Annotated in this window: 60 protein-coding genes (1 of these 60 only partly in view); 13 read left to right on the top strand and 47 right to left on the bottom strand. The window is 67.4% G+C overall.

Annotated features, from left to right (window positions below):
• From ACFC4D_RS45245 to ACFC4D_RS45230, 4 genes are all read right to left on the bottom strand, one after another.
• Positions 1–20, bottom strand: the 5' portion of a protein-coding gene (locus tag ACFC4D_RS45245) for a phosphatidate cytidylyltransferase (RefSeq protein WP_376073048.1). Its footprint begins 901 nt before the window's first position; 20 of the gene's 921 nt are visible here — the first part of the coding sequence; the start codon lies at positions 18–20; its stop codon lies off the left edge, out of view.
• A 224-nt stretch (positions 21–244) separates the two neighbouring features.
• The gene (frr, locus tag ACFC4D_RS45240) at positions 245–802 is read right to left on the bottom strand and encodes a ribosome recycling factor (protein ID WP_364630657.1); all 558 of its coding nucleotides are present in this window, start codon (positions 800–802) and stop codon (positions 245–247) included.
• A 37-nt stretch (positions 803–839) separates the two neighbouring features.
• Positions 840–1574, bottom strand: a complete 735-nt coding sequence (pyrH, locus tag ACFC4D_RS45235; RefSeq protein WP_067567919.1) for a UMP kinase — start codon at positions 1572–1574, stop codon at positions 840–842.
• A 162-nt stretch (positions 1575–1736) separates the two neighbouring features.
• Positions 1737–2597, bottom strand: a complete 861-nt coding sequence (locus ACFC4D_RS45230) for a helix-turn-helix transcriptional regulator (protein ID WP_376073008.1) — start codon at positions 2595–2597, stop codon at positions 1737–1739.
• A 123-nt stretch (positions 2598–2720) separates the two neighbouring features.
• On the opposite strand from ACFC4D_RS45230, the gene ACFC4D_RS45225 reads away from it, so the two are divergent.
• The 6 genes from ACFC4D_RS45225 to ACFC4D_RS45200 all read left to right on the top strand — a co-directional run bounded on the left by ACFC4D_RS45225 (position 2721) and on the right by ACFC4D_RS45200 (position 5540).
• The gene (locus tag ACFC4D_RS45225) at positions 2721–3605 is read left to right on the top strand and encodes an NmrA/HSCARG family protein (RefSeq protein WP_376073005.1); all 885 of its coding nucleotides are present in this window, start codon (positions 2721–2723) and stop codon (positions 3603–3605) included.
• Between the two features lie 94 nt (positions 3606–3699).
• Entirely contained in the window at positions 3700–3975 is a 276-nt protein-coding gene (locus ACFC4D_RS45220) for a hypothetical protein (RefSeq protein WP_376073002.1), read from the top strand.
• Positions 3976–4052: 77 nt separating this feature from the next.
• Positions 4053–4442, top strand: a complete 390-nt coding sequence (locus ACFC4D_RS45215; protein ID WP_376072999.1) for a hypothetical protein — start codon at positions 4053–4055, stop codon at positions 4440–4442.
• Between the two features lie 48 nt (positions 4443–4490).
• The gene (locus tag ACFC4D_RS45210) at positions 4491–4865 is read left to right on the top strand and encodes a hypothetical protein (protein ID WP_376072996.1); all 375 of its coding nucleotides are present in this window, start codon (positions 4491–4493) and stop codon (positions 4863–4865) included.
• A gap of 40 nt (positions 4866–4905) precedes the next feature.
• A complete protein-coding gene (locus tag ACFC4D_RS45205) occupies positions 4906–5229 on the top strand; it encodes a hypothetical protein (protein WP_376072993.1) in 324 nt (107 codons plus the stop codon).
• Entirely contained in the window at positions 5229–5540 is a 312-nt protein-coding gene (locus ACFC4D_RS45200; RefSeq protein WP_376072990.1) for a hypothetical protein, read from the top strand. The genes ACFC4D_RS45205 and ACFC4D_RS45200 overlap by 1 nt, the downstream gene beginning before the upstream one ends.
• 87 nt (positions 5541–5627) lie before the next feature.
• Here ACFC4D_RS45200 and tsf read toward each other — a convergent pair whose 3' ends face one another.
• The 4 genes from tsf to ACFC4D_RS45180 form a co-directional block, all read right to left on the bottom strand.
• Entirely contained in the window at positions 5628–6452 is an 825-nt protein-coding gene (tsf, locus tag ACFC4D_RS45195; RefSeq protein WP_364630639.1) for a translation elongation factor Ts, read from the bottom strand.
• A 103-nt stretch (positions 6453–6555) separates the two neighbouring features.
• Positions 6556–7419, bottom strand: a complete 864-nt coding sequence (gene rpsB / locus ACFC4D_RS45190) for a 30S ribosomal protein S2 (protein ID WP_364630636.1) — start codon at positions 7417–7419, stop codon at positions 6556–6558.
• Positions 7420–7645: 226 nt separating this feature from the next.
• Positions 7646–7975 (bottom strand): DUF202 domain-containing protein, encoded by a 330-nt coding sequence (locus ACFC4D_RS45185; protein ID WP_376072987.1) that lies wholly within the window; start codon positions 7973–7975, stop codon positions 7646–7648.
• The gene (locus ACFC4D_RS45180) at positions 7972–8403 is read right to left on the bottom strand and encodes a YidH family protein (RefSeq protein ID WP_375954661.1); all 432 of its coding nucleotides are present in this window, start codon (positions 8401–8403) and stop codon (positions 7972–7974) included. The genes ACFC4D_RS45185 and ACFC4D_RS45180 overlap by 4 nt, the downstream gene beginning before the upstream one ends.
• A gap of 156 nt (positions 8404–8559) precedes the next feature.
• On the opposite strand from ACFC4D_RS45180, the gene ACFC4D_RS45175 reads away from it, so the two are divergent.
• The gene (locus tag ACFC4D_RS45175; RefSeq protein ID WP_376072984.1) at positions 8560–9105 is read left to right on the top strand and encodes a M23 family metallopeptidase; all 546 of its coding nucleotides are present in this window, start codon (positions 8560–8562) and stop codon (positions 9103–9105) included.
• Positions 9106–9121: 16 nt separating this feature from the next.
• The gene (locus ACFC4D_RS45170; protein ID WP_376072981.1) at positions 9122–9688 is read left to right on the top strand and encodes a DUF1990 family protein; all 567 of its coding nucleotides are present in this window, start codon (positions 9122–9124) and stop codon (positions 9686–9688) included.
• Between the two features lie 32 nt (positions 9689–9720).
• On the opposite strand, the gene ACFC4D_RS45165 is transcribed toward ACFC4D_RS45170, so the two are convergent.
• From ACFC4D_RS45165 to ACFC4D_RS45035, 27 genes are all read right to left on the bottom strand, one after another.
• Positions 9721–10485, bottom strand: coding sequence for a siderophore-interacting protein (locus ACFC4D_RS45165; RefSeq protein ID WP_375954667.1), 765 nt, complete (start codon positions 10483–10485; stop codon positions 9721–9723).
• Positions 10486–10569: 84 nt separating this feature from the next.
• On the bottom strand, positions 10570–11370 hold the full coding sequence (locus ACFC4D_RS45160) for an N-formylglutamate amidohydrolase (protein ID WP_376072978.1): 801 nt from the start codon (positions 11368–11370) through the stop codon (positions 10570–10572).
• A gap of 46 nt (positions 11371–11416) precedes the next feature.
• A complete protein-coding gene (locus tag ACFC4D_RS45155; RefSeq protein ID WP_376072975.1) occupies positions 11417–12340 on the bottom strand; it encodes a tyrosine recombinase XerC in 924 nt (307 codons plus the stop codon).
• A gap of 89 nt (positions 12341–12429) precedes the next feature.
• Positions 12430–13692 (bottom strand): DNA-processing protein DprA, encoded by a 1263-nt coding sequence (dprA, locus tag ACFC4D_RS45150; RefSeq protein ID WP_376072972.1) that lies wholly within the window; start codon positions 13690–13692, stop codon positions 12430–12432.
• On the bottom strand, positions 13689–15197 hold the full coding sequence (locus ACFC4D_RS45145) for a YifB family Mg chelatase-like AAA ATPase (RefSeq protein ID WP_376072969.1): 1509 nt from the start codon (positions 15195–15197) through the stop codon (positions 13689–13691). The genes dprA and ACFC4D_RS45145 overlap by 4 nt, the downstream gene beginning before the upstream one ends.
• Position 15198: 1 nt before the next feature.
• Positions 15199–15558: a YraN family protein gene (locus tag ACFC4D_RS45140; RefSeq protein WP_376072966.1), complete on the bottom strand. Its 360-nt coding sequence runs from the start codon at positions 15556–15558 to the stop codon at positions 15199–15201.
• 85 nt (positions 15559–15643) lie between these two features.
• Complete coding sequence (locus ACFC4D_RS45135) at positions 15644–15949, bottom strand: DUF2469 domain-containing protein (RefSeq protein WP_067514125.1); 306 nt, start codon at positions 15947–15949, stop codon at positions 15644–15646.
• A 43-nt stretch (positions 15950–15992) separates the two neighbouring features.
• Entirely contained in the window at positions 15993–16730 is a 738-nt protein-coding gene (locus ACFC4D_RS45130; protein WP_376073045.1) for a ribonuclease HII, read from the bottom strand.
• Positions 16731–16761: 31 nt separating this feature from the next.
• Positions 16762–17553 (bottom strand): signal peptidase I, encoded by a 792-nt coding sequence (lepB, locus tag ACFC4D_RS45125; RefSeq protein WP_375954677.1) that lies wholly within the window; start codon positions 17551–17553, stop codon positions 16762–16764.
• Between the two features lie 74 nt (positions 17554–17627).
• Complete coding sequence (gene rplS, locus ACFC4D_RS45120) at positions 17628–17969, bottom strand: 50S ribosomal protein L19 (protein WP_364630604.1); 342 nt, start codon at positions 17967–17969, stop codon at positions 17628–17630.
• Positions 17970–18190: 221 nt separating this feature from the next.
• Positions 18191–19858, bottom strand: coding sequence for an alpha-keto acid decarboxylase family protein (locus ACFC4D_RS45115; RefSeq protein ID WP_375954679.1), 1668 nt, complete (start codon positions 19856–19858; stop codon positions 18191–18193).
• A gap of 23 nt (positions 19859–19881) precedes the next feature.
• Positions 19882–20751, bottom strand: a complete 870-nt coding sequence (locus ACFC4D_RS45110) for a hypothetical protein (protein WP_375954680.1) — start codon at positions 20749–20751, stop codon at positions 19882–19884.
• A 311-nt stretch (positions 20752–21062) separates the two neighbouring features.
• The gene (locus tag ACFC4D_RS45105) at positions 21063–23510 is read right to left on the bottom strand and encodes a Tex family protein (RefSeq protein ID WP_376073043.1); all 2448 of its coding nucleotides are present in this window, start codon (positions 23508–23510) and stop codon (positions 21063–21065) included.
• A 108-nt stretch (positions 23511–23618) separates the two neighbouring features.
• Complete coding sequence (gene trmD / locus ACFC4D_RS45100) at positions 23619–24308, bottom strand: tRNA (guanosine(37)-N1)-methyltransferase TrmD (RefSeq protein WP_376073040.1); 690 nt, start codon at positions 24306–24308, stop codon at positions 23619–23621.
• A gap of 5 nt (positions 24309–24313) precedes the next feature.
• Complete coding sequence (gene rimM / locus ACFC4D_RS45095) at positions 24314–24853, bottom strand: ribosome maturation factor RimM (RefSeq protein ID WP_375954682.1); 540 nt, start codon at positions 24851–24853, stop codon at positions 24314–24316.
• On the bottom strand, positions 24854–25096 hold the full coding sequence (locus tag ACFC4D_RS45090) for an RNA-binding protein (RefSeq protein WP_067574801.1): 243 nt from the start codon (positions 25094–25096) through the stop codon (positions 24854–24856). It abuts the gene before it with no gap.
• Complete coding sequence (gene rpsP / locus ACFC4D_RS45085; RefSeq protein ID WP_364630590.1) at positions 25096–25542, bottom strand: 30S ribosomal protein S16; 447 nt, start codon at positions 25540–25542, stop codon at positions 25096–25098. Before rpsP ends, ACFC4D_RS45090 begins: the two co-directional genes overlap by 1 nt.
• Before the next feature lie 201 nt (positions 25543–25743).
• A complete protein-coding gene (locus ACFC4D_RS45080; RefSeq protein WP_376072963.1) occupies positions 25744–26298 on the bottom strand; it encodes a dihydrofolate reductase family protein in 555 nt (184 codons plus the stop codon).
• 306 nt (positions 26299–26604) lie between these two features.
• Complete coding sequence (locus ACFC4D_RS45075; RefSeq protein WP_376072960.1) at positions 26605–27183, bottom strand: Uma2 family endonuclease; 579 nt, start codon at positions 27181–27183, stop codon at positions 26605–26607.
• Between the two features lie 105 nt (positions 27184–27288).
• On the bottom strand, positions 27289–28032 hold the full coding sequence (locus ACFC4D_RS45070) for a class I SAM-dependent methyltransferase (RefSeq protein ID WP_376072957.1): 744 nt from the start codon (positions 28030–28032) through the stop codon (positions 27289–27291).
• Positions 28033–28103: 71 nt separating this feature from the next.
• On the bottom strand, positions 28104–29204 hold the full coding sequence (locus ACFC4D_RS45065) for an amidohydrolase family protein (RefSeq protein WP_376072954.1): 1101 nt from the start codon (positions 29202–29204) through the stop codon (positions 28104–28106).
• A gap of 74 nt (positions 29205–29278) precedes the next feature.
• The gene (locus ACFC4D_RS45060; protein ID WP_376072951.1) at positions 29279–30181 is read right to left on the bottom strand and encodes an NAD-dependent epimerase/dehydratase family protein; all 903 of its coding nucleotides are present in this window, start codon (positions 30179–30181) and stop codon (positions 29279–29281) included.
• Positions 30182–30270: 89 nt separating this feature from the next.
• Positions 30271–31248: a BMP family protein gene (locus ACFC4D_RS45055; RefSeq protein WP_364630575.1), complete on the bottom strand. Its 978-nt coding sequence runs from the start codon at positions 31246–31248 to the stop codon at positions 30271–30273.
• A 26-nt stretch (positions 31249–31274) separates the two neighbouring features.
• Positions 31275–32246, bottom strand: coding sequence for an ornithine cyclodeaminase family protein (locus ACFC4D_RS45050; protein ID WP_376072948.1), 972 nt, complete (start codon positions 32244–32246; stop codon positions 31275–31277).
• Positions 32243–33166 (bottom strand): ABC transporter permease, encoded by a 924-nt coding sequence (locus ACFC4D_RS45045; protein WP_376072945.1) that lies wholly within the window; start codon positions 33164–33166, stop codon positions 32243–32245. Before ACFC4D_RS45045 ends, ACFC4D_RS45050 begins: the two co-directional genes overlap by 4 nt.
• Complete coding sequence (locus tag ACFC4D_RS45040) at positions 33163–34203, bottom strand: ABC transporter permease (protein WP_376072942.1); 1041 nt, start codon at positions 34201–34203, stop codon at positions 33163–33165. Before ACFC4D_RS45040 ends, ACFC4D_RS45045 begins: the two co-directional genes overlap by 4 nt.
• 278 nt (positions 34204–34481) lie before the next feature.
• Positions 34482–36017, bottom strand: a complete 1536-nt coding sequence (locus tag ACFC4D_RS45035; RefSeq protein WP_376072939.1) for an ABC transporter ATP-binding protein — start codon at positions 36015–36017, stop codon at positions 34482–34484.
• Between the two features lie 116 nt (positions 36018–36133).
• On the opposite strand from ACFC4D_RS45035, the gene ACFC4D_RS45030 reads away from it, so the two are divergent.
• Positions 36134–36844, top strand: a complete 711-nt coding sequence (locus tag ACFC4D_RS45030) for a GntR family transcriptional regulator (protein WP_375954702.1) — start codon at positions 36134–36136, stop codon at positions 36842–36844.
• 116 nt (positions 36845–36960) lie between these two features.
• Here ACFC4D_RS45030 and ffh read toward each other — a convergent pair whose 3' ends face one another.
• The 6 genes from ffh to ftsY all read right to left on the bottom strand — a co-directional run bounded on the left by ffh (position 36961) and on the right by ftsY (position 45221).
• The gene (ffh, locus tag ACFC4D_RS45025; RefSeq protein WP_375954704.1) at positions 36961–38532 is read right to left on the bottom strand and encodes a signal recognition particle protein; all 1572 of its coding nucleotides are present in this window, start codon (positions 38530–38532) and stop codon (positions 36961–36963) included.
• Between the two features lie 107 nt (positions 38533–38639).
• Positions 38640–38948, bottom strand: coding sequence for a hypothetical protein (locus tag ACFC4D_RS45020; RefSeq protein ID WP_364630556.1), 309 nt, complete (start codon positions 38946–38948; stop codon positions 38640–38642).
• 157 nt (positions 38949–39105) lie between these two features.
• Entirely contained in the window at positions 39106–41613 is a 2508-nt protein-coding gene (locus ACFC4D_RS45015) for a [protein-PII] uridylyltransferase (protein WP_376072936.1), read from the bottom strand.
• A gap of 114 nt (positions 41614–41727) precedes the next feature.
• Positions 41728–42066 (bottom strand): P-II family nitrogen regulator, encoded by a 339-nt coding sequence (locus tag ACFC4D_RS45010; protein ID WP_364630550.1) that lies wholly within the window; start codon positions 42064–42066, stop codon positions 41728–41730.
• Between the two features lie 3 nt (positions 42067–42069).
• A complete protein-coding gene (locus ACFC4D_RS45005) occupies positions 42070–43422 on the bottom strand; it encodes an ammonium transporter (protein WP_375954710.1) in 1353 nt (450 codons plus the stop codon).
• Between the two features lie 206 nt (positions 43423–43628).
• Positions 43629–45221 (bottom strand): signal recognition particle-docking protein FtsY, encoded by a 1593-nt coding sequence (ftsY, locus tag ACFC4D_RS45000; protein ID WP_376072933.1) that lies wholly within the window; start codon positions 45219–45221, stop codon positions 43629–43631.
• Positions 45222–45436: 215 nt separating this feature from the next.
• On the opposite strand from ftsY, the gene ACFC4D_RS44995 reads away from it, so the two are divergent.
• Complete coding sequence (locus ACFC4D_RS44995) at positions 45437–45826, top strand: DUF2237 domain-containing protein (protein ID WP_309231366.1); 390 nt, start codon at positions 45437–45439, stop codon at positions 45824–45826.
• Positions 45827–45835: 9 nt separating this feature from the next.
• On the opposite strand, the gene ACFC4D_RS44990 is transcribed toward ACFC4D_RS44995, so the two are convergent.
• Complete coding sequence (locus ACFC4D_RS44990; RefSeq protein WP_376072930.1) at positions 45836–46942, bottom strand: FAD-dependent monooxygenase; 1107 nt, start codon at positions 46940–46942, stop codon at positions 45836–45838.
• A gap of 96 nt (positions 46943–47038) precedes the next feature.
• Between ACFC4D_RS44990 and ACFC4D_RS44985 the strand changes: the two genes are divergently transcribed.
• Complete coding sequence (locus ACFC4D_RS44985) at positions 47039–47626, top strand: TetR/AcrR family transcriptional regulator (RefSeq protein ID WP_376072927.1); 588 nt, start codon at positions 47039–47041, stop codon at positions 47624–47626.
• Between the two features lie 57 nt (positions 47627–47683).
• Here the strand turns inward: ACFC4D_RS44985 and ACFC4D_RS44980 are convergent, their stop codons facing one another.
• The 3 genes from ACFC4D_RS44980 to ACFC4D_RS44970 form a co-directional block, all read right to left on the bottom strand.
• The gene (locus ACFC4D_RS44980) at positions 47684–48097 is read right to left on the bottom strand and encodes a hypothetical protein (RefSeq protein WP_376072924.1); all 414 of its coding nucleotides are present in this window, start codon (positions 48095–48097) and stop codon (positions 47684–47686) included.
• 121 nt (positions 48098–48218) lie between these two features.
• Complete coding sequence (locus ACFC4D_RS44975; protein WP_375954720.1) at positions 48219–49559, bottom strand: hypothetical protein; 1341 nt, start codon at positions 49557–49559, stop codon at positions 48219–48221.
• A gap of 111 nt (positions 49560–49670) precedes the next feature.
• Positions 49671–50453, bottom strand: a complete 783-nt coding sequence (locus ACFC4D_RS44970; RefSeq protein ID WP_376072921.1) for a TetR/AcrR family transcriptional regulator — start codon at positions 50451–50453, stop codon at positions 49671–49673.
• 105 nt (positions 50454–50558) lie between these two features.
• On the opposite strand from ACFC4D_RS44970, the gene ACFC4D_RS44965 reads away from it, so the two are divergent.
• The gene (locus ACFC4D_RS44965; protein ID WP_376072918.1) at positions 50559–51455 is read left to right on the top strand and encodes an NmrA family NAD(P)-binding protein; all 897 of its coding nucleotides are present in this window, start codon (positions 50559–50561) and stop codon (positions 51453–51455) included.
• A 3-nt stretch (positions 51456–51458) separates the two neighbouring features.
• On the opposite strand, the gene ACFC4D_RS44960 is transcribed toward ACFC4D_RS44965, so the two are convergent.
• On the bottom strand, positions 51459–52118 hold the full coding sequence (locus ACFC4D_RS44960; protein ID WP_375954726.1) for an HAD family acid phosphatase: 660 nt from the start codon (positions 52116–52118) through the stop codon (positions 51459–51461).
• Between the two features lie 106 nt (positions 52119–52224).
• Positions 52225–55833 (bottom strand): chromosome segregation protein SMC, encoded by a 3609-nt coding sequence (smc, locus tag ACFC4D_RS44955; protein WP_376072915.1) that lies wholly within the window; start codon positions 55831–55833, stop codon positions 52225–52227.
• A 340-nt stretch (positions 55834–56173) separates the two neighbouring features.
• Here smc and ACFC4D_RS44950 point away from each other — a divergent pair, with 340 nt between their 5' ends.
• Positions 56174–56377: a cold-shock protein gene (locus ACFC4D_RS44950; protein ID WP_067574676.1), complete on the top strand. Its 204-nt coding sequence runs from the start codon at positions 56174–56176 to the stop codon at positions 56375–56377.
• Positions 56378–56418: the final 41 nt, after the last annotated feature.

Below are 56418 nucleotides of genomic sequence, written 5' to 3'. Positions count from 1 at the left end.
GCAGAGCCCGCGGCCGCGATCCCCGCCGCACTCGACTCGGACCCCGGCACCGGCGCGGGCGCCGATCCCGCGGTTCCCTCGCCGGGCGGCGTCACCTCACCGGTGGCGGCAGTTTCTTCGGCCACGATTGTCCTGTCGCTCACTTGTCGTCCGTTCGTCCCTACCCCCGGCCGACACCGCCGGTCGTCCGTTCCCAGATATCGAGCAGCCGTGCCCGGACTCCAAGCGCCCGCGCCCAGAACCGCTAGACCTCCAGCAGTTCGGCTTCCTTGTGCTTCACCAGCTCGTCGACACTGCCGACGTACTTCGCGGTGGTCTTGTCCAGATCCTTCTCGGCGCGACCGACCTCGTCCTCACCGGCCTCGCCATCCTTCTGGATACGACCCAGCTCGTCCATCGTCTTGCGCCGCACATTGCGGATCGCGACCTTGGCGTCCTCACCCTTGGACTTGGCCTGCTTCACCATTTCACGGCGCCGCTCCTCGGTGAGCTGCGGAACCTGCACGCGAATGATGTCGCCATTGTTGGTCGGGTTCACACCCAGATCCGAATTGCGGATCGCCGTCTCGATCTCCTTGAGCAGCGCCTGCTCATAGGGCTTGATGATCAGCATGCGCGGCTCGGGCGAGCTGATGCTGGCGACCTGGGTGATGGGCGTGGGCGACCCGTAGTAGTCGATAACGATCCGGGAGAACATGCCCGGATTCGCGCGACCGGTCCGAATGGAACCCAGGTCGTCCTTCGCCACCGAGACGGCCTTCTCCATCTTTTCCTCGGCGTCGAAGAGCGCTTCTTCAATCACGGCGTTTCCTCCACAGCGTCATTCGTTCTTCTGGCGGTCACGAACGGACCAGCGTGCCGATCTTCTCACCGGCGACCGCGCGGGCGATATTGCCCTTCGTCAACAAATTGAACACCAGCATCGGCATCTGGTTGTCCATACACAGGCTGAACGCGGTGGCGTCGGCCACCTTCAGGCCCTGTTCGAGCACCTCTTTATGGGTGATCTCGGTGAACATGGTGGCATTGGGATCCTCGCGCGGATCGGCGTTGAAGACACCGTCGACCGCCTTGGCCATCAACACCACCTCCGCGCCGATCTCCAGCGCACGCTGGGCCGCGGTGGTGTCGGTGGAGAAATACGGCATGCCCATACCCGCGCCGAAGATCACCACGCGGCCCTTCTCCAGATGCCGCTTGGCGCGCAACGGGAGATACGGTTCGGCGACCTGACCCATGGTGATGGCGGTCTGCACCCGGGTGTCGATCCCCTGCTTCTGCAGAAAGTCTTGCAGCGCAAGGCTGTTCATCACGGTGCCGAGCATGCCCATGTAATCCGAGCGGGCGCGTTCCATACCGCGCTCCTCGAGTTCGGCGCCGCGGAAGAAATTACCGCCGCCGATGACCACCGCGACCTGGACGCCGTCCTCGACGACCTCCGCGATCTGCTCCGCAACCGCCTGCACCACATCGGGATCGAGACCGACCTTGCCTCCACCGAACATCTCGCCACCCAGCTTCAGGAGCACTCGGCGATAGCCCTTGCGGTCGGGGGCCGTATCCGGGTCCGTCATCGGTCTCCTTGTCCTTCGCGGTGATGCGTAGCCACGCACATGAAAAAGACCATCCCGGCACAGCGCATCATGCGGGGACGGTGGCAAGCTCCATATATCCTGCCTCACGCGCCCGGGCGCGGGTGAGGCGACCCTCGCACAGCGTAAGAAATTCTGTACCGCCTACCCCGTTTCGGGAGCACGCATCAGCTCGGCGAGCCGCGCCGCGGCCGTTTCGGTGGCGGGAATCTGCACGACCAGCAGCAATTCCGGATCGTCCACCGGGCGCGATTGGAACAATTCCAGCTCGATCGGGCCCACGCCGGGATGGGCGATCGAAATGGTGGCGGGCCGGAAACGCCGCACCGGATACTCCGCCCACCAGCTCCGGAATTCCGGACTCTCCGTTCGCAATCCGGCCACCAATTCGGTCAGCCGGGGATCCTCCGGACGACGGCCCATGGCAGCGCGCAATTGACTCAGCACCGCCCGCGCGGCCCCCTCCCAGCCGGGCATGCGCGCGCGATTGTCGTTGTCGGTGAACATCATCCACAGCAGATTGCGGCGCTCGACCGGCGTATCCAGCGGATCATGACGCAGCCGCACATAGGCGCTGTTCCAGACCAGATAGTCGAAGCCGCCGTCGTACACCGAGGCCGGATTGGGCAGCACGGCGTCGACCAGTCGTTGCATTCGCGCGCTGTCCCCGTGCGCGGGTAGCTCCTCCGGTTCCGAGAAACCGGCCAGAAAGCGCAGGTGGCGGTGCTGATCGGCGTTCAGGCGCAGGGTGCGCGCCAGCGCGTCGATCACCTGGCGGCTGGCGGCCACATCGCGGCCCTGTTCGAGCCAGGTGTACCAGGTCAGACCCACCCCGGAGAGTTCGGCCACCTCCTCACGCCGCAATCCCGGCGTCCGCCGCCGCGCGGGCTCGCCGTAAGGCAGCAGCCCGACATCGGCGGGCTGCAACTGTGCGCGCTGCGCCCGCAGGAACTCGGCCAATTGCGACCGGCGGGCCGAACCGGGGCCGCTTCTGCCACTTACCACTTCGACTCCCCCTCGCACCGTGCTCTGGGTAGCAGTATCGCTACCAGGACAGCACCGTGCCCGACTTCGTAGCGTCATTACCAACGGGAGAACGAAATCCGCAGGGACTCAAGGGAGTACACAATGACCGCGCACACCGCACCGATTCTGGTCATCGGAGCCACCGGCCGCCAGGGCGGGGCCACCGCCACCGCGCTACTCGAACGGGGTTGGCCGGTAAGGGCTTTCGTCCGCGATCCGGAAGCGCCCAAGGCCGTCGCACTGCGCGCGGCGGGCGCGGAACTGATGGTGGGCGACCTCGACGACGAGGATTCACTGCGCAAGGCCATGGACGGCACGCACGGGGTCTTCCTCATGCTGACCATGATGTCCGGGGTGAACATCAGCCTCGCCGCCGTCGCGGATGAGGAGCGGCGCGGGCGGCGCATCGCCGAATTGGCCGGCGAACTCGGCATCGAGCACCTGGTATACAGCTCGCTCAGCGGGGCGGGCACCGACTCCGGTATCGAGTACTACCGGTCCAAGGAACGCATCGAGGAGCGGATTCGCGAACTCGCACTGCCCGCGACGATCCTGCGCCCGGTGCTGTTCATGGACAATTTCGCCACCTACAACAAACCCACCCGCGACGGCGATGACCTGGTGCTGGCCCTCGCGGTAGCCCCGGAGATTCCCATGCCGCTCATCGCCATCAACGATATCGGCCGCTTCGCCGCCATCGCCTTCGACCGGCCCGAGGAGTTCCTCGGCCGCACCGTGGTGCTGGCCGGAGACGTCCTGACACCGCCGCAGATCGCCGAAATCCTCGGCCGCGCAGCCGGATTGACCCCGCGCACGGTACAGATCCCGATCGAGCAGATCCGCGCCTTCGACGAGCAGGTCGCCAAGATGTTCGCGCATTTCAACACCCACCCGCAGGCCCCGGTCGATCTCGGCGCCCTGCGCGCGGCATATCCGGAACTGCTCGACCTGAACGGCTGGCTGCGCGCCACCGACTGGAATATCTGAAGGACGGCATCCGACGGCACCGCGCGGCACTTCGAATGCTCGCGAAATTCGCCGAATCTATCTGAAATTTAGATACTTCAAATATCGTCGCCCAATGAACAGCACGACTCATACCCCTGCGGGCATCGCTGCCCGCGCTCTCGTCGGCGGTCTCGCGGCCGTCGCGGCACTGACCATCGCCGCGACACCCGCCACCGCCGCATCCACCCCCTCGGGCTCCCCGTCCGGCTCCTCCACCCTCAGCGCGGAAATCCCGAAGAACCCACTCGCCCAAGCGCTCTGGGCCCCCTTCGGAAACCTCATCTGGAACCTGCTGGCCGCCAGCGGCAGCGCGGGGTGCATGGCGGGCGGCTGCGACCCCGGCGAATAACCGCGGAGCCATGCCCCGAGAAATCGGGTCGGTCCAATCGAATTGAAACTTCAATGCTTCAAATAAGATCCCGGGGCATGATCATCGAAACCCGAACCGCCCGAACCGGATTCGCAACCCTGCTGCTCACCGCCGGGGTGCTGGCCACCGCCGGCCAAGCCGCGGCCGATATCCCCCTCACACCCGCCGCCACCGAACCGGCCGCGACCGTCGCCGAGACCCCGGCCGAAACGCCCGTCACGGTACTGCTGGGCTCCGCCGCCGCCCCACTGGTGAGCTTCAGCGGCTGGGCGCAGGCCAACAACCTCCCCGACGTCAGCCCGCTCAGCGCGGCCGCCAGCGGCAGCTCCGGCATTCGAATCCTGCTCACTCCGATCTTCAACATCCTGGCCGGTGTCATCTGCGGCGCGGACTCGATCAGCGGCGGCACCGCATGCGCCACCGCCTCGGCCGGAACCCCGGCCTGATCCGAGCGAAATCAATTTGAAATAGCAATACTTCACTAACCTGCTCCTATGAACACCAAGAATCGGGCCCGGGTGGCTCTAGCCGGTCTGACCATCGCGGCGGCCCTGACAACGACCGCGGGCCATGCCTCGGCGGATATCCCACTCACCCCAACCGCCGACACCTCACCCGCGGCCACGGTTGCCGACGCCCCCAGCGGTTCGGGTGCGGGCTCGGCCACCGGCTCGTTCAATCTCCTCGGACCCCTGCTGAACTCCGAAAGCGGCTGGGCCCAAGCCAATCACCTGCCCGACTTCAGTTCGTTCAGCGCCGAGGCGGCGGGAAGTTCTGTCGTGCAGTTGATCTGGCCGCCGATTCTCTCGGCACTGCTGTCGGGCTCGGGCATCTGCACCACCTGCGCCACCAATCACCAGGGCGCGTAATCCTATGCAATCCAAAGCGAAATGCAGGGTGGCTGATCAGATGAATTCAACCATTCGAATCCGAGGCGCGGTCGCAGGGCTCGCGGTCGCCGCCACGCTGGTGGCCGCCGCGGGGTCGGCCGTCGCGGAGGTGCCGCTGGACGCCGCGCCGGCGGTCACCGCCGACAACATCTACACATCGGGCGAAACCATCAACCTCGGCTCGGTCACCATCCCGCGCACCACCGATCTGCTCAGCTCGATGAGCGCCGCGGCCGCTGACGTTCCGATCCTGTCCGCTATCTGGCGACCATTCGGAACAATCCTCATGATCCTCATCTGCGGCGGTATCAACGGCTGCGCACATCTCTCGAATCAACCATGATGACCGCCATGCACCGGGCGCGGGCGGGCTTCGCAGCACTCGCGATCGTCGCGACACTGACCACGGCTGCGGGACCGGCCGTGGCCGACACCGCACCCATCCCCACCGGAAGCGCACGGTCCGCGATGGTTCAGGGCGGCGATGACAAGGGGGCGCTGTTCAACCTGTACGCGTCCGCGGTCAACACCGTCGTGGACTTCGTCTTGTTCCCCGCGCTGATTTTCAACTACTTGGCGACCGGCAGCACCAGCAATTGCAGTACCACCGGGAGCTATGCGGGCACCGGCCGAGACGGCAACATGGGTTGCTGATCAATCGGCGAACCCCGTGGACGGCAAAAGGCCCCTCGCTCATCGAAAGATGATGGGCGAGGGGCCTTTTGGGGTTTGGCAGGCGGGTTAGGCCTGGCCGACCTCGAAGCGGGAGAAGGCGGTGACAACGGCACCGGCCTCGTCCAGGAGCTGCTTCACGGTCTTCTTGTTGTCGGTGACCGACGGCTGCTCCAGCAGGACGACGTCCTTGTAGAAGCCGTTGACGCGACCTTCGGTGATCTTGGGGAGAGCGGCCTCGGGCTTGCCCTCTTCGCGCGCGGTCGCCTCGGCGATCGAACGCTCCTTCTCGACCAGCTCGGCCGGAACCTCATCGCGGGTCACGTACTTGGCCTTGAGCGCGGCGACCTGCATGGCGGCGGCGCGGGCGGCCTCGGCGGCAGCCTCGCTGTCACCGGTGTACTGCACCAGCACGCCGACGGCGGGGGGCAGATCGGTGGCACGCTTGTGCAGGTAGGTCGCGACCGGGCCGTCGTAGGAGACGACGCGACGCAGTTCGAGCTTCTCGCCGATCTTGGCGGCCAGCTCCTGCACGGCCTGATCGGCGGTCTTGCCGCCCAGGTCGACAGCCTTGAGCGCATCCAGGTCGGCCGGGCGGGCCTTGGCGGCAGCGGCGACGACCGCGTTGGCCAGTTCCTGGAACTCCGCGTTCTTGGCGACGAAGTCGGTCTCGGAATTGATCTCGATCAGCACGCCGTCAGCGGCGGTGACCAGGCCCTCGGCGGTGGCGCGCTCAGCGCGCTTGCCGACGTCCTTGGCGCCCTTGATGCGCAGGGTCTCGACGGCCTTATCGAAGTCGCCGTCGTTCTCCTCGAGCGCCCGCTTGCAGTCCATCATGCCGGAGCCGGTGAGGTCGCGAAGCTTCTTCACGTCAGCGGCGGTGTAGTTCGCCATGGCGGCGAGCCTCCTCAGTGTGAGTCTGTGGGTTTGTCACACCATGCCGCCCGCTTCCGAACAGGAAGGGGCGGCAGGGTGAACTAACTGCGTGTGACGCGGCTCAGAAATCAGCCGGGGTGGTGGCCGGGGGGACCTCGGCGACAGCGGCCTCGGCCGCGGTCTCGACGGGGGCCTCAGCGGCAGCCTCGGCGGCCGGGGTGGCCGACGACAGCAGTTCCTGCTCCCACTCGGCGAGCGGCTCGCCGGCTTCGGGCTTGGAGTCACCGGCGGCACGCGAGGCACGAGCCTGCACGCCCTCGGCGACGGCGGAAGCCACAACGCGGGTCAGCAGCGCGGCCGAACGGATCGCGTCGTCGTTACCCGGGATCGGGTAGTCGACCAGGTCGGGATCGCAGTTGGTGTCCAGGATCGCGATGACCGGGATGTTCAGCTTGCGAGCCTCACCGACGGCGATGTGCTCCTTGTTGGTGTCGACGACCCAGATGGCCGAGGGAACCTTGGCCATGTCCCGGATGCCGCCGAGGGTGCGCTCGAGCTTGTTCTTCTCACGCGTCAGCATGAGGATTTCCTTCTTGGTGCGACCCTCGAAGCCACCGGTCTGCTCCATGGCCTCGAGCTCCTTCATACGCTGAAGGCGCTTGTGCACGGTGCCGAAGTTGGTGAGCATGCCGCCCAGCCAGCGCTGGTTCACGTAGGGCATGCCGACGCGAGTGGCCTCGGCCGCGATCGACTCCTGGGCCTGCTTCTTGGTACCGACGAAGAGGACGGTGCCACCGTGGGCGACAGTCTCCTTGACGAACTCGTAGGCCTTGTCGATGTAGGTCAGCGTCTGCTGCAGATCGATGATGTAGATGCCGTTGCGGTCGGTGAAGATGAAACGCTTCATCTTCGGGTTCCACCGACGGGTCTGGTGTCCGAAGTGCGCGCCGCTGTCGAGCAGCTGCCTCATTGTTACGACAGGCATGGCCCCGTAACCCTTTCATTGCTGGTTGACGCAGAAATCGGCGATCTCTGCCCTGGCGCCCACAGCCCTCGGAACCCGCCAATGAAAAATCTGGGGGACCAGCCGACGACCCTCGATGTGGGCGCGCGAAGTCGGATTGCGTTCAAGCAAACCGCTGGATCAGTTTACGGTGCCGTCACCCCAGGCCGAAATCGGCCCTAACAGAAGGGGGCTGACCTGGCAATACTTACTTCTCCAGGATCGCATATTCGAGCGCGAGCACGAATGCGACGGCAACCACGCCACCCACCGCGACGGCGACCGCGGCAATACCGCGATCACCCCTGTCCGACGCGCCTTTTCGATGCGAATGCAGCACCTGACCGCGGCGCACACAAACAGCCGTGACCACCAGCAATGCGATCGTGGCCAAGAACGCGGCCACCGTCACCGGACGCCAATCACTGCTGAACGCGGCCTTGAGGAACAGCACCGCGTTGGCCATCGACGCGATCGCGGTGCGACGCCAGGCCAGGGCGGTGCGCTCGGCGGCCAGACCCGCCTCGGGAGTGGTCACGACAGCAGCAGGCCGATACCCGCGAGCACCGCGATGATCGCGATACCGGCGGCCAGGATCGGGACCATGAGCGTGCGCGGCATCGTGCCACCGCGCTCCATGGCGGACTGCACATGCCGCCAGCGGCCATACGCACCGAGCGCGATGATGCCCGCCAGCACGATGCAGCTCAGCGCGACGGCGGAGCGGACACCGTGGTGGCGAAAGGGTTTCACCAGTTCATGCACCGCGACACCACCGGCGAGCAGCCCCAGGGCGGTGCGCATCCAGGCCAGGAAGGTGCGTTCGTTGGCGAGGGTGAAGCGGTAGTCGAGTTCGGTTTCGCCGACCTCGATGAGCTCTTCGATCCGGGCCTTGGCGGCGATATCGTGGTCGCTCACGGCCGGATCCGCGTTCGCGGAATTTCCGGACGGCTCGGCGGAGCCCATGCCTGTTCTCCTTTTCGCGTACGCGGCGGCCTATTCGAAACACCTGGTCCAGCCGGTTTCGAGCATGTCAATCGCGCGGTATTCACATCGCGCGGGCTATCCACATTCGCCATTCACGGTAGTCCGGCAGCGGGCGTGGACGCGCACAGTGAAGCCATGCGCCCGCTCGTGTCGATCCTTCTCGCCCGGCTCCCGGTGCGACGGCTCACGCCGATCGCCTTCGGCTGGTTGCCCGTGCTGCTGCTCGGGCCGTTCGTCTTCGCACCGTCATGCTGGGCCGCGCCGGGCGAATTCGATTGGCCGCTACGGCCGCGGCCGGCGGTCGTGCGCGGCTTCGACAAACCCGAGCGGAATTGGCTGCCCGGGCATCGCGGGGTGGATCTCGCCGGAACGCCCGGCCAGCAGGTGCTCGCGGCGGGCGGGGGAACCATCGCGTTCGCGGGAATCATCGCCGGGAAACCGGTAGTCTCCATCGATCATCCCGGTGGACTGCGCACCACCTACGAACCCGTCACCCCGTCAATCCCATTGGGCCGCACCGTGAATCGCGGCGCGGTCGTGGGCGTACTGAATCGCGGGCACGACGGCTGCCCGGTCGCGGCCTGCCTGCACTGGGGAGCACGCCGCTCCCGTGATTATCTGGACCCGCTGGGCCTGATTCATCGAACGCCCATCCGACTCAAACCACTCGAGGCCAACTGAGGCCAGGATGTAGGACATGCCGCACGAACCCGCCACCATCCCCTTCACCTATCCCGATGTCGGCGCGACCACCGGCGACTTCCCGAAGGGCTATCACCACTTCCGAATGCGCCGCCGCATCGGCTCCGGCAGGCCCATGTTCAACCATGCGGCCAGCCAGGTCCTCGAATACGAGATGCAGCGCGGAACAGGGATTTTCGTCGCGGCGGATACCCCCACCGCCGAACCGGGCACCGAGCTCACGGTGCGATTGGGTATCGGCCCGCTGGGAATCACCGCACCCTGCCGGGTGGTGTACGTCGTTGACGAGCCGAATCGCCGCGGCTTCGCCTACGGCACCCTGCCGGGGCACCCCGAAAGCGGTGAGGAGTTGTTCGCGATCGAGTACGACCCGACCGATGAATCGGTGTACGGGGTGATCGCGGCGTTCTCCCGTCCCGGTGCCTGGTACGTCCGGGTGGGCGGGCCGGTGGTCCGGCTCATTCAGCGCTGGTTCGCCTGGCGCTACATCATGACGGTCAGGTCCTGTGACCGGACCGCCAAGCGCAAGCCCGAACCGGAGCAGGGCACCGCGCCGCACTGAGCCGGGGCGGTGTGCCTGGCCAGGGCCGTGCGCTAAACCCCTGCGGGAGTAGCCTTTTCGGCCTCGGCCAGATCGGACTTCCAGCGGCGGAAGCCCTCTTCGGTGCGGCCGCGACGCCAGTAGCCGGAGATGGACGAGGCCCATTCGGCGGTGATGCCGCGTTCCTTGCGGATGTAGGGACGCAGGTCGTGCATGACCGCCTGGGCTTCACCGTGGATGAAGACCTGAACCTGGCCGTCGAGCCAGGGTTCGGCGCGCACGGCAGCAGCGAGAAGCTCGCCCGGAGCGGCGTCGCCGCGGTGAATCCAGGTCAGCTTCACGCCTTCGGGGTAAACGAACGCGAGTTCGTCGGCAGGCCCGGCGATTTCGACGAATACGCGGCCCACCGCATCGGCGGGCAGCGCGGCACAGGCTGCGGCGATGGCAGGCAGGGCGGAGTCGTCACCCGCGAGCAGATGCCAGTCGGCGTCCGGGCGCGGGGCGTAGGCGCCGCCCGGGCCGAGCAGATCGATGGTGTCGCCGGGTTCGGCGGCGGCGGCCCAGGGACCGGCCACGCCCTCATCGCCGTGATAGACGAAATCGATGGCGATCTCCTGTGCGGCGGTATCGATCGAGCGCACGGTGTAGGTGCGCATGGTGTCACCGTCGGGGCCGGGGAAGGCCAGCTTCACGTAGGCATCGGTGAACGCGTTCGGCTCGAACGCGGCGAAGCCCGGTCCGCCGAGGTGGACGCGAATCAGGTGCTCGGACAGGCGAATGGTGTTCTGGACGACAAAGGTTGTGCGGGCGCGAGCCAAGGAGCCACCTCCATTATTAGGATTACCTAACTCAACGTAGCACGGCTGACGATAGCTCGTCGATAGACTTCGATATGGCGTCGATCATGAGAGTTCATCGATCAGCGCGGCCAGCGCGGCCGCCAGGCGTTCCAGACCCGCTCCGGGCGGGCCACCGGGTTCGCTCATATAGGTGTCCCGCCTGATTTCCAGCATCAACGCGGTGACGCGCGCATCTGTTCCATACCGGTCCAGGGGTACGTAGGTACCCGCGAACGGGCTGTTGATGCCCACTCCCCCGAATTCGGCGAAAATCTCGGCGGCGCGGGCCGTCAGCCGCGATGGCGTGTGAAAGTCGTCCGCACCCAAACAGATCGGCGGGCGAACGCCGTCACCGTGCAGCTCGTACGGCAGCGGCTCGGTCGGATACGAGTGCACATCGATGATGATCGCCCGGCCGGTGGCCGCGATCCGATCGGCCACCGCGTCGGCCATCGCCCGGGCATAGGGACGGAAGTACTCGCCCAGCAGCGGTTCCGGGTCGAAGTCCGCAACGCGCAAGGCTTCCCGATGCGTAGTCCTCGTGTACACCGCACCCATACCCACCGCGAGCATCTCCTCCCGCTCATCCGGGAAACGCTCCGGGTCGACCACCAGCCGGGACAGCAGATTCACGAACTGCCAGGGCCGCACCGGAGCGAGTCCCGCCGCGATGGCGGCGATCCGCTCGGTATGCGCGTCGGTGATGTGATCCAGCTCGTCCGCGAGCGCCCGCTCATCGAGCAGGATATCGGCGCGGACGGCGGGCGGAATCACGCGCGAAGAGTGCGGAACATGCAGAATCACCGCCGAATTCGCCGCACCGGGCAGCAGATCGACCGAGCCGGGTAACTGATGAACAGTCATGCGCGCGAGTGTGCCCGGTCGCGCGGCCTCCCGAGAAGGTCGGCGGTCATGCGCGGGGGTGGGCTTGGTCGTGGGCCTTCTTCAGGCGGTCGATGGAGACGTGGGTGTAGAGCTGGGTGGTGGCGAGGCTGGCGTGGCCGAGGATCTCCTGGACTACGCGCAGGTCCGCGCCGCCCTCGAGGAGGTGGGTGGCGGCGGTGTGGCGGAAACCGTGCGGGCCCATATCGGGAGCACCGGGGATCGCGGAAATCACCTCGTGCACAACGGTTCTGGCTTGGCGTTGATCGAGTCGGCGGCCGCGGCGGCCGAGTAGGAGAGCGCGACCGGAATCCGGGATCGCCAGGGAAGCACGGCCGTAGCGCAGCCACGCGTCCAGGGCTTGATCGGCGGGGAGGCCGAATGGCACCGCGCGCTCCTTGTTGCCCTTGCCGAGTACGCGTACGAGGCGGCGTTCGCGGTCGACGTCGTCGATATCGAGGCCGCACAGTTCGCTCACCCGAATTCCGGTGGCGTACAGCATCTCCACGATCAGGCGGTCCCGTAGAGCCATCGGATCATGCTGCGCGGCACCGGATTCCGCCGCGTCCATGGCGGCCCGCGCCTGCTCCCGGCCGAGCACCGCGGGTAGTACCCGATGCGCCTTGGGCGACCCCAGCCGCGGTCCGGGATCCACCCCGAGCTTCCCGGTATGCGTCAGCCAAGCCGTGAACGTGCGGGCCGAGGATGTCCGCCGCGCCATGGTGGTGCGGGCCGCACCGCCCGCCGACTGTTCCGCCAGCCAGGACCGCAACAGCGCCAGATCCACTTCCGCCACACCGGAATCCGCCGATCGCGCCACCAAATGCTCCAGCAGCGACCGCGCATCCCCCGAATAGGCCCGCACCGTATGCTCCGACCGATTCCGCCCCAGGCGCAGATGCCGCCCGTACTCGGTCAGCAAAGCCTCCAGATCCTCGGGCAGTCCACTCATCCCCCCACGTTCACCCTCCTCTTCCCGCAAAGCAAGTTCCCGCGCCGCCGTCACCGTAGGGCTCAGGTGCCATCGCGCCGCGACGCGGTTCAACGATGCCGATCGTGTTCGGCCACTATCGCCTGCGCACCGACCGGCGCGGACTGGTTCAGGCGGTACCAACCGGAGTCATCACAGGCCACCAGCCCGGAAATCTCCAGACCGGACAGCGTCGCGCGAACCGCGGGCATCGAGAGGCCGGTCTCCGCGACCAACGACCGCGGCACCCGTGACCCGACCGCGGGCAATGCGGCATAGATCAGCGCCTCCTCATCGGACAGATTGTCCTCCGGCGCGGACGGCACCTTCCCCGGCAGCGAAAGCCGCAGCGGCCCAGCCTCATCGAGAATGTCCGCCGCGCTGGTGACCAGAAACGCCTCCCCCTCTCGAATCATGCGATGACACCCCACCGAAGCCGCGGAGGTGATCGGCCCCGGCACCGCCAACGCCGGACGCCCAAGCCGCCGAGTCCATTTCACGGTATTGCGCGCCCCACTGCGCGCACCCGCCTCCACCACGACCACGGTGTCCGCCAACGCCGCGATGAGTCGATTCCGCGCCAGGAAATGATGCTTACGTGCACCGGTCCCGGGCGGATATTCGCTGACCACCAGCCCCGTGGCAGCAATCTCGGCGAGCAGATGATCATGCTGCACCGGATATGGCCGATCCACCCCGCACCCCAGCACCGCGATCGTGCACCCGCCCACCGCGAGCGCCGCCCGATGCGCCATCCCATCGATCCCGAATGCCGCCCCCGACACCACCGTCCACCCCCGCACCGCGAGCTCCCCGGCGATCTCCCCCGTCGCGTGATTCCCATACCCGGTGCTGCACCGCGCACCGACGACAGCTACAGCCCGCTCGGTGCACTCCAACAGGGAACGCGGCCCCCGCGCCCACAAGACCAGCGGCACAGCGGCGGCCTCGTCCTGCTCCGGATCCAACTGCCGCAATCCCAGCATCCGCCACGCGGGCCACTCCGCGTCATCGGGCGTAATCACCCGTCCCCCAAGCCGATCCATCAACGCCAAATCCGCCTCGGCCTGCTCGATCCCCCGCCGCGATTCGGTCGGCCCGCGCAGCACTTCCGGCAGCGCACATGTACGCACCGCCCGAGCCGCCTCCACCACACCCACCGACTCGATGAGCGAACTCAGTGCGGCACAGGGCCCTTCCACCACTCGCGACAGATAGACCCATGCCAAACGCCGCTCATCGTGGCTCTTGCCGGATTCGGCTGCGCCGCATTGCGGTTCAGGTGAGGAATCCAGTCCACCCCGGGCGGGACCGTGGGGCCGGTGGTCACTCATGCGGCACCTCGCTGGCGGAAGTTCAAGGCTTGCAGGATGTCCTGGGCGGTGGGGAGGTCGCCGCCGCGTAAGTCGCAGACGGTCCAGGCCACTCTTATCGCCCTATCCGCGCCGCGGGCGGACATGCGGCCGTGGCGGAGGGCGTTTTCGACGGGGGCGAGGGCCTCGCGGGGGAGGCGAAATTTCTGGCGCAGGATGTGGCCCGGGACTTCGGCATTGGTGGATAAACCCAGGGCGGACCAGCGTTCGGCGGCGGCATCGCGGGCAACGGCCACCCGTGCTCGAACAGCCTCGCTGCTTTCGACTTCCTCCCCGCTGAAGGCACCCGCGGATTGGGCGTGCATTTGAACTGCCAGGTCTATGCGGTCCAACAATGGCCCCGAGAGCTTGCCGAGATAGCGACGGCGGGCCAAAGGGGCGCAGATGCAGTCGATATCGCGGGCGGGCGCGCAGGGGCACGGGTTCGCCGCCAGGACCAGTTGGAATCTGGCCGGATAGCGGGCCACGCCGTCGCGGCGGGCTATGCGAACTTCGCCCTCCTCCAAGGGAGTTCGCAGCGCCTCCAGGACCTTGGTACCTATCTCGGCGCATTCGTCGAGGAAGAGGACGCCGCGATGGGCACAGCTGGCCGCTCCCGGGCGGGCCGAGCCCGAGCCGCCGCCGATCATCGCCGCGACCGAGGACGAGTGGTGCGGCGCGACGAAGGGTGGCGAGAAGATCAGCGGGTGATCGTCGGAGAGGATGCCCGCCACCGAGTGGATAGCCGTCACCTCCAGGGATTCGCGTTCGCGCAGCGGTGGCAGCAGGCCCGGAAGGCGTTGGGCCAGCATGGTTTTGCCTATGCCCGGCGGACCCGTCAGGAGCAGGTGGTGGCCGCCCGCGGCAGCCACCTCCAATGCCCAGCGGGCTTCGTCCTGGCCGACCACCTCGCGCAGATCGCCCACGGGTGGCAGCAGCGGTGGCGCGGCGGGTGCGGGCAGGGCCAGGTCGAAGGTGCCGCGCAGCCAATCCAGCAGTTCACCGAGGGTGGACGCGCCCAGCACCCGGATACCGTCCACCAGCCCGGCCTCGGGCAGGGCGGCCGTCGGCACCACGACGGTGGCGCGACCGGCGGTTCGGGCAGCGAGGACCGCGGGCAGGATGCCGCGCACACGGCGCACCCGGCCATCCAGGGCCAGTTCGCCCAGCAGCACCGTATCGGCCAGCCGATGCGCCGGAATGGTGCCCGCCGCGTCCAGCACGGCGGCGGCCAGGGCCAGGTCGTAGACCGAGCCCACCTTGGGCAGGGTCGCCGGTGACAGGGCCAGCACGACCCGCCCGTCCGGCCACTTCTCCCCCGTATTGCTGACCGCCGCGCGCACCCGATCCCGGGATTCCTGCAATGTCGTATCGGGCCTCCCGACCAGATGCACCGAGGGCAACCCCTGGCCGATATCGGCCTCGATCTCCACCAGGGTTCCGTCCACCCCGGCCACCGCCACGGAAAACGCTCTCCCCAAAGGCATCTCAGAACACCGCCTTGAGGTGTTCGATCACCGGTTCGGTACCGGGCCGCATCAGCACCGACACCACATCGAACCGGACCCGCCGCCACGGCCCCTGCTGTTCGTGCAGCCACAGTAGGGCCAGCCGCCGAATGCGCTGCTGTTTGAGAAAGGTGACCGCCTCGGCGGGCGCGCCGAAGGCGCGACTGCGCCGGGTCTTCACCTCGACGAAGGCGGTGATCCCCTCACCGTCCCGCCCGATCAGATCCAGTTCCCCGTACCGGCATCGCCAATTGCGGGCAACGATCTCCATCCCGGCGGCGCTCAGATACCGCGCCGCCAGCTCCTCCCCATGCGCTCCGAGCGCGAGATTGTCTCCCATTCAGCCAGCATGGCCGGGCCCATGACGGACCCGGCCATGCCGACCTGCGGAAACAGACTGCCTGTGGATGACGGAAGGCTGTGGATTACTCCGGAAGCCGCAGGTCAGGCTTCTCCAGCTCTTCGATATTGACATCTTTGAAGGTGATGACGCGAACATGCTTCACGAAGCGGGCGGGCCGGTACATATCCCAGACCCACGCATCGGACATGCGCACCTCGAAGTACACCTCGCCATCGGCGTTCTGCGGCCGCAGCTCGACCGTATTTGCCAGGTAGAAGCGGCGCTCGGTCTCCACCACATATGAGAACTGGCCGACGATGTCCTTGTACTCGCGATATAGCGAGAGTTCCATCTCGGTTTCGTACTTCTCGAGATCCTCGGCGCTCATCGGGTGGAACGTCCTCCTTGTCGCCCAACTGGGTGTACGGACATCATCCCGCATACGCGGTATCGGTAGCCACCCGGCCGGTCTCCCGCACATTGCGCCAGGACCGCCGGTGCTCACTGGTGATGCCCAACCGCCGCAGGGCCTCGGTGTGTTCGGGCGTGTTGTAGCCCTTGTGACCGGCGAAACCATAGCCGGGGAATTGCTCGTCGAGCTGGACCATCATGCGGTCCCGGGTGACCTTGGCGAGCACGCTCGCCGCGGCGATGCAGGCCGCCGTCGCGTCGCCGCCGATCACCGGCAGCGACGGCACCGGTAGCCCGGGCACCCGGAACCCATCGGTGAGAACGTACCCGGGGGTCGGGTCCAGTCCGGCCACCGCACGCCGCATGCCTTCGATATTGGCGACGTGAATACCGATGGAGTCGATCTCCCAGGCCGGGATGACGATCACCTTCCAGGCCAGCGCGACCCGCTTGATGATCGGGAACAGCTCCTCGCGCGCGGCCTCGGTGAGCTTCTTGGAGTCATCGAGCCCGGACAGCGAGGTGTACGCCTTGGGTGCGAGCAGACAGGCCGCCACCACCAGCGGTCCGGCGGACGGACCGCGGCCCGCCTCGTCGACGCCCGCGACCGGACCCAGTCCGCTGCGGATGAGCGCCGCTTCGAGGGTGCGTAGCCCGCCCGCGCGCCGCATGACGACGCGCGGCGGCCAATCGCCGCGTTCGATCGGCTGAATCTTCTTGCCGCCGCACGTTTTGCGCGCCACGCCACCGTTCGCCATCTTCCCCACCGGTCGATTATCCCGCTCGAGCTCAGTTGGTCTGCGGGTCTTGCGACTTCACGAATCCGATCCGGCCCAGCGGCCAGATCTTGTAGACCGCCTTACCGCGCACATCGTCGACGGGCACGGTGCCCTGCAGTTCATCACGCATGTGATAGCGCGAGTCGGCGGATTCGGCGCGGTTGTCGCCCATCACCCACAGATTGCCGTTCGGCACCTTGATCGGGCCGAACGCGCGGCCGCCCGCGTTGAACGGGACATCCGGGTGCTCGGGATCGAATTTATTGTTGAACTTCACGTACGGCTCGTCGAGTGGCTTGCCGTCCACCAGGATTCGGCCCTGCGCGTCACAGCACTGCACGGTCTGCCCGCCGGTCGCGATGACCCGCTTGACCAGATCGTTCTCATCCGGCGGCACCAGGCCGAAGAACGAGAAGAAGTTCTGCACCCCGCGCATCACGGTGTTCTTCGAGCGGATCGAGGTGTAGTGCTTGTTCCAGTCGTCGGTCGGGCCGACGAACACCACCACGTCACCCGGTTTGGGATCACCGAAGTAGTAGCTCAGCTTCTGCACGTAGATGCGGTCGCCGGTACAGCCCGCGCAGCCGTGCAGGGTGGGTTCCATCGACTGCGACGGAATCACGTACGGCCGTCCGATGAATGTCACCACCAGCGCTGTGATGACCGCGGCGATGCCGATGAGCATCGGCAGTTCCTGCCAGAACGGCCGCTGCTTCTTCTTCGGCTTGGGCGTCGGCGCATCCGCTGCCCGACCGCTGTCGTCCGCACCGGACACCGTCACCGACTCGCTCTCGTCTGCCACCGGAACAGAGTAGCCCGGCACCGCGAAGAACCATGCGGTGCCGGGCTACTCGGCGTTCGGAGCGAAAAGCTATATCAGCGCTTTTCCTTGATCTTCGCGGCCTTGCCACGGAGATCGCGCAGGTAGTACAGCTTCGCGCGGCGGACGTCACCACGGGTGACGACCTCGAGGTGATCGATGTTCGGCGAGTGCACCGGGAAGGTGCGCTCCACGCCGACACCGAACGACACCTTGCGCACGGTGAAGGTCTCGCGGATGCCACCGTTCTGGCGGCGGATCACGACGCCCTTGAAGACCTGGATGCGCTCCTTGTTGCCTTCGATAACCTTCACGTGCACGTTGACCGTGTCACCCGGGCGGAACGCCGGGATGTCGGTGCGCAGCGACTTTTCGTCGACGAAGTCGAGGGTGTTCATTTCCGTCCTTATATGGATTCGCGCGAACAGAGGAACCTGGTGGCTACCTGCCCGGAAGGGAGATGCTCTACCGGTTCGTGCTCCGGATATTGGGCGGTGCCCCGGCAGCCGTGTTCAACACTCGAACACGTCCAAGGCAACCTGAGCATTGTGCCAGACGGAACCGCCCGCGCTGTAATCGGGGGTCTACCGCCGAACCACCTGATCAGCGTACGAGGCGGTCAGGAGCGACTGTTCGCGCGGGTGATGGCCGAGGCGATATCGGAGACCAGCGGCGGATAGTCGGTGCGGCCGGTGACCACCTGGAGGAAGACCAGGCAGTCCTGGGCGGCCGCGGCTACCTCCAGGCATTCGCGGAGTTCGCCGACCGTGGTCGCGCGCAGGGTGAGCACCGAATCCTCGTCACCGCCGAACGCGTGCGGGAGTTCGGACCAGCGCCAGGGCGCGATGTCGTTGTACGGGGCGGCCGGGCCGTGGATGGCGCGTTCGATGGCGTAGCCGTCATTGTCGACCAGCACGATGACACCGGTCAGTCGCTCACGAATCCAGGTGCCGAGTTCCTGGATGGAGAGCTGGGCCGCGCCGTCACCGATCACCAGCACCGCGCGCCGATCCGGACAGGCCAGCCCGGCACCGAGCGCGGCGGGCAGGGCGTAGCCGATGGAACCCCAGAGCGGCTGGCCCATGAAGGTGATACCGCTCGGCATGCGCAGGGTGGCCAGGCCGAAGAAGGCCGAACCCTGGTCCGCGACAACCACATTGTTGTTGTCCAGGGCTCCGGCGATGAGCGGCCACAGGGTCGCCTGGGTGAGCGGGGTGTCACCGGGATCGGTGACGGCGGGGATGACATCGGCGGTGGGGGTGGTCTTGTCGGGGGCCGCGAATTCAGCGGCTATTTCGGTGAGGATCTCCAGCGCCGCCGGGAGCGAGAGCGGGGCGTACGCGTCCACACCGCCGATGACCGTGCGCTCCGGGCCGATTTCCATGGTGCGCCGCGCATCGATGCGATGACTGAATCCGGCGGTGATGCTGTCGGTGTACTGCACGCCGACGGTCACCAATCGCTCGGAATCCTCCACGGCCGCGCGCACGGTTTCCGGTGAGGCCGCACCGGTGTAGACGCCCAGGAAGTTCGGCGTCGATTCATCGACGAGGGTTTTGCCCCAGGCGAGCGTCGCGTACGGCAGATCACCGGCGGCCAGCAAACCGCGCAGCTGATCCGTCGCGCCGATGCGATTGACGAAGACGTCGGCGAGCACCGTGACCCGGCGATCGGCCAGGAATTCGCGGGCCGCCGCGGTGAAAGCGGTTCGCGCACCGGCACTGCTGAAGTCGGCGGGCGGGGCGAGGGGCGTGGTCGGCGGACTCACCTCGATGCGCGCGGTATCGGTGGCGAGCATGAGATATCCGGGACGCCGGTGCACCAGTACCGAATTCAGCACCCGATCGATTTCCTGGCAGGCATCGGCCGCACCGAGATCGGCTTGCGCACAGGTCACTTCGGCGGCGATCCGCCGGAAATGATGGAAATCGCCGTCACCGAGCGTGTGATGGATGATGCGGTGATTGGCCTGAATGTCCTTGGCGGGCACGCCGACGATATGTACGACGGGCACGTACTCGGCGTAGCTTCCGGCGATGGCGTTGACGGCGCTGAGCTCACCGACGCCGTAGGTGGTGACGACCGCGCCGATGCCGCGCAATCGCGCGTACCCGTCCGCGGCGTATCCGGCATTGAGTTCATTGGCGCTGCCGACCCATCGGATACCCGGATGCTCGATCACGTGATCCAGGAATTGCAGGTTGAAATCGCCTGGGACACCGAATATCTCGGTGACGCCGAGTTCGTGGAGCCGATCGAGCAGGTAATCGCCGACAACGTAGCCCATGCCCAACCCTGGCATGCCGACCGTCAGTCAGCAATCTTTCTGCTACCCAGGTGTGGCGTGGGTAACGGGGCCGATGGGGCCGGAACGACGGTGCGCACCAACTCTTCCTCGGCGGCCCTGCGCACATGCGCGACATCCGGGCTACCCGCGACCAGATCCTGCAGGAAGATCTTGGCCCGGATGACCGGCCGCCGGTATTTGCGTTCGCGCACGATCGCGCGCCGCATGCGGCCGCGGCGGTTGCCGTACCGCCAGCGCGCCCACGGCGCACCGGGACGGCTCAGGCGCAGCGCGCCGACCACCAGCAGCGGCGGGAAGAACATGCCGAACAGGCCGGTCCAAATCTTGCCCTTGGCGATGACGATGGCGGCGAGCAGCAGATTCACCACCGCGAACGCGGCGATCAGGGTGCGCTCGGCGGTCCCGGGATCGCGCCGGAAGTCATTGATATCGAGCAGCCACAGCGGATGGAAACCGAGCAGCAGCAAACCGGTGACCGCGACCGCGACGAATACGGCGTCCACCGAAGTACGGCCCTGCTCTTCCCAATACACGTCACGCAGGTAGTAGATGAGCGCGAACTCATCGAGCACCAGCGCCGCGCCGACGCCGAAGACCGCCGCCACCGCGCCGACCACACCGCTGCTGCTGTCGTACAGCGTCACCAGCGTGACGCCCGAACCCAGCACCAGGATCACGCCGAACACCATGTGGTGGATGTGCACATCGCCCGCGCGGACATTGCCGGGCCACCAGCGCACCTGTTTGCGAATGAGCCGCACGCTGATTCGAATCAGGATGAAACCGACGATGAAGCCGAGTAGCAGGCAGGCCAGCGGTAGCCGCCCGTTCTCCACGACGTCGTGCTCCCACCAGCGGTGCAAACCCTTCATCCCAGTCTCGTCTCCACGATCCGTCGCGCCGGCAAGGTCACGACCGAGCGTAGCGACGCCTCGGGAGTGCCCACGTCAACGCCATTCTGCACCTCGCCGTCGGCCGCTCCGTGAACCCGAACCAACGGGGAACAAGACAAAAGACACCGGCACGGGCGAGCCGGTCAGCGGTGACCGCCGGGCCGAGGCACGAGGCCGCACAGGCGGTCGACCCCCGGTGGTTACTTCGCCGCGGGGTTCGGACGAGCGCCGATGCGGTGGCGTGGGCTCCCTCTCGGGATTACCCGTGCCACCACATCTGCGTGCGAGATCTACTTGCCGAAGCCCGCGCGGCGGAGGGCATCGGCCATCGAGCCGCTCGGGGCGGCCTGCGGACGGTTACCGCCGCCCTGGCGTGCGCCGCCACCCTGACCGCCGCGGGCATTGCCGCCTTGGCCGCCACCCTGGTTGCCGCGTGCGCCGCCGCCACCCTGGCCGCGCGGGTTGCCGCCGCCCTGGCCGCCCTGGCGTGCGCCGCCACCCTGGCCACCGCGCGGACGTCCTTCGCCGCGTTCGGGTTTGGGCGCGCCGGGCTCATCGTCGAGGCGCAGCGAGAGGCCGATGCGCTGACGCTGTACGTCCACCTCCATGACCTTGACCTTCACGACATCGCCGGATTTGACGACCTCGCGGGGGTCCTTCACGAAGTTGTGGGACATGGCGGAAACGTGCACGAGACCGTCCTGATGCACGCCGACATCGATGAAGGCACCGAAGGCAGCCACGTTGGTGACCACGCCTTCCAGCACCATGCCGGGCTTGAGATCCGCGACCTTCTCGATGCCCGCGGCGAATTCGGCGGTCTTGAATTCGGGGCGCGGGTCACGGCCCGGCTTCTCGAGCTCGGCAATGATGTCGGTGACCGTCGGAACACCGAAACGCTCATCGGTGAAATCGGCGGGGCGCAGAGCGCGCAATGCCGTGGTGTTGCCGATGAGTTCGTGCATACCGCGACCGCTGGCCTCGAGCATGCGGCGGACCACCGGGTATGCCTCGGGGTGCACCGAGGAGGTGTCCAGCGGATCGTCGCCGCCGCGAATGCGCAGGAAGCCCGCACACTGTTCGAAAGCCTTGGGGCCCAGGCGCGGCACGCTCAGCAGTGCGGTGCGGCTGCGGAACGGGCCGTTGGCATCGCGGTGCGCCACAATGCTTTCCGCGACCGAGCCGGTGATACCGGAGACGCGGGACAGCAGCGGCACCGAGGCGGTGTTGACGTCGACGCCGACGGCGTTCACGGCGTCTTCGACGACCGCGCCGAGCGAGCGGGCCAGCAGCGTTTCGGAGATGTCATGCTGGTACTGCCCGACGCCGATGGACTTCGGGTCGATCTTCACGAGCTCGGCGAGCGGGTCCTGGAGGCGGCGCGCGATCGAGACCGCGCCACGCAGCGAGACGTCCATATCGGGCAGTTCCACCGAGGCGTAGGCCGAGGCGGAGTACACCGACGCGCCCGCTTCCGAGACCACGATCTTGGTGGGCTTGTTCTCCGGAATGCGCGAGATGAGTTCGGCGGCAAGGGCATCGGTCTCACGGGAGGCGGTGCCGTTGCCGATGGCTATGAGCTCCACCTTGAACCGCGCGACCAGTGCGCCGAGCACGGCCAGGGACTTCTCGGTCTGACCGGTATGCGGGTAGATGACCTCGGTCGCGACGGCCTTACCGGTGGCATCGACCACGGCGACCTTCACACCGGTGCGGAAGCCCGGGTCCAGGCCCATGGTGGTGCGGGTGCCCGCGGGTGCGGCGAGCAGCAGATCGCGCAGGTTCATGGCGAACACGTCGACGGCGTCGCGTTCGGCGCTCTGGCGCAGGCGCATCCGGATATCGATGCCCATGCTCACCTGAAGTTTGGTGCGCCAGGCCCAGCGCACGGTGTCCAGCAGCCAGGTGTCGGCGGGGCGGCCCTGTGCGGCGATGCCGAACTTGTGCGCGATGCGGCCCTCGTAGATGGTGCGCTCGCCGGGCTCCGGCTCTTCGGTGTCGGCCTCGAGGTGCAGGGTGAGCACCTCTTCCTTCTCACCGCGCAGCAGCGCCAGGATGCGGTGCGAGGGCAGCTTGGAGAACGGTTCGCTGAATTCGAAGTAGTCGGCGAACTTCGCGCCCGCCTCTTCCTTGCCCGCGCGCACGCTGGAGCTGATCTGCCCGCGATTCCACATGAGTTCGCGCAGTTCACCGACCAGATCGGCGTCCTCGGCGAAACGCTCCACCAGGATGGACCGCGCGCCGTCGAGCTGTTCGGCGTCGTACTGCGCGGGATCGGTGGCGGGATCGCCGATCAGAGCGTCGGCGACGGGCTCGTGCCCGGCCTCGCGCGCGATCTGCGCCTTGGTGCGCCGCTTGGGCTTGTACGGCAGGTAGATGTCCTCGAGCCGGGCCTTGGTGTCGGCGAGCATGAGCTGCGCGTGCAGCGCGTCGTCGAGTTTGCCCTGGCCCCGGATGGATTCGATGATCGAGCCGCGGCGGTCGTCGAGTTCGCGCAGGTAGTTCAGGCGCTCATCGAGTTGGCGCAGTTGCGCGTCGTCCAGACCGCCGGTGACCTCCTTGCGGTACCGGGCCACGAACGGAACGGTGGAGCCCGCGTCGAGGAGTTCGACGGCGGCACGCACCTGTTCTTCCCGCACCCCCAGCTCGTCGGCGATACGGCGGCCGACACTGGCTAGGCGGACGGTTCCGGTTCCGGTGGAGCTGACGGTGTCTGCGCTGACAGGTTCGGAGGCTATCGTCACGCCCGCAGACACTACCGTCGTGCGGCGACAGGCTCGCACAGTGCCGCACCTAAAACCGATAAACGCCGCGCCTGAACGGCAACAAAGCGAACTGCGCGAAGATTATTCGCCGTCGGGCGGCAGCAGATCGGGGCGGCGGGCGCGAGTGCGCTCCAGCGACTGTTCGTGACGCCAAGCATCGATCTTGGCGTGATTGCCCGAGAGCAGGATGTCGGGGACGTCGAGTTCGCGCCAGGACACCGGGCGGGTGTAGCTGGGGCCCTCCAGGAGTCCGTCGGAGAACGAATCCTGTTCGTGCGACTGCTTATTGCCGAGCACGCCGGGCATCAAGCGCACCACGGCCTCGGTCATGACGAGCACCGCGGCCTCGCCGCCGATCAGCACGTAGTCACCGATGCTGACCTCTTCGACGCGCACGCGCCGGGCTGCGTCCTCGAAGACGCGCTGATCGATGCCTTCGTAGCGACCGCACGCGAACACCAAATGCTTTTCGGCGGACCATCTTTCGGCAGTGCGCTGAGTGAACGGCACACCGGCGGGGGTGGGCACCACCAGCAGCGCGTCGTCCGGGCAGACGTCATCCAGCGCCGGTCCCCACACGGTGGGTTTCATGACCATGCCGGGGCCGCCGCCGTACGGGGTGTCGTCGACGGCCTTGTGCACGTCGTGCGTCCAGTCACGCAGATCGTGCACGCCGACTTCCAGCAGCCCCTTGTCGATTGCCTTGCCCAGCAAGGCCGTTCGCAGCGGCTCCAGATATTCGGGGAAGATCGTGACGACGTCGATTCGCATCGCGCTCACTCCGGATCCAGCAGACCCTCGGGCGGATCGATGACGATCAGAGAGTCGGCGATCGACACCGTCGGAACCATCGCATTCACGAAGGGCACCAGGATCTCTCGGCCCGCGGGACCCGGGAAGCCCTCGGCCGCGGTGATCGAAAGCAGTTCTCCCGCAGCGGAATGCAGCACTTCGCGGACCTTGCCGACCACGGTGCCGTCACCCAATTGCACGGTGAGACCTTCGAGTTCGTGATCGTAGTACTCGTCCGAATCCTCCGAGGGCGGCAGATCGGCGGTGTCGATCACGAAAAGCATGCCGCGCAACGCATCCGCGGCTTCACGCGTGACGAGCCCGTCCAGACGCACGAGAAGCCGGCCCGAGTGCTCCCGGGCCGACTCCACTACGTACTTCTGGGTCTGCTTCGCGCGCGGCAGCCGCCCCGAAAGGGTGCTGCCGGGCGCGAAACGCAGATCCGGCTCGTCGGTGCGGACCTCTACGACGAGTTCGCCACGCACACCGTGCGATTTGGCGACCCGCCCGACGACGAGTTCCATCTATTGATCCGTGTCGACCACGTCGACGCGAATGCCCTTACCGCCGATACCGGCGACGAGGGTGCGCAGTGCGGTCGCGGTACGTCCACCGCGCCCGATCACCTTGCCCAGATCATCGGGATGCACATGCACCTCGACGGTCCGGCCACGACGGCTGGTGATCAGCTCGACGTGGACATCGTCCGGATTGGCGACGATGCCGCGAACCAGATGTTCGACGGCATCGGCGACGACGGCCGTCATTACTCGGCAGCCGGGGTCTCGGCAGCCTCGGTGGAAGCCTCGGCGGCCTCCTCCTTCTTGGCGGCCTTCTTCTTCGGGGTGACGGCCTCGGTGGTGGGCTCGCTGTCGGCGGCGGCCAGCGCGGCGTTGAACAGGTCCAGCTTGGACGGCTTGGCGGCCTTGGTCTTCAGGGTGCCCTCGGCGCCCGGCAGGCCCTTGAACTTCTGCCAGTCGCCGGTGATCTCCAGCAGACGCTGCACGGGCTCGGTCGGCTGCGCGCCGACACCCAGCCAGTACTGCGCGCGCTCGGAATCGATCTGGATGAGCGAGGGCTCTTCCTTCGGCTGGTAGATGCCGATGGACTCGATCGCGCGGCCGTCACGACGGGTACGGGCATCGGCGACGACGATGCGGTACTGCGGGTTGCGGATCTTGCCCAGACGGGTCAGCTTGATACGAACAGCCATGAGCTGTGCCTTTCGATGGCGGCCTTCCACACGGGAAAGCCTGAGTGGTCACGGCGCAATTCAGCAGCCCACACGGGGTGGGCCCGGTTTTGCGTTGAGTGTGTGACCGCCGCGCGGAACGTATCCGGAGACGGGCTGCACTGTCCTCGACGAGGACGAGCGACCATTCTGCCAGACGGGGTGCACGCCCCGGAAATCGGGCTAGTCGGTGCGGTAGCGCAGCAGCGCGATGCCGGAGCGGAACTGTTTGCTCTCGACCAGCCGCAGCGCGGGCACCTTCGCACCCTCGGGGAACAGTCTCGCACCCTGGCCCAGGACCACCGGATAGACGAACAGCCGGTATTCGTCGACCAGTCCGGCGGCGGTCAGATCGTGCACGAGGGTGATGCTGCCGGTGCTGACGATATCTTTTCCGGGCTGCTGCTTGAGTGCGCGCACCTCGTCGAGCGAGCGCAGCACGATCGAATTGTTCCACCCCGGATCGCCCATGGTCCGGGACACCGCGTACTTGCGCATCTCGTTCAACTCGGCGGTGATGCCGGTGTCATCGTCGAGCTGTTTGGGCCAGTACTCGCGCATGCCCTCGAAGGTGACCCGCCCGTACAGCACGGCATCGCACGCCTCGGTGTGCTTCATGAGTTCGGCGAGCACATCGTCGAGTTCGCCCTGCTCCCCCGCGCCGACGGTGAACCACCCCTGGCTCGCGTCGATGACTCCGTCGAGCGTGATGTTCTGTGTGACAACCAGATCCCGCATGATCAACCTCCCTATCGGTGCAAATACCTATCCAATAGGGACTCCCCGGCCGCCGGGAATTCATCGGTGACACGAATCAGCCCACCGGAGCCCGCGCGACTCCGATGGGCTGTCCGCACGGTCCTAGTGGCCGATGCTGCCGGTCAGCAGCTTGACGACCAGTCCGGCCAGTACGGCCGTCGCAAAGCTTTCAACGGAACCCAAGGTCTTCTCCTAACAAGGTGGAACGACAAAACATGTGAAGCATGACTGATTCACTTGTTCCGCGTAGTCGAATCCACCAACCTGTAAGCCGATTTCGCGCGGTCAGCTCGAGAGCGAGGTGTCGACCGTGACCGGGACCGGTCCGGGCGCGACGACGGTCTCACCTGCCGCCGCATAGACCTCCTGCCGATACCCGGTTTCACCCATCCGGTAGCAACAGAACTTGGCAGGTTTGCCCGCGAGCAGCTCGACGGTCCACAAATACCGAACGCGAGCGGACGCATAGCCCGCCACTTTCGTATCCCGCTCCTCGCGGGTATTGCCGGGCGACCACACCTCGACGGCCAGCACGACTTCATCCGGCTCATAGCTGGTCCGATCGATACCGGCGCTGACCACGGCAACATCGGGAATGACGCCGGTCCGGAACGCGGTGCTGATCTTCACCGCGACCGCCGGGAGAACACGTAGATCCGAACGACCCGCCTCCGAGACGGCCGCGTCGAGGAGTTTCGCAAGCTGGAACGAGGCATGTTGATGCCAGCCACCGGGCGCAGGTGTCATATAGCGGTACCCCAGAATGAGTTCGAGACGGGATCCATCAACCGGCTGCTCCTCAGCTAGCCAGTCCTCCACGGTCGTCGGCCCCAGTGGGTGAATAGTCGAAACCTCCGCTGTCATGGTCATTTCCGTCCGATCATGTCGCCACATGAATTGTCGGGATCGCTCTCGATCCCTGCCAGTCTGACACGCCCCACCGACAGATATCCGCTGATGAGGAGGCATTCACGGGGCGGTCGCGGACACCGAACGAGTTGCCACCCAGGGTCCGCCCCACCACATGCGCCAGCCGAGTGAATGGGCGGTGAGATCACGTGCGCCGAGATCGGCCAGGACCGCTTCGTATTCGCGGGATTTGAAGATGTCTGCGATGAGCAGGCGGCCGCCGGGGCGCAGTACGCGGACTGCCTCGCGGACGGCTGCGGCGCGTAGTTCAGGGGTCTTGATGTTGTGGATGGCGAGGCTGGAGACGACCACGTCGAATTCACCGTCGCCGAAAGGCAATCGGGTCATATCGGCGGTGTGCAGATCCACTCGATCGGCGACGCCCTCCGCCTCCGCGTTGGCGGCGGTCATCGATTCGGCGTTGCCGGACTGATCCACGGTGCGCCACAGGTCGATTCCGACGGCCCGGCCGCGGGGCAGACGGCGGGCGGCGGACAGCAGGACCGCGCCACGGCCGCAGCCCATATCGAGTAGGCGCTCGTCGCCGGTCAGGGCGAGGGCGTCGAGGAGTTCGTCCCACACCTGGAATTTGCCGCGGCGGGTGGCGTACACGTAGAAGGCGGTTTGGATCGCCATCAGCAGGCCCAGAACCAGTAGATACCAGGCGAATACGTGAAAGTAGAGCGGCCCGAGGACGAGGGCGGCGATCAGGAACACGGCGACGAAACCGCCCAGAATCCAGATCTGGGCGGGCGCGTCCACGCCGTATGAACCGCGCCGCCGGTATGCGGGAACGGTGCTCATGGCAATTCCCCTCCGAATGCCTGGGTCATTGGATTCTAGGAGGGTGGGCGGCGGGCGAATAGCCCATGGAATTACCGGTATGCGGTGACCGGGTCGCGGCGGTCGTAGACGTGGCCGCGCAGCACCACCCAGGCGGGGGTGGTCAGGGCTGTCAGGTCGAGGCGGGGGTCCTGTTGGTAGACAATGAAATCGGCGCGGGCGCCGGGTTCGATGCCGGAGCGGCCGAGCCAGGTGCGGGCATTCCAGGAGGATGCGCCCAGGGCGTCGTGGTTGGAGAAGCCCGCGCCGGACAGGGCGGCGATCTCGTCGGCGATGCGGCCGTGCGGGATGGAACCGCCCGCATCGGTGCCGGTGTAGATGGGGACGCCCGCATCGTGCGCCTTGGCCACGGTCTCGCGGGAGCGGCGATGCAGATCGCGCATATGCGCCGCGTAGGTGGGGAATTTGCCTGCGCTGTCGGCGATTTCGGGGAAGGTGTCGATATTGATCAGGGTGGGAACGAGTGCGGTGCCGTTGCGCGCCATCATCTCGATGGTGTCGTCGGTGAGGCCGGTGCCGTGCTCGATGCAGTCGATGCCCGCTTCCAGCAGGCCGTACAGCGCGTCCTCGCCGAATACGTGGGAGGTCACGCGCGCGCCCTCACGATGAGCGGCGTCGATGGCCTCTTTCAGAATGGCATCGGACCACAGCGGGGCCAGATCCCCCACCGACCGGTCGATCCAGTCACCGACGATCTTGACCCAACCGTCCCCGCGCCGCGCCTGTTCGGCGACGATCTCCGGGAGATCCCGTTCATCGTCGAGCTCGATCCCGAGTTCGCGAATGTACCGGCGCGGCCGGGCAATATGCCTTCCGGCGCGAATGATCTCGGGCAGGTCCTCCCGCTCATCGATGAACCGGGTGTCGATGGGTGATCCCGCATCGCGCAGCAGCAGCGCCCCCGCATCCCGCTCCACCTCGGCCTGTGCCACCGCACCCGCCGAATCCTCGTCCCCGCCACCGTATTTGATGCCGACGTGGCAGTGCGCGTCCACCAGTCCGGGCACGATCCAGCCCGACGCGTGCACGGTGTCCGCATCAGCGATCGGCTCGTACGAGATAACCCCGTCCCGCACCCAGATATCGCGCAATTCCCCTTCGGGCAGCACCACACCACGGAAATGCAGACGCATCGCCGGCCTCCTCGCCACATCGTGTCCGGACACCCTCGGCTCCACTACAAACTACCGCCGCGCGGTGCGCAAGATCAGTGGGCGAAGGTGCGCCACGCCTCGCGGGCGCTGGGGTACCGGGGAGACCAGCCGGTGGCGGACTTGAACCGGGCATTGCCGACCCGCAGGGATCGGGTCGTCGAGGTCATCCGGTGTCCCGCCAGCAGGGTGGCCCGGCCCGGACCGCGCAGCCACGGTCGCGCGCCCGCGGCATCTGCGAGGGCGGTGGCGTAGTCGCGGTGGGTCAGCGGCTCGTCATCCACCACGTTGTAGGTCCCGGCATCGACGGTGAGCGCGGCGACTACGGCCGCCGCGCCGTCCGCGAGATGGATCGTGGAGATGTACGCGTCCGGAGGGCCGGTCATGATGACCACGTGGCGGCGGGCGAGGGCGAACATCTCCGCGCTGTGTGCCGCGCCGGGTCCGCAGAAGACGCCGAAGCGCAACACCACGCCGGTCCGGCCCGCGGCCGTGTAACCGTCGGTATTCGCTTCGGCCGCAATGTTTCCCGCCGCTCGGGGGTAGTGGTCGACGGGCAGATCCTCGGTGATCCAGTCCGCGCCGCGATCGGGGTAGATCATCGAGACGGATTCCTGCACCAGGCGCGGGATTCCGGCCCGCACCGCGGCGGCGGTGACTGCGGTGGAACCCTCCACCCGGATTCGGGTGCAGCGCCGCCATGCTCGTTGCGATAGCCACCGCCAGGTGGCGGGTAGCGCCGTGGCCAGGTTCACCACGGCGTCGTGCTCGTCGAAAGCCGTTGCGAGAGCGTCGCTATCGAAGAGGGACAGGATCACCGGCGTCGCGCCCCGGGCGCGTATCCACTCCGCCTTCTCCGGTGTGCGCGCCAATGCCGTGACCTCGTGCCCCGCCCACACCAGCGCCGGGAGGGCGTGGCTCCCGATGGCACCCGTCCCGCCGGTCAGAAATACCTTCATGGGATAGCCCCCGCTTCCACCGAATCATTACTACAGCAAGTAGTAGATTACCTCGGTCGCTTCGAAGCGGGGGCCGAACGCGGGCGCGGTCATTTGATGGTGAGGACCCCGGCGGTCAAATCCTGCTTGACCTTCGCCATGGCGGCGGTGATCGCCGGATCGGTGGTGCAGAGCACGATATCGGTGGCGTTCTTGCCCGAGGCCAGCCCGAACGGGACCTGTTCGGCCTTGAAGGTGCCGTCCAGGACGGCGTGCACGGCGTATTCGAGTTCCGCGCCGGTGTCCTCCTTGACGAAGCCCGCGTAGCCGCTGCCCGCCTCGCACGACTTGACCACCGGTCCGCCGACAACGGAGGCATTGCCCTCCTTGGCCGCCTGGGCGACACCCTGGTGACCGAGGTTGAGCTGCTGGCCGAAAACGTCCGCGCCCGCGCCGATTCCGGCCTGCGCGGCCTGTTTGGCCTTGGCGACATCGTTGAAATCGCCCACGTACTGCGGTGCGAGCACGGTGATCTCGGGCTTCACCTGCTTGGCGCCCTGTTCGAAAGCCTTGGCGGTCTTGACGATCGCGGGCAGCTCCAGGCCGCCGAGGAAGGCAACCTTGCCGGTCTTGCTGGTGAGCGCGGCGTACGCTCCCGCCAGATAGCCGCCGTCATCCTGCATGGGGTCGTAGTAGGCGAGGTTGGCGAGCGGGGCGGCATCGGCGGGACCGCCGATCTCGACGAATTTCACCCCGGGAAAGGCGGGGGCGACCTGGCGCAGCACCGAATCGGTCTGACCGCCGAACGACACCACCAGATTCGAGGTGGACGCCAGGCGGGTGAGCACCTGCTGATAGTCGGCGGTCTGCACCTGCTCCACCTTGCTGAGTGAAACCTTCTCTCCCAGAGTGCTTTCGATGCGTTGATAGCCCTCGTACCCGGACTGCATGAAGCCGTCGTCGGAGAGCGAACCGGGGAACATGACACCGACCTTCAGCTTGCCGCCGGTGTCTTCCGCGCCGCTGCCGCACGCGGCGACGGACGCTCCGACGGCCAGGGTCAGCAGGGCGACAGCGATTTTCTTCATGGTGTTTCCTTCGGGGGGTTGGTGTTTCAGGCGGTCAGGTCGATATCGGCGCCGATACCGTGTTTGCGGGCGGCGTCGATGAGCAGGCGCGCGGCGGCCAGGTCCTGTAGACCGATGCCGAGCGAGTTGAACAGGGTGATCTGATCGCGTTCCGTGCGACCGGGTTTGGCACCGATGAGCACCTCACCCAATTCGGCGTCGATGTGCTCGGGTCCGAAAACGCCCTCCCGCAACGGAATCAGCACATCACCGGATTCGTGCAGCGCGGACAGGCGACTGTCCACCACGACTCGGGCGCGGCGCATGCCCTCGCTGTCGATTTCGCGATGATCCGCGCGGGGCGGCGCGCCGACGGCGTTCACGTGCAGACCGGGACGGAACCACGCGCCCCGCACCACCGGCTCCCGCGCCGGGGTCAGGGTGCACAGCACATCGGCGGCATGCACGACATCTGCTGCGGCAGTGCAGATTTCGGCTCCGGTCTCGGCGGCGAAGGCGCGTGCGGTGGCCTCGGTGCGACTCCACACCACGATCCGGTCGAACGGCAGCACCGCGGCCAGCGCGTGCACATGGGCCCGGGCCAGCGCACCCGCGCCGACCAGACCCAGTACACGACTGTCCGGGCGGGCCAGTGCCGCCGTCGCCACGGCCGAAGCGGCCGCGGTGCGCACCCGGGTGACGGCCGCACCGTCGATCAGCGCCTCGCAGGAACCGTCGGCGGCCGATACCGCGAGAATCGCCGAACGCTGCACCGGCAGACCATGATCCGCGTTCGAGGGCATATCAGCGAGCAGTTTGACCACCGCCAGTCCGGCCGGGCGCGACGCGGCGGCCATCACCAGGAAGGCGGCGTCGGTGCCGGGCAGCCGCATGGCGGGCGGTGCGGGCGCGACCGCCTCGCCGCGAGCCAGGTCCGCGTGCGCGCGCTGCACCGCCGTGAATACCTCCGGCAGCGTGATCAGGCGCAGCACATCGGATCTGGTGAGAATCAGGGTCATCGGGCTCGAGCCTCTCGACGGAAGGGCAGGGTGAGCGAGGCCGGTGACCGGCTGGCTCCGACCAGTCCGCTCACCGCCAGCACCGCCAGCAGATAGGGGGACATGACCAGCACCGCGGTCGGCAGATGCACGCCCAGTGCGGGTGCGGCGAACTGGAGGGCCTGGGCCAGGCCGAAGAACAGGCAGGCGAGCAGCGTGGGCCAGGCCCGCCATTTGCCCGCGATCACCGCGACGACGGCCAGATAGCCCGCCCCGGCGGTGAGATTGTCGGTGAACGCGTGCACATCGGCCAGCGCCAGATGCGCACCCGCCAGACCGGACATGACGCCGGTCAGCAGTACCGCCGCATAGCGGAAGAGGTTGACCGGCAGGCCGGATCGATCCGCGGTGACCGCGTCCTCGCCGATCGCGCTGAGCGCCAGCCCCCAGCCGGTGCGATGCGAGCACAGCACCGCGAGCAGTACCGCGAGCCCGATACCGGCGTAACCGAGCAGGGTCTGGTCGAACAGCGCGCGGCCGAGGAGTGGAATCTCGTGCAGGACAGGGATTTCCAGCCGATCGAAACCTGGCACCTCACGACCGCCGGTGAAGTACAACCGTGAGCCGTAGGTGGTCGCACCGAGCGCGAGGGCATTGGCCGCCACGCCCGTGACAATCTGATCGGCGCGCAAGGTCACGCTCAATACGGCCTGAATCAGGGCCACCAGCAGCCCCGACACCAGCGCGCACAACACGCCGACGGCCGCGCTGCCGGAGCTGTGCGCGCCGACCGCACCGGCGAACGCGCCGGTGAGCATCATGCCCTCGACGCTGAGGTTGAGCACCCCCGCGCGTTCGCTCACCAGCTCGCCCGCCGAGGCCATTGCCAGCGGAATCGCCAGGCGCACACCACCATCGAGGAGTTCTCCGACCGCGCTCATCGCCGGGCCGCCTTCCGCAGGGTCACCGCACCGGCGACGAAGATGATCAAAACGCTCTGCACCACCTGGATCGAGGACGCCGGAACCGACGCCGCGAGTTGCAGATTGATGCCGCCGGAGGCGAGCAGCCCGAACGCCAGCGCGATTCCGGCGACCGCCGTCAGCGATCCGCGCGCCAGCAGTCCGACCACCAGTCCCGCGAAGCCGTATCCGGAGGTGAAGTTCTCGGCCAGTACGAACGGCACCGTGGCCACCAGCGCCGCACCCGCGACCCCGGCCAGCCCGCCCGCCACCGCGAGCGCGCCGAACCGCAGTCGCGATACCGGCACGCCGAGCCGTGCGGCGGCGGCCTCGGACAATCCGACGGCGGTGAGCCGCGTACCGATCGCGGTGCGCCGCAGGATGATCGCGGTCACCACGACGACGATCGCCGCCACCACCACCGCGATAGTCGCCGGTGAGCCCTCGATGCCGAGCAGCGGCAAACGCGCACCGGCAGCCAGCGGCGCGGACTGCGGCAGCGTCTCCACCGAGGTCACCGGCTGCCGCAGCAATCCCGCCTCGTGCACCACCAGCGTCACCAGCCCGAGCCCGACAAAATTCAACAGCAGCGTGGTGATGACCTCACTGGTCCCGCGCCGCACCCGCAGCCAGGCGGCGATCCCCGCCCAAGCCGCGCCCGCCAGGAATCCCGCACCGAGAATGAGCGGAACACCCACGGCCGCAGGCGTTCCCGAGGGCAGGTGCACACCCACCGCCGTGGCGGCGATACCACCCAGCGCGAGCTGACCCTCCCCACCCACATTCACCAATCCGGCCCGATGCGCGATGGTGAACCCGGTGGCGATGAGCGCCAGCACCGCCGCCGCGTTCAAGGCGCTGCCGAACGCATACGGCGTCCCGAACATCCCCTCCCACAACGCATTCGCGGCCTTCGCAGGTGCGGCCCCACCCCCGATCGCCAGCAATACCCCGACGACCAGCGCCGCGAGCACCGCTCCGCCGTACACGACCAGATCCCGCGAAACCGCCTCCACCCGACGACTTCTCACCCCGGAAAGCACGGAAGTCCGCGCGAATCCGCCCCCGCGCGGCACCCGCCGCCGTGTGGCCGAATCAGCGCTTTCGCCCGACACCGCGCTCTCGCCTGACACGGCGCTCTTGCCCCGCACAGCACTCTCTCCCGGCATAGCGCTCTCGCCTGGCACAGCGGTTTCGCCCGCTACGGCGTGCCCGCCGGTCGCGGCGTCCTTCCCTGGCGCATTGCCGTCGCTCGGCACGAAGTTGTCAACCGGCACAGTGCTTTCGAGTGGATTCATGAGGTGGTCCCGAGCATGAGGTGGGCGATCTTTTCTTTGGCCCCGGGGTCGGTGGGGTCGACCGGGCCCAGGAGGCGGCCGCGGTAGGCGACCAGGATGCGGTCGCACAGGGTGAGGAGTTCGGGGAGTTCGTGTGAGACGACCAGTACGGCCGCGCCCGAGGCGGCGGCTTCGCGCAGGCGGTCCAGGACTGCGTCGACGGCACCCAGATCGAGGCCGCGGGTGGGCTGGGCGGCCAGTAGGCAGCGCAGCGGGTCGATGGCCAATTCCCTTGCCACGACCACTTTTTGCTGATTGCCACCGGATAGGGTGCTCATCGCCGCACCGGGGGATGACGCCTTGATGGCGTACGTGTCGATGGCGTGCGCGGCGGTTGCCGCGATGGCTTTGCGGTCCAGCAGGCCATGGCGGCGGTAGTTGTGCAGACGGCCGAGGGTGAGGTTCTCCGCGACGCTCATGGCGGGGATGCATCCCTCGTGATGCCGGTCCTCGGGGATGACGCCGAGGCCATGCGCGGTGCGTACGGCGGGAGTGGCCCGGGTGAGATCTGTTCCGTCCAAGTGGAATTCACCGGCGTCGGCACGCAGTGCGCCGCTGAGTACGCCGATCAATTCGCTCTGACCGTTGCCTTCGACGCCCGCGATGCCGACGATCTCACCGGGTCGCAGTTCGAGTTCGACCCCGTCCAGCGCCGCCGCCCCGTCCGGGCGAGTGAATCGCAGCCCGCCGACCCGTGCGATCGGAGCGATACCGGTGAAGTCGCGGACCGCGCGCGGCACCGAATCACCGGTCACCAGTGCCTGATCCAGCTCCGCCAGCTCCCGGCCGACCATGAGTTCGACCAGTTCGTCCCGGGTGAACGAGGCCAGCGGACCCGAACCCGCGACGCGGCCACCGCGCAGTACGGTCGCCGCGTCACCGGCCTGTTCGATCTCGCCGAGCTTGTGCGTGACCAGTACGACCGCGCGCCCGGAGGCGGCGATGCGGCGGCAGGTGTCCAGTAGCGCGTCGATCTCGGCGGGGCCGAGCACCGCGGTGGGTTCGTCCAGCAGCACCAGACGTGGTTCGCGCAGTAGGCATTTCACGATTTCGACGGTCTGCCGTTCGCCGACCGACAGTTCGCCGGCGCGCGCGCCGAGATCCACGCGCAGTCCGAACTCGTCGGTGAGCGCGGCCACCCGGGTGGTCAGCTCCCGGCGCGGCAGGCGCAGTCGCGTGCCCGCACCCAACAGCAGATTCTCGGCCACGGTCAGGGTGGGCACCAGGCTGAAATGCTGATGCACCATGGCGATTCCGCTGCGCAGCGCGTCCGCCGGGCGGTGCGGGCGGTACGGCTCGCCGAACAATCGCATCCGGCCCGCGTCGAGGGCCGCGCCGCCGTAGACGAGATTGCACAGCGTCGATTTTCCCGCGCCGTTCTCCCCGAGCACGCAGTGCACCTCGCCGAGCGCAATGGTGAGGTCGATGTCCGAGAGTGCCCGCACCGCACCGAAACTCTTGCCGACGCCGGTCAGCTCCAGGGCCGTCTGCACAATCGAACCTCCAGTTAGTGGTATACCGCTAACTTTCGAGGGTGCGTGTGGCGCGCGAGTTCCATGAATGTTTCGGTCCGGAAAACCCGGCACGCGGCCCGATACTGTGGAAAGTCGTGACGGAACCAGGTTCTCTGCGCCACCGCGCCTACGAGTCGATCAAGCAGCGCATCGTAGGTCTCGAACTGCGCCCCGGACAGCGATTGGTGGAGCGCGATCTGGCCACCGACCTCGAGGTCTCCCGCATCCCGCTGCGCGAGGCGCTGCGCGTACTCGCCGCCGAAGGTCTCGTCCTGCTGGTGCCGGGTAAGGGCGCGCTGGTCGCCCCCTTCTCCCCCGCCGATGTGAACGATCTGTTCGACGTCCGCGAGGCGCTCGAATCGCTGGCCGCCCGCCTGGCCGCCGCCAACGCCACCCCCGACGCCCTGCGCCCGCTGAAAGACCTGCTCGCCGAAGCCCGTTCGGCCACCCGCGCCGCCGACCCGCAGCGCATCGCCACCGCCAATGCCGCCTTCCACGCCGAAATCATCGAATTGGCGGGCAATCCCCTGCTCAGCACCCAGATGCGCCCGCTGGCCGCCCGCACCGAATGGCTGTTCCGCCTGACCGCCTCGCGCGATGCCGCCGAACAGTGCTCCGAACACGAGGTGCTGTACCGGCTGATCGCCGCCGGAGACGCCGCGGGTGCGGCGGAGTGCGCGTTCGCGCACGTGGCGGCGGGCCGCGCCCCCAGCCTCGCGCTCGCGCACTCCTGGTCCGATCCGGACTTCGACCCCGAACTGGTGGCCAGGGGTCGCCGCAGACGGCGACCGGCCCCTGCGAGTTAGGCCGAAGCAACCTCGAACACAAGGGATTTCGCCCCCGCTCGGATTCCGGCATCGGAAACGACCCGGGAACGCGATTCGGCCCCGTCACTTGACGGGGCCGAAAGGTATTGGGGCGCTTACTTCTTAGGGAAGTTCAGCTTCGACAGGTCGAAACCTTCCAGGCCCGGCGGCAATTCGTTCAGGCCCGCGGGCATATTGGACAGGTCCGGCATGCCGCCCGGCATACCGCCGGGGAGCGCGGGCATGCCCGGGAAACCGCCGCGCATCTTCGGCGGCGTCGGCCCGCGGCCGCCCTTCTTACCCTTCTTGCCCTTGCCCTTCTTGTTGTTACCGCCGCGCGAGCCGGGCAGGCCGAACTGGCGGCTCATCATGCCCATCATCTTCTTGGCCTCGAAGAAGCGGTCGACGAGCTGATTGACCTCGGAGACCGAGACGCCGGAACCATTGGCGATGCGCAGGCGGCGCGAAGCGTTGATGATCTTCGGGTTATCGCGCTCGGCGGGGGTCATACCGCGGATGATGGCCTGCACGCGGTCGAGCTGCTTGTCATCGACCTGTGCGAGCACGTCTTTCATCTGCCCCGCGCCCGGCAGCATGCCGAGCAGGTTGCCGATGGGACCCATCTTGCGGATGGCGAGCATCTGCTCGAGGAAGTCCTCGAGGGTGAGTTCGCCGGAGCCGATCTTGCGCGCGGCCTCTTCGGCCTGCTGCGCGTCGTAGACCTGTTCGGCCTGCTCGATCAGGGTGAGCAGATCGCCCATGCCGAGGATGCGGCTGGCCATGCGGTCGGGGTGGAAGACGTCGAAGTCCTCCAGCTTCTCGCCGGTGGAGGCGAAAAGGATGGGCTGGCCGGTGATTTCACGCACGGACAGCGCCGCGCCACCGCGGGCGTCACCGTCGAGCTTGGTGAGCACGACACCGGTGAAGCCGACGCCGTCGCGGAACGCCTCGGCGGTGGTGACCGCGTCCTGGCCGATCATGGAATCGAGCACGAACAGCGTCTCGTCCGGGTTGACGGCGTCGCGGATGCCCGCGGCCTGCGCCATCAGTTCGGCGTCGATGCCGAGGCGACCGGCGGTGTCGACGATCACGATGTCGTACTGCTTGGTCTTGGCCTCTTCGATACCGCGCCGCGCCACATCGACCGGATCGGCCGCGGACACACCGAGCGGGTTCTCGCCACCGCCGATGGAGGTGCCCGGATTGGGCGCGAACACCGGCACACCGGCCCGTTCGCCCACGACCTGGAGCTGGGTGACCGCGCCGGGGCGCTGGAGGTCACAGGCGACGAGCAGCGGCTGATGCCCCTGCCCCTTCAGCCATTTCGCGAGCTTGCCCGCGAGGGTGGTCTTACCCGCACCCTGCAAACCGGCCAGCATGATGACCGTGGGCGGGTTCTTGGCGTACTGCAGTCGCCGGGTCTCGCCGCCGAGAATGGCGATGAGTTCCTCGTTGACGATCTTGACGACCTGCTGCGCCGGATTCAGCGCCGCGGACACCTCGGCGCCCTTGGCGCGCTCCTTGATCTTGGCGATGAAGGTGCGGACCACGGGCAGTGCGACGTCGGCCTCGAGCAGCGCGAGCCGGATCTCCCGGGCGGTCGCATCGATGTCGGCAGGTGACAGGCGCCCCTTCCCGCGCAGATCCTTGAGGGCACCGGCCAACCGGTCGGAAAGGGATTCGAACACCGATGCTCCTGATCTCGAGGGACGTCACTCGAGATACCAGGGTAGTGGGATCTGCGGCGGGCCGTTATTCCAGGACCCGTACGCTGCGCTATTTCGGTGCGCGCGGGCTATTCCAGCGATCGCGGGCGGGTGGCGGGGCGGCGCAGGTCGTGCTGTTCGCTGGCCACCATGCCGACGGCTTCGCGGGCGGTGAGCCCGAGCCCGAGGGCGAGTCCGTCGAGTACGGCCCAGTCGGATTCGGTGGGCGCGTGGTCGGCGATGGTGGAGGCGATGGTCATGGCGGTCACCGCCTGCTGACCGGAGAGGGTGCGGCCGGGTAACCAGGAAACCACCCAGCGATCGCCGCCTACGCAGCGCGCGATGTGCGTGGTCATATCGCTTGTCATCATCGACGCTGAAACAACTTCGATGGCCACCGACCAGCTCCCCTCATACGCGCGCGACAGCATTGGTTGAGGCGATATTAGGGGGCGGTGAGTACCGCGTGATCAGTATTTCAGCAAATTACGTGCAACGATCGGATTAACTGGCAAACGTACGGTTTGCCAGTTAATACAGCATCCTGGCGACCGGTCAGAAAACCGAGGTTGATCCGTTTTCAGTGTCCGATTCGGGCAATTTCTTCGGTTGTTGCGGAGGCACTACCGCGAGCACCGCCGCTTCGATTTCCGCGCGGCGTTCCGGCGTGTCGGAGACGCCCAGATCCAGGCAGAACGTATCGACGACGGCCGCGCCGAGCGTATGCACCTTCGCCCAGGACACATTCGCACCGGATTCCGCGAGCGCCGCGGCCAAACGGCTCAGCAATCCGATTCGATCCTCGGCGCGCAATTCCAGCAGTACCCGTCCGGGGTCCGCGGTTTCATTCCAGAGCACGCGCGGCGCGGCTTGTGCGTAAGGGCTGGGCTGGGTGCCGCCCGCTTCGCGTTCCTTACGCGCGAGCACCGAAACCAGGTCCAAATCACCGTTTATGGCCCTGATCAATTCCTGCCGCAGCAGACCCGCATCCGGCGGATTTCCGAAACGCGGCGCGACCACGAAGGTATCGATGGCCGAGACGCCGACGCTCGCCAGTTCGGCCGAGAGCACGCGCAGCGAATGCATGGCCAGTACGCCCGCGGCATCCGAGAGCAGACCCGGGGTGTCCGGTGCGACCACGGTGACGATATGGGTGTACCGCCCCTCCCCCGGCTTCAATTCCACATGCACACCGCCGTTTTCGGCCCGTTCGCGCAGATCGTCCGGAATCGCATCGGGTTTGGGCAGTTCCTCCCCCGCCATCGACAGTCGGCAGCGGCGCACCAGATCGCCGATCAGCGAGGCCTTCCAGTCGTTCCAGACGCCCGGCCCGGTGGCCAGGGAATCGGCTTCGGCCAGCGCGGCCAGCAATTCGAGCAGTTGCGGATCGCCGTCGAGCGCGTCGACCACCATTTTCACGGTGTCCGGATCGGCCAGATCGCGGCGGGTGGCGGTATCGGGCAGCAGCAGATGCTGACGCACCATGGCCGAGAGCGTGCGCACATCCGACGGCCACAACCCGAGCCTGCGCCCGATGGAGGTGGCCAGTTCCGCACCGACCACGCTGTGATCCTCGGTGCGGCCCTTGCCGATATCGTGCAACAGCGCGCCGATCAACAGCAGGTCCGGGCGCGCCACCCGGGTGGAGAGCGCACCCGCCTGCGCCACCGCCTCCATCAGATGACGGTCCACGGTCCAGGTGTGCATGGCATCGCGCGGCGGCAGATCCCGCACCACGCCCCATTCCGGAAAGAGCCTGCCCCACAGGCCCGTTCGATCCAGGGCCTCGATGGCGTCGATGGTGCCGCGGCCCGCGCCCAGCAAAACCAGCAGATCGTTGAGGGCTTCCTTGGGCCACGGCTCGCGTAGTTCGGGCGCGTCCTCGGAGAGTCTGTTCAAGGTCGTCGCGGACATGGGTAATCCGGTCTGCGCCGAGGCCGCAGCCACGCGCAGTATCAGTCCGGGATCGCGCTGCGGCCGCGCGTCTCGTGCGAGCACCACTTCACCGGAATGCTCGACCACCCCCTCATCGAGTGGTCGGCGTACCGGCATGCGGCGCAGGCGGGCGAGACCGCGGCGCGGCAGCGCGTTGGCGGCGGTGCGCAGCCCGACATCGGTGGAATAGCTGACCGTTCGCGCCGCATCACTGAGGGTGCGGGCGAGGTCGAAGCGATCCCCGATGCGCAGGGCCGCGCCGATTTCGTCCGCATCCTGGGCGCGCAGTTGGTCGCGGGCGCGACCGGCGACCCGATGCAATTCGGTGCGAACGTCGAGCAATCTGCGCTGGGCCTGCTTGAGCCCGCCGCCGGGCACATCCGGACCGAGCCCCGGCATGGCATCGGTCAGCTGTGCGATGGCGAGGGCGTCGAGCAGCTGGATATCGCGCAGTCCGCCGCGCCCGTTCTTGAGATCGGGTTCGGCGCGATGCGCGATCTCTCCGCTACGCCGCCAACGGGTTTCGGCCTGTGCGATGAGACCGTCGAACCGGGACCGCACCCCGGCGCGCCAATCCCGCCGCACCCCGCTGATGAGCAGATTGCTGAGCCCCTCGTCACCGACGATATGGCGGGCCTCCAGCATGCCCAGCGCGGCGGTGAGATCATCGGCGGCCACGCGCAGCGCCTGCGGCACCGTGCGCACGCTGTGATCGAGCTTGATATGCGCGTCCCACAGCGGATACCAGAGCTGATCGGCGACCTCGGCGACCTTGGCCGGGTCGACGTCGTCGTAGAGCAGCACCAGATCCAGATCCGAATAGGGCAGCATCTCCCGGCGGCCCAGACCGCCCACCGCGACGATGGCCAGACCGCTGCCGTCGACGATGCCGACCTCGTGACCCTTTGTGGTCAGCCATAATTCGTACAGATCGACCAGGGCCAGGCGCAGCGTTTCCGGTTCCAGTCGGGTGGCGCGCCCGTGCGCGCTGTGTTCGGCGAGTAGTTGGTTGCGGGCCCGGACCAGATCCGAGGCGCCGTTCGAGACCTGCTCCGCAGGGTCCTTGGAGTCCTTGGCGTCCTTCTCATCGCGTGCCTGCTGGAAACCCACACCGACCACCCATCTCATTCAGTTCGTGATCCCGGCTGCCACCGGGACTTTCCACCCTGCCCGAGCACGAGGGCGGCCCCGTCCCTACCGGTCCTCATCCGGTGGGAACGGGGCCGCCGCTCACTTCGTGAATTACAGAGCGTCCGAGCCACGTTCGCCGGTGCGGACCCGGATGATGGCGTCAACCGGGGTCACCCAGACCTTGCCGTCACCGATCTTGCCGGTGCGGGCGGCCTCGACGATGACCTCCACGACCTTGTCGACGGAGGCGTCGTCCACGACCACCTCGACCCGGACCTTCGGGACGAAGTCGACCGAGTACTCCGCACCGCGGTAGACCTCGGTGTGGCCCTTCTGACGGCCGTAGCCCTGCACTTCGCTGACGGTCATGCCGAGTACGCCGGCCTGCTCCAGCCCGGTCTTGACGTCCTCGAGCGTGAACGGTTTGACGATTGCGGTGATCAGTTTCATGCGTCATGCCTCCTTGACGGCGGTGGTACGTGCCGTGCCACCCACAGCAGCGAAATCGTATGCCGATTCAGCGTGCTCCGACTCGTCCAAGCCCTGGAACTCGGCTTCCTCGTTCGCGCGGAGACCGATGGTGTACTTGATCGCCAGCGCGATGATGAGCGTCGCGATACCGGAGTAGGCGAGCACCGCACCGGCGCCGATCGCCTGCTTGACCAGCTGATCGAAACCGCCACCGTAGAACAGGCCCTTGACCGCGGCCGGGGCCTCGGGGGCCGCGACCAGGCCGACCATCAGGGTGCCGGCGATACCGCCGACCAGGTGAACACCGACCACGTCGAGCGAGTCGTCGAAGCCGAAGCGGAACTTCAGGCCGACCGCCAGGGCGCAGAGCACACCGGCGACCACACCGATGGCGAGCGCGCCGATCACGTTGACCGAGGAGCAGGACGGGGTGATGGCGACCAGACCGGCCACGATGCCCGAGGCCGCGCCGAGCGAGGTGGCGTGACCGTCACGCACCTTCTCCACCAGCAGCCAGGCGAGCATGGCCGCACCGGTGGCGACGGTGGTGGTGACGAAGGTGGCGCCGGCGATACCGTTGGAGCCGACCGCGGAACCCGCGTTGAAGCCGTACCAGCCGAACCACAGCAGACCCGCGCCGAGCATGACGAACGGCAGGTTGTGCGGGCGCATCGGGGTGCCCGGCCAGCCCTTGCGCTTACCGAGGACGATGGCCAGGACCAGGCCCGCGACACCGGCGTTGATATGGACCGCGGTACCACCCGCGAAGTCGATCGCCTTGAGCTTGTTGGCAATCCAGCCACCGTGCTCACCGGTCACGCCGTCGAAGGCGAAGACCCAGTGCGCGATCGGGAAGTAGACGACCGTGGCCCACACGGTCGCGAAGAGCAGCCAGGAGCCGAACTTCAGGCGGTCGGCGACGGCACCCGAGATGAGGGCGACGGTGATGATCGCGAACATGAGCTGGAAGGCCACGAAAACGGTCGCGGGGATGGTTCCGGCAAGTGGGATAGCCACCTTGACGGAAGCATCGGTCGCGCTGGTCAGGTACTGACCGCCGAACAATGTCTTCAGGCCGAAGTACTGCGCCGGATCGCCGAACAGATTGCCCTTGTCCTCGCCGAACGCCATGGAGAAGCCGTACAGCACCCACAGGACGGTGATAACGCCCATGGCACTGATGCTCATCATGATCATGTTCAGGACATTCTTCGAACGGACCATGCCGCCGTAGAAGAATGCGAGGCCGGGGGTCATCAACAGCACGAGCGCGGCACTTGCCAGCATCCATGCGGTATCACCGGCGTCAGGTGCGCCTAAAACGGGGAACGCCACCTTAATTTCCTCCTCATCTCGGGCCCAGCCGATAACGGCGAATGAGCCTGACATGAAGGTTCGGGCAGCGGTGTTTCCTCCGTGATCCTGCGGCGTTTCGCATAGGTGAACGGATGAGATTGCAGTGTTTCGGTCAGGTTTCCTCGTTCACACCGCTGTTACCAGCGGTGCGTGAGGTTATTGGTGTTTCCCGTGGTACGCGGGGCTCAGCCCAGTAGCGCGTCCACGAAAGCGCCCGGTTCGAAGGGTGCGAGGTCGTCCTGGCCCTCCCCCAAACCAACCAGTTTCACGGGTACGCCGAGCTCATGCTGAACCTGGAAGACGATGCCGCCCTTGGCCGTTCCGTCCAGCTTCGTCAGGGCAACACCGGTGATATCGACGACCTCGGCGAACACCCGGGCCTGCATCAGACCGTTCTGTCCGACCGTGGCGTCGAGCACCAGCAGCACCTCGTCGACTTCGGCCTTCTTCTCCACCACGCGCTTGACCTTGCCCAGCTCGTCCATCAGGCCGGTCTTGGTGTGCAGGCGGCCCGCGGTATCGATGAGCACCACATCCACGCCACGATCGATACCGGCGCTGACCGCGTCGAAGGCCACGGCGGCCGGATCGGCGGCCTCCTTACCGCGCACGGTCTCCGCGCCCACGCGCTCACCCCAGGTCTGCAGCTGATCGGCGGCGGCGGCACGGAAGGTGTCGGCCGCGCCGAGCAGCACCCGGCGGCCGTCGGCCACCAGCACGCGCGCGAGTTTGCCCGTGGTGGTGGTCTTTCCGGTGCCGTTCACGCCGACGACCAGCAGTACGGCCGGATGATCCTCGTGCGGCAGTGCGCGAATCGAGCGATTCAACTCCGGGCGCAGCGCCTCGATGAGCACCTCGCGCAGCACCGCGCGCGCGTCGGCGGCGGTGCGCACGGTGCGCGCGGCCATCTCCTCGCGCAGGCGTTCCACGATGGCGGCGGTCACGGCGGTGCCGAGATCGGCCATCACCAGGGTGTCCTCGATCTCCTCCCAGGAGTCCTCATCGAGGTCACCGCCACCGAGCAGGCCGAGCAGGGATTTGCCGACCGCGTTCTGGGAGCGGGCCAGGCGGCCGCGCAGGCGGTTCAGGCGACCGGCGGTGGGCTCGATATCGGCCGTGAAATCGATCTCGGCTTCGGGCTCGGCCGGGGCGGCAGGAGCGGAAACCTCGGCGGGAGCGACGGTTTCGGGGGCGACGGTTTCGGGGCTGACGGACGGGGCCGCCTCGGCGGGCGCTACCGCGGCAGCGGCTGCCTGATCACGTGCGGAGGTATCGGCGGGAGCCTCGGCGGTCTCGGCCTCGGCCGCCGCGGCGGCGATATCCGCCGCTTCGGCGGGGACAGTGCTGATCGAGGGTGCGGTATCGGCCTCGGGTGCTTCGGTCTCGGCGGGCGCGACCTCGTCGGCCTCCGGGGCCAGCTCGGGTCCCTGGACCGGATCGGGCAGCCGGACATCGTGGATACCGCGTTTGGCGGCATCGCGCGGGATGGCCGCGTCATCGCCGACGTGCGGCTGGCCTTCGGTATCGGTGCGCTCGACCGGAATCGGTTCGGGTTCGGGGGCGGGTTTGGGCAGGGTCGCCGTCCCGCCGCCTTGACTGAAGCTGAATCCGCTCGATGCCGTGTATCCCCCCGACCGGTCGGTCAGTTCCGGCTTCGCCTCTTCGGCGGCCGGGGCGAGGGAGATACGGCGGCGCTTGTACAGGACGAATCCCGACACGAACACCACCAGCAGGACCGCGGCGATGGCGGCGATGAGGATCCAGGCTTGTGCAGTCACCAGGCCATCCTCTCAGAGGGGTCGCTATTGCCGGTTTCACATACCTACCCACGAGTTGCGGGGCAGTGTCGTCTAGCACACATCGGTGTCCGATGGCTATGGACACGCCGATTCGGTGCCCCTGAAATGCGCGAACTACCGACCGGTCTGCTCGACAACGCACCACAGTGCGGAAGGAGCGGCGAATGCGACACCGAGACAATAGGATCGGCGACGTGACCGATCGAAATGTGCTTGGGGGACCGCTGGAGGAGTGTGGCACCGATCCTCTCACCGGCTTCTACCGGGACGGGTGCTGCAGCACCGGTCCCGAAGATCTTGGCAGCCATACCGTGTGCACCGTGGTGACCGCGGAGTTCCTGGAGCATCAGAAGTCGATCGGCAACGACCTGCTCACCGCACGGCCGGAGAACAACTTTCCGGGCCTGCAGCCGGGCGATCGCTGGTGTGTGGTGGCGGTGCGCTGGTTGCACGCGCATGAGGACGGGGTGGCCGCACCGGTGGTGCTGGCCGCCACCCACGAGAACGCTCTCGAGGTGGTGCCGATGGATACGCTGCGCAAATACGCCGTGGATGTGCCGGACGACGTCAGCGATCTGCTCTAGCGGCCCGGGTCATACGCGCCGCATGAGGCGGGCGGCGGTGTCGCGCACCAGGATTCCGAGGCGGCTGCCGGGGACGATGAAGGCCCCGGCGAGGCGCGCGCCGTTCTGCTTGGGATCGGACAGGACCCGCTGCCGCCGTTCGTAATTACGCAGGGCGGTGTCCGGTTCGCCTGGAGTGCGGGCCAATTCCTCGGCGAGGGTGTGCGCGCCCGCGATGGCGAGGCTGGAGCCGTCACCGAAGAGGGAGACGCTGGAACCGGCGTCGCCCAGCAGGGTGATGCGGCCCTTCGACCAGGTGTCGAGCCGGACCTTGCTGACCGAGTCGAAGTAGAGGTCCTCGGCGTCTCGAATCTGTTCGAACACCGGGCCGAAGACACCGACCGGTCCGTCGAATGCGTTCAGCAGCAGGCGTTTGTGCTGCGCCACATCGCGATAGTCGTAGTCCGGCACCGCGGGACTGCGGAACATCAAGGCGGCCAGCGGCTTCCCACCCGCGGGATGCACCGAGAGGGAACGCCCGGGCGTGTTGAACATGACGACCTCGCGCGCATCGCCGTAGATACGGTCCACCGGCAGCGTGGCGACGTAGATTCCCATATGCCGCACGAAATCCCGCTCCGGGCCGAAGGCCAGGCGGCGGACATTCGAGTGCAGGCCGTCCGCGCCGACCACATAGTCGAAGGTTTGCGGGGCGTGCTGTTCGAAACTCACCGATACCCCCGAATCATCCTGTTCCAGACCGGTAATGGTGTCGCCCCAGCGGATTTCGGCCCGATCGCGCGCCGCGCCGAGCAGGATCTTCGCCAGTTCCGCGCGGGGTAGTTCGACCTCGCCCGCACCGTCGGCCGCTTTGGTGGCCACCGACACGCGCGGCCGCCCCGCCGCGTCGATGAAACTGAGCCGGTCGACATCGATTGCCGCCTTGCGCAATTCGGGCATCACGCCCATTTTCTCGGCCACGTCGGCCGCGTATCCGCGCACGTCGACGGGATTTCCGCTGGAGCGCTGCCCGGTGGCGCGCTCCACCACCGTGACTTCGAAACCGCGCTCGCTCAGCCAGTAGGCCAGGGTCGAGCCGCCGACACCGGCACCCGAGATCAGCACCTTCGTGCTCATGGGAATCACCTCGATCGATTTAAGTGGACGCATTTCGTCCGCTTAGTTCCGATGCTAGGCTAAACGGAAGCATTTCGTCCACTTAAACTTTTGGAGGTGAGTCCGACGGCCGACCGCCTACGGGCCGATGCGCGCAGCAATCGGGACCAGATCGTCAACGCCGCACTGGCGGTCTTCCGCGAGCGCGGCACCGAGGTCCCGATGAAGGAGATCGCCGACCGCGCCGGGGTGGGCGTCGGCACCCTGTACCGCCGCTTCCCGGATCGCGATGCCCTGCTGGTCGGTACCGCGCAGGCGCATCTGGAACGGCTCTCGGATCTGGCCGCCACGGCCTGGCGCGAGGAGCGCACCGCCTGGCGCGGTATGCGCCGCTTCCTGCGCGAATGCGTCGAAATGCAGCTGGGCGCACAGTCTTCCGCCATCGGCCCGGCCGTACACCGGGCCATGCACGCCGACCCGCGCCTGATCGATGTGCGCGCGGCCGTCGTGGATCTGGTGACCCGTATGACCGCCCGGGCGCAGGCCGACGGCGATCTGCGCCTCGATATCGGCCCCGACGACATCTCCCTGCTCATGACCGTGCAGGTCTACACCCGCGAAGGCGAGTCGTATCCCGACGCCGTCGACCGCGTCATGACGATCATGCTGGACGGCCTACGCCCGCAACCTGATTCGGCGAACTGAACCGCACCGCGATGCCGCCCGGCCGGCTGCCGGGCGGCATGGTCGATGGTGTGCGGTTCAGCGGGAGATGCGCAGGGTGTAGGTCTGCACCGCGGCCATGGCGGCGGTGAAGGCGGCGATGAACAGGATGCCCACCGTGCCGAGGGTGGTGGGGTGCACCCAGCCCGCTTCGACGGTGATGACGCTGTCGACGGCCCATACCGCGTTCAGTCCGGCGATGAAAGCGGCCGGGCGGCGCGGGATCTCGCGGCGGGTGGCGACCACCAGGACGGCTGCCGCGTAGAGGATGAAGAACGCGCCGACGCCCAGGAGCAGTTCGGTGGAGAGTCCGAGGGCGGTGTCGAGCACACCGGACAGGGCCGCGATGAGGATGCCGGAGGCGAGGGTGACGATGCCGTCGGCTTCGTAAGCCAGTCGCAGCGGGGACATTCCGGCGATCAGGCGGGGGGCGGTGGCGGTGCTGGCGGTCATGGGAATCGGTTCCTTCCGAAGCGGTGCTTGCGATGTACCGACATTCGCCGGGACCGCACTGCCGACACCATGACAAGAGCTGCAAAGTACTGCCAACCGCAGGTGAGAGCGTTTTATCGGTTCAGGAAACGGTGCTGTCCAGCCCCGCGCGCAATTGTGCGGCAATGATTCTCGCTGCCGCGTTCTGCCAATTGTGCAGTGTCCGTTCGGGTACCTGATCCGCGAACCAGGTCAGGGCGCGCCGCGCTACCGGGTCGAGGTCGGTACGTTTGGTGCGCACGCTGTAGGGGCGGATGCCCGCGACGTAGTAGAAGTACACCGAGTTGTAGTGCCGCCATTCCTCACTGGTGCCGAAGTCCTCGCCGGTGCGCGGTTTGAGGTGGCTGATGCTCTCGGTCAGCAGCGCCTTGAGTTCGGTGGCGCGATCGAGCGGTCCGGCCGGGGTGTCGCGGCCGTGCAACCGGGCATCGATGGCGGGCAGATCGATGAGCGGGCTGGCGACGAGTTTGCCGAGATCGGCGTAGTGGCTCAGCGCGCGCCGGGTGATGCGGGCGAATTCCTCCTCGCCGAGCGCGGCGAGTCCGGTCTCGATGCGTTTGCGCGGCAATTCCTCGGCGGCGGTGCGCAGTTCGTCGCGCGCCTCGCGCAGTGGCGGTGCGAAGGCGAAGCGGTCGATGCCCGCCTGGATCGGCGCGTTGAGCACCTGCATGGCGATGGCGGCGGCAATGGCCCCGAAGAGCAGGGCCACCAGTGCGGGCCGCTCCCCCGCCAGCACGATGGCGACCGCGGCCTGACCGCCGAACACCGTGGCGGCGGTGGCCGAAATGAACAGGGAGCGCAGCATATCCGCGCGCAGCGCCTGCCCTTCCTCGAAGGCGTCCAGTACCGCGATGCCGACGCCGAGCAGCACCAGGTCCACCGCGATGGCCGAAAGCATGGAGGTGCGCGGTAATACATTGAGTCCCAGCAGGATCAGCGAGGAACTGAGGCCGAACATGAGCGCTCCCACGGTGAGCAGTCCGGTCACCGGCCGCCGCGCGTCCTCGGCCCAGTCGCCCTGCTGGCCGAGTACGGCGAGCATGCAGGCCATCAGCGCGAGCAGGGCGAGAGCGCCGAGAACGTAACCGGCGGGCAGGAATCCGGCCGCCGCGGGCATGGCGAGCACCGCGCTCACCGGTACCAGTCCCAACCGCCACAGCCGATCCGCGTGCACCGCCCACCGTTCGGTGAGCAGCAGCGCGAACACCCCGCTCCACGCCACCGCGGGAATGCACACCAGCACGATCCGCATGCCGTCGAACCACGCGTCCCCCGTGGCCAATTGATCCGCGACCACCGCGATCGCATACGCGATCAGCCCGGCCGCCGCCCTGCGCAACACCGCCTTACGCGCATCCCGCGCCACCAGGTACCACCCCAGCCACCAGGCAACCCCGAACGCCACCGCAGACACCCACACCACTCCGCGAGCCTATCCGCGCGCGACCAATCTTGTGCGCGTACATCTTTGCCCCACCACTTCGACCGACCACAATCCGCGCGACAACACCGATTCGGGTCTCCTGTGGTGTGCTCAGGACAGGGGTGTGTGGCGGCGGCGGTGAGCCTTCTGGCGGCAGGCGGGAGAGCAGTAGCGGGCGGGTCGGCCGGTGCCGGTGGGCTGGACGGGGGTCGCGCAGACGGGGCAGGGAGTGGCGGGGGTTTCGTTACGCGACCGGGTTTCGTCACGCGCCGCACCGGACTTCACGGGTTTCGTCACGTCCGGACGCGCGGGCATCGCACGCATGGCGTCGAGGATCAGCACGGCCGGGCGAGCGAGTCCGGGACCGGGCGAGACGCGTTGGATGGCAACACATCCGGTGTAGAGGGCCAGCACGTCCGATAGGGCGATGTCGACGCGCACCGAGCCTTGACGCTGGGCCGCCTCCAGCAGTGGAGTCAGCGCGCGGTGGAAGCGCTGTCCCGCGTCCCGGAGCAGGTCGCGTGGCCAGCCGTCATTGTCCAAAACCTCGCAGAGCGCGGTGTTGCCGCTGGTCGAGGTGATGACCTCGGCGCAGAAGGCGAAGAAGGCCAGGCCCGCGCCGGGGGCGTCGCGGTAGCCGACGGCGAGTGCGGTGAGGCGGTCGATGCGCTGTTGCAGCACCGCTTCCAGCAGTTCGATCTTGGTGGGGAAATGCCGGTGCACGGTGCCCGCGCCGACGCCCGCCCGGCGCGCGATCTCCATCAGGGATACCGAGGTCCCGTCCTCGGCGAAGGCGCGCTGTGCGGCCGCGAGCACCAGCGCGCGATTGCGGCGGGCGTCGGCGCGCGCGTTCGGGGCGGCGGGGCGATCGAGTCGGAGTGGCGCGGAGGTCATTTCGTTACGGCGATTCTCTTCGGTGCTGGCGGAGCCGAACGGCCCGGTCGTAGCGTCGGCATTCGGGTTGTCCGACCCGAATACTACCGAAGGAACCGAGAACACATGTCTGTGGGAAATGACCTCGTCCTGGTGACCGGCGCGACCGGGAAGCAGGGTGGTGCGACGGCCCGGCGGCTGCTGGCGGCGGGGCGACCGGTAAGGGCGCTGGTCCGGGATACGGAATCGGCTGGGGCGCAAGCGCTCGCGGCCGCCGGGGCGGAGTTGGCGCGGGGTGACTTCGACGCACCCGAGACGATCGCGACCGCAGTGGAGGGGGTGGGTGCGGTGTTCCTCATTCCGCCCGCGGCGTTCGGACCCGATGGCTGGGATGTCGAGCTGGAGGCGCGGCGCGGGGAGGACCTCGTCGCGGCGGCGAAGGCGGCCGGGGTGCGGCAGCTCGTCTTCTCGGGAATCGCCTCGTTCGAGGCCGAGGCGCAGTGGGGTGCACACGGTAAGCGCCGGATCGAGGACGCGGTGCGGGGCAGCGGGCTGAAATGGACCATTCTGCGCCCGGTGCGGTTCATGGAAAACTATCTGGCGCAGGGCTTTCCGGTGGACGGCATCAAGGCGGGCGTGCACCGGCACCTGTTCCCGGCCGATATCCCGATCCAGATGATCGCGGTCGACGATGTGGCGGCGTTCGCCGAACTGGCCTTCGCCGACCCCGCACTTTTCCACGGTCGGATTCTGGAGCTGGCGGGCGATGCCCACACCATGGTGGCGGCGGCCGCGGTGATCAGCGAGATCACCGGGCACACCGTCACTTACGAGGAATTGCCCGAGAAGTTCGCCGCCGACCTGGGCGGCGAGGTCCTCAACGTCTACCGGATGTCACGTACGGGCAAGGGCTGGCACGCCGATATCCCGGCCTTGCGCGAAATCCTGCCCACGCTGCGCACTTTCGAACAGTGGCTCACCGAAACCGGTGCGGCACAGCTGAAACCGATCCTCGAGGGCTAGCGATCAGTTCAGCGCACCGTCGTAATCGGGCAGCTTGAAGGTCTGCTGGGCGTGCCCGCCCGCGAGATCGGAGGCGCTGTTGCCGATATTGGCGACGATGGTGTACCCCTTGCTCTCGATATCGATGCGGGCGCCGGTCTTGTACGACTCCAGCGCGCCCGCACCGGCGGATCCGGTGGTGAGCCCGCCGCCGTACAGCCCGTCCACCGAGTACCCGACCGCGGCCAGGTTGGCCTGGGTGTAGATGCCGAGCACCGAGGGCCGTCCGGTCACGAAAATGATGGCCGCGCCTTGGGATTTGGCCCATTTGGTGAGGGCGAGCACCGGCGGGATGGCCGGGACGATCGGGCTGGGGTTGTAGCTGGTCTCCAGGCTCGTATTGTCGATATCGAGCACGATGGCGGGCTTGGTCGCGCCGGGCAGGGCAGCGGTCAGGTAGCTCTGCGCCTGCGTGGTGACGGCGGTGACATCGGCGATCCACTGGCTGTAGCTGGGCTTGCTGCCGCCGCCCGATAGCGAGGAGGAGCCGGAGCCCCCGCCCGACAGGGATGAGGATCCGGTCCCGCCGGATAGCGAGGAGGATCCGCTGTCGGCGAATGCGACGGCCGGGACGGCGAGGGTTGCGGCGACACCGAGGGCAATACCTGCGAAAGAAGCTCTCATAGCCCCCGGAGGCTATTCGCCGCACCACTCCGACGTGATCATGTTTCAAATAGTCGGCTTGTCGGGAATTTCACTCCCACTCAATGGGATTCCCGCATCGCACCGACTATGCGGACGCACCCACCAAATTCTCGCCGCGCAATCGCTGCGAAATCACCTGGGTGATTCCGTCACCGCGCATGCTGACACCGTAGAGCGCATCGGCGATCTCCATGGTCGGCTTCTGGTGCGTGATCACGATCAGCTGACTCTTCTCGCGCAATTGCTCGAAAAGGCCGATGAGGCGGCGCAGGTTCGTGTCGTCCAGCGCGGCCTCGACCTCGTCCATGACATAGAACGGGGACGGCCGGGCGCGGAAGATGGCGACCAGCAGCGCGACCGCGGTCAGCGACTTCTCGCCACCGGACAGCAGCGAGAGCCGCTTGACCTTCTTACCCGGCGGGCGGGCCTCGACCTCGACACCGGTGGTGAGCATGTCATTGGGATCGGTGAGCAGCAGCCGCCCCTCACCGCCGGGGAACAGTTTGCCGAAGACGCCGACGAATTCGCGCTCCACATCCTCCCAGGCTTCGGTGAAGACCTGCAGGATGCGGGCGTCGACCTCGGCGACCACGTCGAGCAGATCCTGGCGGGCCTTCTTGACGTCCTCCAACTGGGTGGCGAGGAAGTTGTAGCGCTCTTCGAGGGCCGCGAACTCTTCCAGCGCAAGGGGATTCACCTTGCCGAGCGTGGTGAGATCCTTCTCGGCGCGTTTGGCGCGGCGTTCCTGGGTGGCGCGGTCGAACGGCATGGGCTGCGGTTCGGTGACCTGTTCACCACGTTCCTTGGCGGCCTCGTACTCCATCATCTCCAGTGCGGTCGGCGGCATCGGGGTGTCCGGACCGTATTCGTTGATGAGGTCGTCCAGGGCCAGCCCGAACTGTTCGGAGATATTGGTTTCGAGCTGTTCGATGCGCAGCGCCGCCTGGGCGCGCGCCACCTCGTCGCGGTGCACGACATCGGTGAGCTGGGACAGCTGGGTGGTGAGGGCGCGGGCGCGCTCCTTGGTCTGATCCACCTGCGCCGCGAATTCGGTACGGCGGCGCACCAATTCGTCCCGGCGCAGCGCGGCCTGCGCGACGACCTTCTCCAGTTCGGCGGCGACCTTCTCGGCGGATTCGGCGACCACGGCCGCGACGGCGGCGGCCTGGCGGCGCGCGGCGTGCTGACGTTCGGCGCGGGCGCGGTTCTCACGTTCGGCGCGGGCGGCGCGGCGTAGCGAATCCGCTTTGCCGCGCACCGATTCCGCGCGTTCCTCGGCGGTGCGCACGGTCAGGCGCGCCTCCACCTCCATGGTGCGGGCCTCGGCGAGCGCGGCGGCGGCTTCTTCGCGGGCGTATCCGGCGGTCTCGGTACCGGCGGAATCCGAATCCAGGTCGGAGCCTTCACCTTCCACATGCCGCAGCCGGTCCTCGAGTTCGGCGAGTTTGGCGAGGGTCTCCTCGCGCCCGGCCTCGGTTTCGGCGCGCTGGGCGAGCAGTCGTTCGCATTCGCGCTGGGCGTTGCGCGCGCCCTGGCCGAGCCGTCCGAGCCGGTCGTAGATGGAGACCAGCGCCTGATCGGATTCGTGCAGGGCGAGCAGGGCATGATCGACCGCTTCCTTGCGGTCGGTCTGTTCGGCGAGCGCACCCGACAGCGCGGCCTCGAATTCCTCGGCATGGCGCACCCAGGAGTCGAGTTCGGCCTTGGCGGAATCGATTTCGGCCTGCACCTCGAGCTGACTGGGCGCGCGGTCGGAACCGCCGAGCACCCAGCCCGCACCGGTGAGATCGCCGTCGCGGGTGACCACGCGCAGTTCGGGGCGGGCGGCGACGACGCGGGTGGCGGTCTCCAGATCGGCGGCCACCGCGATACCCGTGGTCAGCGCGGCGATCGCACCGCGCATGTGATCGGGGCATTCCACCACGTCGGCGAGCCAGCGCGCACCGTCGGGCAGCTGCCCGCCGCCGCGCGAATCCGGTTGTGCCGCACCGGCGTACACCAGGGCGACGCGTCCACCGTCGGCGTCCTTGAGCGCGCGCACGGCGGCGTGCGCGGCGGGTCCGGTATCGGCGGCGACCGCATCGGCGAGCGGTCCGAGCGCGGCGGCCACGGCGGCCTCGAAGCCACCCTGCACCCGGATCAGTCCGGACAGCGGTCCGAGCAGTCCGTCGGCGCGATGTTCGAGCAGCCAGGCCGCGCCGTCGCGGCGGGCCAGGCCCATGGTGAGCGCTTCGATGCGCGCGGTCAGCGAGGCGACGCGCTTGCCGGCCTCGCGATCCTGTTCGCGCAGTTCGGTGACCCGCTGGTCGGCGAGTTGCAGGGCCTCGGCGGCATGTTCATAGGAGGCGTCCAGTCCGGCCTCACCCGAATCGAGTTCGCTCAATTCCTCCTGGACGGACTCGAATTCGGCGTCCGCGGCCGAACCGCGCTGGCGCGCCTCGGCGATGGAGGCGGAGATACGGTTGATCTCCCCGTCCACCGATTGCGCGCGCGAGCGCAGCGTGTCGACCTGTCCGGACAGCCGGGCCAGGCCCTCGCGCCGGTCGGCGATGGCGCGCACGGCGGCCAGATGCGCCTGTTCGGCGGCCTTGGCGGCCTGTTCACGCTCGTGCAGCAGATCGCGGGCGGCCTCGAGGGTTTCGGTGGCGATCTCGACGGCCTCGACGAGTTCGGCCTCCTCGGCCTCGACCCGGTCGGCATCGCGTTCGAGCTGATCGGGATCGCGGCCCTCGCCGACGGGTTGCTCGATGGTCAGATTTCGCGCGCGGTCCCGGGCGATTCGAATAGTGGCATTGACACGTTCGGTCAACGCGGACAGCTGGAACCAGGTCTGCGCGGCCGCCTCGGCGCTCGGAGTGAGCCGGGAGAGTTCGAATTCCTGCTGTGCGAGTGCGGCATTGGCGGCATCCAATTCCGCGTGCACGTTGACCTGCTGTTCGCGCGCGTACGATTCCTTGCTCTGCTGGCTCTCCAGCTCATGCCGCCTGCTGACCAGGTCATCGGCCGCCAAACGCAGGCGCGCGTCGCGCAATTCGGACTGTACGGTGGCCGCGCGCCGGGCCACCTCGGCCTGGCGTCCGAGCGGTTTGAGCTGGCGGCGCAGTTCGGTCGTGAGGTCGGTCAGGCGGGCCAGATTCGCCTGCATGGCGTCCAGCTTGCGGACCGCCTTCTCCTTGCGGCGACGGTGTTTGAGCACGCCAGCGGCCTCTTCGATGAAGGCGCGGCGGTCCTCGGGCCGGGATTCCAGGATGGCCGAGAGCCGCCCCTGACCCACGATGACGTGCATTTCCCGGCCGATGCCGGAGTCGCTGAGCAATTCCTGCACATCCATCAGGCGGCAGGAATTGCCGTTGATCTCGTATTCACCGGCGCCGTCGCGGAACATGCGGCGGGTGATGGAGACCTCGGAGTACTCGATGGGCAGCATGCCGTCGGAATTGTCGATGGTCAGGGTCACCTCGGCGCGGCCCAGCGGCGCGCGGCCGGCGGTGCCGGCGAAGATGACGTCCTCCATCTTTCCGCCACGCAGCGCTTTCGCGCCCTGCTCCCCCATCACCCAGGTCAAGGCGTCGACGACGTTCGACTTCCCCGACCCATTGGGGCCCACCACGCAGGTGATGCCGGGTTCCAACCGCAGCGTCGTCGCGGACGCGAAGGACTTGAAGCCCTTCAGCGTCAGACTCTTGAGGTGCACAGCCGCCCAGGCTACCCGGTAATTCGCGATTGCCCCGAGTATGCCGACAACGCGTCCTGTCGATCGCCGACCGGCGGGCGGGGTGATCGCAGTGGTCCGGGTCGTCATTCGTCGCGCTAATGACTTGCGACACGTCCACACCGTGGGAATTCGTCGGATGTCCCGGAGATCAGGTACTGTCTTGCGTGTTGCAACTTTTGGTTCTCACAGACTTCAGTACGCGCCTGCTGACCATCACGCAGGCGCGCATTTGTGTTTCCAGTGATTCCTGACGGGGTCATTACAGCGACATCAGACCCGCAAAGTGCGGGTCGCACCAAAACAAAGAGGAGAGTCAATCGTGGCTACCGGTACCGTGAAGTGGTTCAACACCGAAAAGGGCTTCGGCTTCATCGAGCAGGACGGTGGCGGCCCTGACGTGTTCGCCCACTACTCGAACATTGCCGCTCAGGGCTTCCGCGAGCTGACCGAGGGCCAGAAGGTCTCGTTCGACATCGCGCAGGGCCAGAAGGGCCCCCAGGCGGAGAACATCACCCCTGCCTAATTAGCAGGAGTTCGACCGGCGGCCCGGTGTACCTAGGTACC

The organism is Nocardia sp. NPDC056000, from assembly GCF_042269265.1.
Taxonomy (GTDB): Bacteria; Actinomycetota; Actinomycetes; order Mycobacteriales; family Mycobacteriaceae; genus Nocardia.
The sequence above is the reverse complement of the archived record's forward strand: the minus strand, read 5'-3'. Positions and strand labels throughout refer to the sequence as shown.

Bases quoted from the DNA above. Each gene is read 5' to 3' on its own strand.
- pyrH (WP_067567919.1), bottom strand. From the start codon at position 1,574: ATGACGGACCCGGATACGGCCCCCGACCGCAAGGGCTATCGCCGAGTG.
- ACFC4D_RS45225 (WP_376073005.1), top strand. From the start codon at position 2,721: ATGACCGCGCACACCGCACCGATTCTGGTCATCGGAGCCACCGGCCGC.
- ACFC4D_RS45220 (WP_376073002.1), top strand. From the start codon at position 3,700: ATGAACAGCACGACTCATACCCCTGCGGGCATCGCTGCCCGCGCTCTC.
- ACFC4D_RS45215 (WP_376072999.1), top strand. From the start codon at position 4,053: ATGATCATCGAAACCCGAACCGCCCGAACCGGATTCGCAACCCTGCTG.
- ACFC4D_RS45210 (WP_376072996.1), top strand. From the start codon at position 4,491: ATGAACACCAAGAATCGGGCCCGGGTGGCTCTAGCCGGTCTGACCATC.
- ACFC4D_RS45205 (WP_376072993.1), top strand. From the start codon at position 4,906: ATGAATTCAACCATTCGAATCCGAGGCGCGGTCGCAGGGCTCGCGGTC.
- ACFC4D_RS45200 (WP_376072990.1), top strand. From the start codon at position 5,229: ATGACCGCCATGCACCGGGCGCGGGCGGGCTTCGCAGCACTCGCGATC.
- tsf (WP_364630639.1), bottom strand. From the start codon at position 6,452: ATGGCGAACTACACCGCCGCTGACGTGAAGAAGCTTCGCGACCTCACC.
- rpsB (WP_364630636.1), bottom strand. From the start codon at position 7,419: ATGCCTGTCGTAACAATGAGGCAGCTGCTCGACAGCGGCGCGCACTTC.
- ACFC4D_RS45180 (WP_375954661.1), bottom strand. From the start codon at position 8,403: ATGGGCTCCGCCGAGCCGTCCGGAAATTCCGCGAACGCGGATCCGGCC.
- ACFC4D_RS45175 (WP_376072984.1), top strand. From the start codon at position 8,560: ATGCGCCCGCTCGTGTCGATCCTTCTCGCCCGGCTCCCGGTGCGACGG.
- ACFC4D_RS45170 (WP_376072981.1), top strand. From the start codon at position 9,122: ATGCCGCACGAACCCGCCACCATCCCCTTCACCTATCCCGATGTCGGC.
- ACFC4D_RS45160 (WP_376072978.1), bottom strand. From the start codon at position 11,370: ATGACTGTTCATCAGTTACCCGGCTCGGTCGATCTGCTGCCCGGTGCG.
- ACFC4D_RS45155 (WP_376072975.1), bottom strand. From the start codon at position 12,340: ATGAGTGGACTGCCCGAGGATCTGGAGGCTTTGCTGACCGAGTACGGG.
- dprA (WP_376072972.1), bottom strand. From the start codon at position 13,692: ATGAGTGACCACCGGCCCCACGGTCCCGCCCGGGGTGGACTGGATTCC.
- ACFC4D_RS45145 (WP_376072969.1), bottom strand. From the start codon at position 15,197: ATGCCTTTGGGGAGAGCGTTTTCCGTGGCGGTGGCCGGGGTGGACGGA.
- ACFC4D_RS45140 (WP_376072966.1), bottom strand. From the start codon at position 15,558: ATGGGAGACAATCTCGCGCTCGGAGCGCATGGGGAGGAGCTGGCGGCG.
- ACFC4D_RS45135 (WP_067514125.1), bottom strand. From the start codon at position 15,949: ATGAGCGCCGAGGATCTCGAGAAGTACGAAACCGAGATGGAACTCTCG.
- ACFC4D_RS45130 (WP_376073045.1), bottom strand. From the start codon at position 16,730: ATGGCGAACGGTGGCGTGGCGCGCAAAACGTGCGGCGGCAAGAAGATT.
- rplS (WP_364630604.1), bottom strand. From the start codon at position 17,969: ATGAACACCCTCGACTTCGTCGACGAAAAGTCGCTGCGCACCGACATC.
- ACFC4D_RS45115 (WP_375954679.1), bottom strand. From the start codon at position 19,858: ATGGGCTACGTTGTCGGCGATTACCTGCTCGATCGGCTCCACGAACTC.
- ACFC4D_RS45110 (WP_375954680.1), bottom strand. From the start codon at position 20,751: ATGAAGGGTTTGCACCGCTGGTGGGAGCACGACGTCGTGGAGAACGGG.
- trmD (WP_376073040.1), bottom strand. From the start codon at position 24,308: ATGCGAATCGACGTCGTCACGATCTTCCCCGAATATCTGGAGCCGCTG.
- rimM (WP_375954682.1), bottom strand. From the start codon at position 24,853: ATGGAACTCGTCGTCGGGCGGGTCGCCAAATCGCACGGTGTGCGTGGC.
- ACFC4D_RS45090 (WP_067574801.1), bottom strand. From the start codon at position 25,096: ATGACGGCCGTCGTCGCCGATGCCGTCGAACATCTGGTTCGCGGCATC.
- rpsP (WP_364630590.1), bottom strand. From the start codon at position 25,542: ATGGCTGTTCGTATCAAGCTGACCCGTCTGGGCAAGATCCGCAACCCG.
- ACFC4D_RS45080 (WP_376072963.1), bottom strand. From the start codon at position 26,298: ATGCGGGATCTGGTTGTCACACAGAACATCACGCTCGACGGAGTCATC.
- ACFC4D_RS45075 (WP_376072960.1), bottom strand. From the start codon at position 27,183: ATGACAGCGGAGGTTTCGACTATTCACCCACTGGGGCCGACGACCGTG.
- ACFC4D_RS45070 (WP_376072957.1), bottom strand. From the start codon at position 28,032: ATGAGCACCGTTCCCGCATACCGGCGGCGCGGTTCATACGGCGTGGAC.
- ACFC4D_RS45065 (WP_376072954.1), bottom strand. From the start codon at position 29,204: ATGCGTCTGCATTTCCGTGGTGTGGTGCTGCCCGAAGGGGAATTGCGC.
- ACFC4D_RS45060 (WP_376072951.1), bottom strand. From the start codon at position 30,181: ATGAAGGTATTTCTGACCGGCGGGACGGGTGCCATCGGGAGCCACGCC.
- ACFC4D_RS45055 (WP_364630575.1), bottom strand. From the start codon at position 31,248: ATGAAGAAAATCGCTGTCGCCCTGCTGACCCTGGCCGTCGGAGCGTCC.
- ACFC4D_RS45050 (WP_376072948.1), bottom strand. From the start codon at position 32,246: ATGACCCTGATTCTCACCAGATCCGATGTGCTGCGCCTGATCACGCTG.
- ACFC4D_RS45045 (WP_376072945.1), bottom strand. From the start codon at position 33,166: ATGAGCGCGGTCGGAGAACTCCTCGATGGTGGTGTGCGCCTGGCGATT.
- ACFC4D_RS45015 (WP_376072936.1), bottom strand. From the start codon at position 41,613: ATGAGATGGGTGGTCGGTGTGGGTTTCCAGCAGGCACGCGATGAGAAG.
- ACFC4D_RS45010 (WP_364630550.1), bottom strand. From the start codon at position 42,066: ATGAAACTGATCACCGCAATCGTCAAACCGTTCACGCTCGAGGACGTC.
- ACFC4D_RS44990 (WP_376072930.1), bottom strand. From the start codon at position 46,942: ATGAGCACGAAGGTGCTGATCTCGGGTGCCGGTGTCGGCGGCTCGACC.
- ACFC4D_RS44980 (WP_376072924.1), bottom strand. From the start codon at position 48,097: ATGACCGCCAGCACCGCCACCGCCCCCCGCCTGATCGCCGGAATGTCC.
- ACFC4D_RS44970 (WP_376072921.1), bottom strand. From the start codon at position 50,453: ATGACCTCCGCGCCACTCCGACTCGATCGCCCCGCCGCCCCGAACGCG.
- ACFC4D_RS44965 (WP_376072918.1), top strand. From the start codon at position 50,559: ATGTCTGTGGGAAATGACCTCGTCCTGGTGACCGGCGCGACCGGGAAG.
- ACFC4D_RS44960 (WP_375954726.1), bottom strand. From the start codon at position 52,118: ATGAGAGCTTCTTTCGCAGGTATTGCCCTCGGTGTCGCCGCAACCCTC.